We start from the raw sequence: 57,671 nt of genomic DNA on the forward strand, positions 1-57,671 counted from the left end.
CGCCTCGGTCCACCAGCAGCTGGGACGTACCCGTACCGGCTTGAAAGTGAACCCTTCAAAGGCCTCCAGCAACCGGTCATGCACCGAGAACGCCAGGGCATTCATGACCTCTTCCTTGACGCTCTGCACGACCGACAGCAAGTCGCCTCGCTCAGGCTCGATCTGGCCGGCGGCCCACTCGTGGAAGGCCTTGACCGAGCTGTCAGGGTGTTCCCGTCGAAAGACCGCGGTGCGTTCCGTAAGAGCAGGGAACAGCAGATCGAAATACTCGATTGCCTCATGCAGATCCTGCGAGGTCGGGTCGGTTTTTTTCTCCGCAAGCAGTTCCCGATGACGCGGCAACGTCGCGGGATACAGGTGCTCGGGAATCGTACTGTCCACCAGCCCCAGGAAACCCACCGTATGACCCTGGCTTTCAAGGGTTGCCGCGATGTCCAGGGCAATCGCCCCGCCCAGGGACCATCCCATCAGGTAATACGGACCCTCTGGCTGAGCCGAGACGATTTCCTGGCTGTAGTCGGCAATCATCTGGTGCCAGGCCTCGGGGCCCGCATGGGGTTCGCTGAAGCCGCGGTGCATGACGCCGAAGGTGCGTGCGCGATTTTGCAGTTTGCGCGCCAGTGGCTGGTAGCAGAAGACGATGCCCCCGCTGGGGTGCAGGCAGAACAGCTGCGGTGCGCTGGCGGGCGCGTTGTTCAGGGCGACGAGGCACTGCGTCTGCTCGCGGTGTTTTTGCGAAATGAACCGGGCCAGTTCGGCGATGCTCGGGTTGGCCAGCAGTTCTTGCAGGCGCACCGTGTGGTTCAGGCGTGCCTTGAGGTTGGCGATGAGCTCGATCGCCAGGATCGAATGCCCACCCAGCTCAAAAAAACTGTCGCTGATACCCACGCGCTCGACCTTCAGCGACTGTTGCCAGAGTTGCACCAGGGCCTGTTCCAACTGCGTGCGGGGCGCCACGTAGGTCGAATGCCGGAGGTCGGCGTCCGGTTCCGGCAAGGCCTTGCGATCGAGCTTGCCGTTGGCATTGAGCGGCAAGTGATCGATGAATAACAGATGGCTGGGCACCATGTAGTCCGGCATCTGCGTTTTCAGCGCAGTCAGCAGGCCTTCGCGCAACTCGGCCGAGGCCGGTTGCGTCGGGATGACGTAGGCGATCAATTGCAGGCCGCCCGGGCCTTCATGGGTCAACACCACGCAATCGCGGACCGCCGGAAGCATTTGCAGGCGCGCCTGGATCTCGCCCAACTCGATACGGAAGCCGCGGATCTTGACCTGATGATCGAGGCGTCCGATGTATTCGATGCTGCCGTCGCAGAGGTAGCGGGCCAGGTCCCCGGTGCGGTACAGGCGTCCGCCCGGCAGTGGGTCGAACGGGTCTGGAATGAAACGGCTGGCGGTCAGGTCGGCGCGCTGGTGGTAACCACGGGCCAGGCCCGCGCGACCGACGTACAGCTCGCCGATGCAACCCTTGGGCACCGGGTTCAGGTGCGCATCGAGCAAATACCAGGACAGATCGACGATGGGCTCGCCGATGGGGCTGGCGGCCTCGCCATGCAAATCCTGCAACGACAGCGGCCGCCAGGTGACATGCACCGTGGTTTCGGTGATGCCGTACATGTTGATCAATTCTGGTGTCTGGTCGCCGAAACGTTCGAACCAGGGGCGCAGGCTCTGCACATCAATCGCTTCACCGCCGAAAATCACTTGTCGCAACCGGTGGACGAGCGTCTGTTGAGGGGCGCAGGCCACCTGCAGCAATGACTTGAATGCCGATGGGGTCTGGTTGAGCACCGTGACCTTTTCCTGGCAGACGAGGGCGTAGAAATCCTCGGGCGAACGGCTCACGGCGTGGGGCACGATGACCAGTCGACCGCCATGCAGCAGGGCACCGAAGATCTCCCACACGGAAAAATCGAAGGCGTAGGAGTGAAACAGGCACCACACGTCCTGCTGGCCGAAACCGAACCAATGGTCGGTGGCCTGGAACAATCGGCTGACGTTGTGGTGCGCGAGCAGTGCGCCTTTGGGTTTGCCGGTGGAGCCGGAGGTGTAGATCACGTAGGCCAGGTTGTCCGGATCCATCGGCACGTGCGGATTGTGTTCGGGACAGGTGCTGACGGCATCGACCGGATCCAGCAACAGGCAGTCGACGCCGACGGGCAGCGCCAGCGAATCAAGCAGGTGGGCCTCGGTCAGGATCTGCCTGACGCCGCTGTCCTCGATCATGTAGGCCAGGCGATCAGCCGGGTAGGCCGGGTCCAGCGGTACGTAGGCGCCGCCGGCCTTGAGAATCGCCAGCAGGCCGATGATCATCTGTGGCGTGCGTTCTACCGCGATGCCGACCAGCACGTCTGGCCCGACGCCTTGTTCGATCAAACGATGGGCCAATTGGTTGGCGTGTCGATTGAGCTCGGCATAGCTCATGTGCTGCCCTTCGAACGTCAGCGCTATCGCCTCTGCGGTGTTGGCGGCGTGGGTTTCGATCACCTGGTGCAGGCACTGTTCGTTGCGCAACCGGGTCGGCCGGCGGTTCCAGTCGTTCAGGGTCAGCCGCTGTTCATCGGCGCTCAACAACGGTAGCTCGCCGAGGGCGCAGCCGGGCGTTTCGATCAGGCCGCGCAGCAGGTTCTGCCAATGCTCGGCCATGCGCTCGATGGTTTGCGCGCGGTACAGGTCACGGCTGTATTCGAAGGTCGCCACGGTCTGCTGTTGTGAATAGTCGACATCCAGCGACACGTCGAACTTGGCCTGGTTTTCGCCGGTGTCGAGAAACTCCAGCATAAATTGCTCCGGACTTGGCAGCGACGCCGCCTGTGATCCGGTGCGCCAGTTGAACAGGACCTGAAACAGCGGGTTGGCGCCCAATTGATCGAGGATCAATTCCAGCGGGTAATCGGCATGCTCCAGCGCGGCGAGGGACTGCACGCGCAGATCGCGGAGAAAATCCAGCGCGCTGCGGGTCGAGTCGATCCGCGCCCGGTACACCTGGCTACTGACAAAAAAACCTACCAGGTCCTGGCTTTCATGGTTGTTGCGGTTGGCGTTGGGAACGCCGACGGTGAAGTCGTTCTGGCGGCTGTAGCGGGCCAGCAGCAATTGCCAGGCACCCAGTGCTACCACGAACGGCGTCAGCCCCTGGCGTTGGCAGAACGTGTCGAGCGCCTGGACCATCGCCGGGGCCAGCGCCACCTGCACACGGCCGGCCATGTGTGTCTGGCTCGCGGTGCGCGCAAAGTCCTGTGGCAGTTCTAGTGTCGGCAGGTCGTGGCCCAGGTACTCGCTCCAGTATTCGCCGCCGCGCTGGCAGGCCAGGCTCTGCAAGTACTCGCCGCGTTGCCACTTCGCGTAGTCGGCGTATTGCAGGGGCAACGGCGGCAGCGGTGACGGATCGCCCAGCAAGCCCTGGGCATAGGCCTGGGTCATGTCCTGCATGAGGATCGTGTTGGACCAGGCATCGGACACGATGTGATGCATATTCAGCAACAGCACATGTTCCGCAGGGCTCAGCCTGAGCAGTGTGGCCCGCATCAGCGGCGCCTGGGTGAGATCGAACGGTCGCCGGGCGTGTTGCTCGATGCGCTGCGAAAGCGTCGGCTGGTCGAGCCCGGCGAGGTCTTCGCGATGCAGGACCAGGCAGGCGTTGCGCTCAACCACCTGGGTCGCGGCGCCGTCGATTTCGATGAACGCGGTGCGGAGGATGTCGTGCCGGTCGATGACCCGATTCAGCGCTTGCTCCAGGGCATCGGCATTCAGCTCGCCCGTCAGGCGCAGGGCACGTGGCAGGTTGTAGGCCGACCGGGTCGGGTCGCGCTGTTGTTCCAGCCACAAGCGTTGCTGGGCGAAAGACAAGGGCGCGCGGTCCAGCCGGCTGCGGTTGGACCGCGCGTGCAGATCGTCGGCGGCGTCATCGAGCAGCAGCGCCAGCAGATCATCATCTAGCAATTCGTTCATGGTGTTCTCGCGGTAGACAGCATTGCGTCGGGCAGGCTCAGGCGAAGGCTGCCGGGACCTTTTCAGTGACGACGTGACCGGCCTGCATCCGCACCAGCTGATCGGCGATGTCGAAGTAACGGTCGTCGTGGGAAATGACGATGATGGTCTTGCCCAGGGCCTTCAGCTCCGGCAGTAGCTCGGTGTAGAAGATCCGTCGGAACACCGGGTCCTGGTCGGCGGCCCATTCGTCGAAGACCAGCACCGGGCGTTCTTCCAGCCAGGCGTTGAGCAGGGCCAGGCGCTTGCGTTGGCCGGTGGACAGATCGGTGGTGCTGAAGACACCGTCGCGAATGCTGACCTTGTGGGCAATCTCCAGGCGCTCCAGGTAGCGATTGGCGGTCCCCGGCACTTGCTGGTCGCCTTGCACCAGTTCATCGAACAGGTAGTAGTCGGCAAAAATCGTGGTGAACAACTGGCGATAATCGTCACGCTGCGCAGCCAGCACCGGCTTGCCATCGAGCAGAATTTCACCGCCCTGGGGCGCATAGAGGCCCAGCAGCAATTTGATCAGCGTGGTCTTGCCCCCGCCGTTCTCGCCGACGATGAATACGATCTCGCCCTGGGCGATGGACAGGTTGACCGGTCCGAGGGCGAAGGCCTGGCTGCCGTCGACCGCCGGGAAGGCGTAGTGCACGTCACGCAATTCAAGCTGTTGGATCGTCGGCTTGGGCACGCTCTTATCATTGAGCAGCAGGTGTGGCTCCGGCGAGGAGAACTGCTCGGCCAACTCCGCAATGCGTTTGAATGCAATGTTGGCGCGGCTGATCACCGGCAAGGTCATCACCAGGTATTCCAGCGGCCCTTTCATATACAACAGCACCAGCACAAAACCGCTGAGCACCGCCTTGTCGATGCCCAGCCACAGCGATTGCAGGGCCAGGACCAGGCCGATGACCACAAAGAACAGCATCGAGCCGAAGGTCTTGGCGACCACGAAGGTGTTGACCGAGCGGATGTTGGTATCGCAGATCTGCTCGGCGGTGGCTTCGATGCGCTGGCTGAACATGCGTTGGCGACGAGGCCGATGGATACGCAGTTCCTTGGCGCCGGCGGCGATCGCGCTGTAGTGCTTTTGCAGGGCGTCTTCAGCCTCGCGGGCCGCTTCGAAACCGCGAATGCCACGGGCTCGCGCCACGTACTGGATGACCGTGCCGATCACCAATGCCACCAGCAGCAGCGCAAACATCGGCAATGACAGGTAGGCCAGGTAGGCCAGGCAACCGAGGGTGACGGTGAAAGCAATGGCCAATGGCGCAAAGGAAAAAGCGAAGTTGCTGACCATGTTGACGTCGTGGGTCAGTATCGGGATGAGCCGATGACTGCGAAAACGCTCGATCTGTTCGATCGGTGCCAGCAGGACTTTCTGGCCGAGGGATTTGCGCAGGCTGGCGATGATGTTCTGGCCGACATGGTTGGTGCCGATGTCCGACAGGATCGAGGTCAGCAGCGCCGCCGCGCAAAGCCCGGCGAAGGTCCCGAGCATGTGTGGCGAGGGTCCGGCATCGGCGTTCAGCGCGTCGTTGATGGTCGCCAGCAGGGCGGTGATGCTCAGGCCACCGAGCATGCCCAAGAGGATGGAGCCTACGACAATCAGCCGGAAGGGTTTGAGCAGGATGAACAGTTCACTGATCACCCCGCGTTGTGGTTGGCTCATGGAGGTTCCCTGCTAGATAAAAAGGGCGAAGGCCATCGGGGGCATTCACCGCATGGGCTGGAGGACGGCGGCACGCCGGTTGGGACGCGCCCACCTATGGAACGATTGGAGGGAAAGGGGATTTAACGAGGAACCACCTGACACACATATTGTGGCGAGGGGATTTATCCCCGCTGGGCTGCAAAGCAGCCCTAATGGAATCGCCGCGTTATCTCTGGCTGATCGGTGTTGCCTGCTTGGGGGCCGCTTCGCGACCCAGCGGGGATAAATCCCCTCGCCACAGAGCCACCATGTCCAAAGAGGTATTTGGGTGGGCAGGTTGAGCTACATATCCCGGGCGACCCGGAACCCCAGCCAATCGCCGCGGGCATCGGAGAACACCGCGTTGCGGTTGCCCGAACGGGAGAACACCGGTGCTTCGCCCCAGTCGTTGCCACGGATGCGCCGCACTTTGCAGTTGCCCGTCAGCGCTGCGCTGCCGTCGCCTGGAGCATTGAGGTAGTTTTCGTTGAAGCAATCGGCGGTCCATTCGTAGACGTTGCCGTGCATGTCGTATACGCCGAAGGCATTGGGCGCGAAGCTGCCGGCCGGCGCGGTGAAGTTGTAGCCATCGGCGGCGCCGTAGGTATTGGCGTGCTGGGCGATGCTGTAGTCCTTGCCTTCATCGAACGGGAAGGGAAACGGGCCATCGCTGCCGCCGCGCGCTGCGTATTCGCGCAGGGACTCGCTGACCAACCGATACGGCTTGCCGGTTTTTTTCGACAGCCACGCCACGTAGGCGCTGGCCTCGGCGAAATCCATGCACACCGCCGGGTGCCGGTCGGTGTATTGCTTGCGCGGATCGCTGCCCTGGTAATCCGGGATGCCGGCCTGGCACGCGCGGCCGGGGCGCTTGTCGCCGTCAGGCATCACGTAGCCGCTGTCGCGCAGGTAGGCGAACCACTCGCCTTTGAGCACCTGGAAGCGGCTGATTGCCACCGGCTTGTCGAACGTCACCGGGTGCATCGGCCCTTCGTCGGGCTCGCGGCCGACCTCGTTGTCCGGCGTGCCCATCTGGAAGGTGCCGGTGGGCAGCACGACCATCTCCGGGCAGTCCTTGCAGTCGCGAAATACCTGGCCCGGTTGCGAGGCCTGGGCATGGGAGGGCAACAGGGCGGTGAGGGCCAATGCCGGAAGCGTCTTCAATAAATATCGGTTCATCGATTGCTCTCGATCAGTCATCAGAGTGTTTTGCTCAACAGCGCCATGAAGCGGTCGATTTCGACTTCGGTGTTGAGCAGCCCCGGCGCGGTGCGGATCACCGGCCCGGCATCGCGGTGCACGGCGTCGGCGATGACGCGGTTTTGCATCAGGTAGGCAGCGATCTCATCGCTTTTGCGATTCTTGACCCGGAAGAAGGTGAAGCCGGCCGACAGCTCCGGGCTCGGTGGCGTGATCAGCTCGATCTGCGGCAGCGCCAGCAGTTGTTTCTTCAGGTAGCTGTTCAGCGCGTGAATGCGCGCCTGCACCTCGGCCTTGCCCAGTTGCAGATGCAGCTTGAAGGCCTCGTCCGCCGCCCAGCGATGCTCAAAGGCGTGGTAGCCGCCCGGGGTCATGGTGGTGGAAAACGCCGTCGCCTCGGAGAAGGTCGGGATGATCGGCGTGACGTACCTGACTTCTTCGCTGCGGCTGCACACCACGCCGGTGCCCCGGGGGCCGAACATCCATTTGTGGGTGCCGGCGATGAAGAAGTCGCAATTCATCTGCGGGAAATTCAGGTCTTCGACACCAAAACCGTGCACGCCGTCCACCACATACACGATCCGTTGCTCATCGCCGCGGCCCTGGTTGTGCTTGTCCACCAGGGCGCCGATCTTGCCGATCGGCAGCTTCACGCCGCTGCCCGAGTGCACCCAGGTCATGCCCAGTACGCGGGTCTCGGGGCGGATGTTGCGGTCGATGGCCGCGAGGATTTGCGCCTCGCTGGCGTCGCGGGCGTTTTCGAACAGCTTGATCTTGCGCACCCGGGTGCCGTCCCGTTGCTTGCGCAAGTCGAGGATGGTGTGGGTGGCGTAATGTTCATGGGCGGTGGTGAGGATTTCCTGGTCGGGCCGTACATGGACGCCGCCATAGATCATCGCCAGGCCTTCGGTGGTGCTGCCGGTCAGGGCGATCTGTTTCGGTGTCGCTTGCAGGTAGCGCCCGGCCCAGGTCCGCACGTTTTCCTCACGCTCTTCGGTGACGCCCAGGTCCCAGTCCATCAACAACCCCGGGTTTTTATCGAGGGCGGCGCGGTGGCGTTCGATGGCCTCGCGCACCGGACGCGGGTGAGTGGTGATGAGGAAATTGGAGAAATGCAGGTAGTCCGGGTCCTGGTTGAACAACGAGCGCAGTTGCGCCCATTTGTCCCGGGGCAGCGGCGACAATGGATCTGCAGCGGCGATGGACGGCAGGCTGGCGGCAAACGGCAGGCCGGCCGTCAGGATCCCGGCTTGCTTGAGAAAGGTACGGCGTTCGTTCATCGCTGGGCCGCCTTCTGCGTCGCGGCAATCGCTGGCTGGGCGGCTTTCTGCACCTGGTCCCAGACGCGCAGGAAGTTGCCGCCCCAGAGTTTGGCGATGTCGGCTTCGGAGTAGCCGCGCGTCAGCAGTTCGGCGGTCACGTTGCGGATGTCGCCGACATCTTCCCAGCCCTTTACGCCGCCGCCTTCGTTGAAGTCCGAGCTGATGCCGACGTGGTCGATACCGATCTTGCGCACGGCGTAGTCGATGGCATCGCCCAGGTCCTTGAGGCTGGCCTTGGGTTCCTCTTCGAGAATGGCGTAGAGCTGGCCGGCGTATTCGCCGAATCGCTGTTCCGGCCACGCGGCGATGATCGGATCGCCGGGCATCAGCGCCATCGCCAGGTTGGGCAGTGGCGGCAGGTCGAAGCGCTCGCGCAGGTCGTTGAGTTTGTCCTGGGTCTTTTGCGTCAGCGGCCGCAGGTACTGGGAGAAACCGACAATCTGCACCACGCCGCCGCTGGCCTTGATCAACTGCATTTCCTTGTCGCTGAGGTTGCGCGGTATGTCCACCATGGCCCGTGGCGCCGAGTGAGAAGCTACCAATGGGGTGCGGCTCAGTTGTGCGACTTGCTCCAGGGCCAGGGTCGACATTTGCGATACGTCAATGATCACGCCCAGGTCGTTCAGGCGTTTCACCGCTTGCTTGCCAATGTCCGAGAGGCCGCCAAGGGCGTCGGGCGAATCGTTGAAGAACGGCAGCGGTCGCGAAGAATCGGCCCAGTCGTTGTTGCCGATGTAGCTGAAGCCGAACATGCGCATGCCCCGCGCCGTCCATAGGTCCAGCAGGCTCAGGTCGTGGCCGAGGGGATAGGCATTGAGCATGCTGATGAAAATCGCGAACTTGCCTTCGCCGTGCAGGCGGCGAAAATCATCCGGGGTGTAGGCGAGGGCGACCTGGTTGGGGAAATCCCGGACCATGCCGGTGATGATCTTGTAGCGCACTTCCTGCTGGTTGCGCGCTTCCTCGACGAAGCCGGCGGTGGGCTTGTGCGGCGCGTTGGGGCCGTTCCACAGTTCGGGCCAGCCGAATATGGTCAGCGCGGCGCCGGAGAGGTGACCGCGATTGGCTTTCACCAGGTCGAACTGGCCGTTGCCGTCCTTGTCCGCTTCATTGCCGGCGGTGCCGAAATCCAGCGGCACGGTGATGTGACTGTCGAAGGACAACAGGCGCTCGTGCAACTCCCGGGCTTCTTTCATCACCTTGACCGGGTAGCCGGGATTGTCCCGCCACCAATGGTCCCAGGCCGCGAGCCCGCCACCGACGACCAGCGCCAGGGCCAGGGATACGCCGGTGAAAAGAGCCTTTTTCGAACGTGGTGTGGTCATTGCCGATCTCAGTCTGGTTCGCCTTGGAAGGACAGGCGCGGGGGCCTTTGCTATCTGGGGGGAACGAGTGGCCGGTGGGGAAATTTAGGCGCCCTTGAGGGCCCCTTCGCGAGCAAGCTCGCTCCCACATTGAAATGCAATCCACCTGTGGGAGCGAGCCTGCTCGCGAAGGCGGCCGTGAAACCTACCTATCTTCGGCGAATGTACCCAGACCCATTGTGGGAGCGAGCTTGCTCGCGATGAGGCCCTCACAGCTCGCTATAAATTTGTCCGCCCAGCCATCGTCCTAGCTTGGATAAAGCCCGTGCGAGGGCGAACACAGGTAAGGCAATGACGATTTCTCGACGATGGTTCATGGCAGGCCTGGCGCTGACCGGTGCCGCCGTGCCTGCGGTGTATTACGGGCACCGTGAACTGACCCGGCCGGACCCCACCATCACTCCCGGCGAGGCGTCGTTCGATGTGGCGGATGTGGCGGGCCAGCGCCGGGCCAACACGCTGCGGGGTATCTGGACGATCCGTTTCACCGGTCGCGATGCCGGTCTCGACGGTATGCCCGGCGACGACCTGCAAGTGTTTCTCGACATCGCCCACAAGGGCCGTGGCCTAGTGGGCTGCCTGGACACCGGCGAACGCCTGCGTGCCGGGGGCGAACCGCGTTATCGGGTCTTGGGCGACCTGGCCGGCAGCGACCCGAAGCAGTTGAGTTGGCGACTGATCGGCAGCGAACATGCCGCGCCGGATTACGAGTTCATCATGACCGTTGACGAAGTCTGGGCCGGTTTCGGCAATGCCGGCACCGCCACCCTCAGTGGCCGGGTGTTGCGCCTGGACCGCCCGCTGGCACAGCCGGAACTCGACAACCAGTTCATCGCCGTCAAGCAGCGCTTTCCCGAAGCCAGGGAGCGCATACCGCTGAGCCCGAAGCTCCTGGCCTGGCTGGTCTCGCCCGAGCACCGTCTGTTTCACCAGCTCTGGCACGCCTCGCGGGACAAATGGCACACCCTCGACGAAGACAAACGCAACGCCCTGCGCGGCCTTGGCTGGCAGCCCGGGCCGCGAGACAACGAGCGTGACGCCCGTGGGCCGCGCAAGGATCGCAACGGCTCGGGGGTGGATTTCTTTTTCATGCATCGGCACATGCTCGGCACGGCGCGTTCGTTCCAGCCGTTACCGTCGTGGCCGCGTTTCCCCTTGCCGCAACCGGAGCTGGAACGCGATCGCCTGGGCTTTGCCCGGTATTTCGATAACGTCGACGGCACGGCACTGCCGCCGACCTGGCTGGCCCGTGGCGACGAGCAGTACGCCCAATGGGTCAGCGACATCAAGACCGCCGAGACCTACCACAGCAATTTTCAGGTCTGGGAGTCGCGCTATCGCGATCCGCGCTACCTGTCGAAGCTGACCTTGGGCCAGTTCGGTTCCGAGGTAGAACTGGGCCTGCACGACTGGCTGCACATGCGCTGGGCCTCGGTGCCCAGGGACCCGTCCAACGGTCATCCGGTGCCGTTCGCCCGCGATCAGGCGGACTTCGCCCTGCGCTGGTTCGAACCGGAGAACGATTTTCTGGGCGATCCGTTTTCGTCTCACGTGAGCCCGGTATTCTGGGCCTTCCACGGCTGGATCGACGATCGCCTCGAAGACTGGTTCCGCGCCCACGAGCGTTTCCATCCGGGCGAAGTCAGCCGGCTGCAAGTCAACGGCGTGCCCTGGTTCGCCCCGGGCCGCTGGGTGGAAATCGCCGACCCCTGGCTGGGCCCGGACACCCATGGTTGCAGTACCACGCCGGGGCTGCAGGTCGGCCGCTCGGTGGAAATGGACCCGGAAACCATGAAACTGGCGCTGCGCATCACCTTTGGCAGTGATGACGACAAACTCTCCAGACTGTTGCGCCGCGTGCCGCAACGGCCGTGGTACGCGCGTAATCTGAAGTCCAAGCCGGTTTGACTTACGCGACAGCTGCTTTTGTGGCGAGGGAGCAAGCTCCCTCGCCACGGGTTTCACTTGGCTTGAGGTGGCTAGCGCGGCGCGGCAATGTCCAGGGCGCGGTTTGCCAGGAGCTCACCGAGCTCGATCATCTGCTGGATCCCCAACGCCAAATGCCGTCGCGAGCCTTCCAGGGCGAAGGCAAGGTCGCTGGCCATCGCGTTCGCCGAGGCGAGGGTTTCGCTGAGGTTGGCGAGCAGGCATTCGATGTCGGCGTCTGGTGCGACGGTGAATAACGGGCTGGGGGATTCTTCGGGGGGATTGGGGGTGGCTTTGAACATTGTGCAGCTCCTGATTATGAACAAGGCGCTGCCAGAACATCACTTGCAGATGATGGGTGGCAGCTATGCGCGGGTCTGCAAGACCGGGAAACCAGGAACCCGGCAGACCCGAAGGTCTCCCGCACACAGCCGCCATTGAGCGACACGGATATGTCGATTGGCTTGTGGCAATGCCTGGTATTTCGCCGGGCTTGCAGACCCGATCACTGATGGGCAGTGACGAGGTACAAGTTATCGACAGAGTGGCAGGCGCACAAGCCGGCGGATTCTGGCGTAGTTGTAGGCAATGACGCAAGGCAACGTAGCCTCGCTCGGACGTCTTACATGGCCGGATAAACAGAACCAAAGCCGAACACTATTATTGGCGAACAGAGGTTCCTATGTGGCGAGGGGATTTATCCCCGCTGGGTTGCGAAGCAGCCCCATTAGCGGTACCTCGGTGCGTCAGATGTGTCGAGTGAGCTGGTTTTGGGGTTGCTGCGCAACCCAGCGGGGATAAATCCCCTCGCCACAAATTTCACCAGGGTTGGACGTGTGCTCGAGGCCTACATCACCCGCCAACCCCCACCCAGCGCCTTGTACAACGCCACGCTCGCCTGCACTCGTGCCAGGCGCAATTGCACGTTCATGTCCTGGGCGGCGTACAGCGTGCGTTGGGTTTCGAGTACGGTGAGCAAGTCTTCGGCGCCGGCCTGGTAGCGGCTCTGGGCGATGTCGAAAGCGGTTTGCGCCTGGTGCAGTTCTTCGCTCTGCCATTGTCGCTGCTGGTCCAGGCCCTGGATGCCGTTCAGGGCTTTTTCGACGTCGGCGAAACCGTTGATGATCGCGGCGCGGTAGGTTTCCAGCAGTTCTTCCTGGCGCGCGGTGGCCCTGTCCCGTTCGGCCCGCAGGCGACCGTTGTTGAAGATCGGCGCGGCCAGGCCGGCGCTGAGGTTGTAGACGTTGTTGCGCAACAACTGGTCGGCGATGTCGGCGCCGGTGGCCAGGCTCAGGCCCAGGGTGACCGAGGGCAGCAGGGCGGCGCGGGCCACGCTGATGTCGGCCTGGGCGGCGGCGAGGCGTGCTTCGGCGGCGGCGATGTCGGGGCGACGGCGCAGCAGGTCACTGGGTACGCCCGCGTCGATGGCGGGCCAGTGCAAGGCGTCGAAGGTTTCATCGTCGAGCTTGAGCGACTGCACCGGTTGGCCCAACAATGCCGCCAGGGTGATCAACGCCTCCCGCGCCTGTTGTTGCACCTGGGGCAACCGGCGCTGTTGCGTCGCCACCAGGCTTTTTTGCTGGGACAGTTCCAGCGCCGTGGCGCTGCCGGCATCGTAGCGGGTCTGCACCAGGTCGAGCACGTTTTGCGCGTTGGCCAGGTTCAGTTCGGCGATGCGCTGTTGTTCGCGCAGCGACAAGGCCTGGGTGTAGCTGTTGGCGACAGCGCTGAGCAGGGTCAGCTCAACGGTCGCCCGGTCGAACCGGCTGGCCGACAACGAACTCAACGCACTGTCCCGCGCCGCCCGCTTGCCGCCCCAGAAATCCACTTCATAACTGGCGCTGAGGTGGGCATCGTAGTAGTCGATGGTGCGGTTGTTCCGATCCACGTCCAACTGGCTGTAGCCCTCGCCCCGCAGCAGCTCCTGGCGATTGCCGTTGAGCCCGGCGCTGATTTCCGGCAGCAACGGTGCGCCGGCAATCACCGCGCTGGCCTGGGCCTGGCGAACCCGGGCCATGGCGGCCGCGAGGTCGAAGCTGCCTTGGCGCGCCTGTTCGATCAAACGATCGAGTTGCCGGCTGCCGAACTGCTTCCACCATTGTTGGTTATCGACACGCGCATTGGGCGTATCGACAGTTTGCCAGGCCTGCGGCGGCTCGATGCCGCTGTCGGGTGTCGACAAAGGTGTGCCGCAGGCCGCCAGCAGCAGGCTGGCGGCCAGGAGGGTCAGGTGCGCTTTCATAGAGAAGGATTCATTCACTGGTAAGGGCCGCGACCGGGTCGAGGCGAGCGGCCTTGCGGGCCGGCATGAAACCGAAGACGACGCCGGTGACCAGCGCACAACCGAAGGCGCCGAACACCGCCAGCCATTCGAACGCCACGGCGATTTTGCCCAGCAGCAACGCGCCGCCCACCAGCAGGGCCAGGCCGATGCCGGCCAATCCACCGACCACCGAGAGCATCACCGCTTCGGTCAGGAACTGGCGCAGAATGTCGCGCTGGCGGGCGCCGGTGGCCATGCGGATGCCGATTTCCCGGGTCCGCTCGCGCACTGTCATGAGCATGATATTCATCACGCCGATGCCGCCCACCAGCAGCGAAATCGCCGCAATGGCCCCGAGCATCAACGACAGCGTGCCCTGGGTGCGGGCCTCGGCCTGGATCATCGCGGCGTTGTTGGTCAGCTCGAAATCCTGCTTGCCGTTGTGCAGTCGCAGCAAGGTACGGGAAACGGCCTGCTCGGCCTCCTTGACCTTGGCCGCGTCGCGAGCGGCGATCACCACGTATTCAGGATGACGGCTGCCAAACAGACGCACGCTGGCGGCGGAGTAGGGCACGGCGATGCGGTTGTCGGCGTCCGAATCCCCCGAGCTGGCGCCTTTTTCGGCGAGTACGCCGACCACCTGGAATGGCACATTTTCGATCAGGATGTAGCGGCCGATGGGATCGGCGACGTCCTTAAGCAGCTTCTGCCGGACCTTGTGGCCGATCACCGCCACCGCCGCCGCGCTGCGCTCATCGGTGTCACTGAAGTAGCTGCCCTGGGCCACCGGCCAGTTGAAGATGGTCGGGAAATTCGTGTCGTTGCCGCCCACGTAGCTGGTGTGGTCGAGGTTGCCGAAACGCACGTTGGCGTTGTTGCCGTTGACCGGCATGATGCGCTGCACTTCGGGCAGGGCGGCGAGGGCGGCGATGTCCTGTTCGCTGATGATGCCCTTGGCGGCGCGCGGGTTGGGCGCGGTGCCGTTTAGGTAGATGATGTTGGAGCCGAAGGCGCCCATCTGGGCCATGACCTGGCGCTTGCTGCCTTCGCCCACCGCCAGCATTACCACCACTGAGGCCACGCCGATGACGATGCCGAGCAAGGTCAGGGCGGTGCGAAAACGGTTGATCCACATCACTCGCCAAGCGGCCTGGACGGCGTCCACCAGTTCGCCTTTCCAGGCGCCGTTGTGCTCGCTGCCGGCGCTCAGGCGCTGGCGCAGATCCACCGCCTGCAACGCCTTGGGGTTGGCTTGTGGTGCGCTGGCTGTGGTGGTGGCGCTGTCGCTGATGATCCGCCCATCGCGGATTTCGATGATGCGTTTGGCCCGGGCCGCCACTTCGCGGTCGTGGGTGATCAGGATCACTACGTGACCCTGGCTCGCCAGTTCGTCGAGCAGCGCCATGACTTCGATGCCGCTCTGGCTGTCGAGGGCGCCGGTGGGTTCGTCGGCAAGAATGATGTGCCCGCCGTTCATCAAGGCCCGGGCAATCGACACTCGCTGTTGCTGCCCGCCGGACAGCTGGTGGGGACGATTGCCGGTGCGGCTCGCCAGGCCCAGGCGTTCGAGCAGGGCGCTGGCCCGGGCATGACGCTCGGCGGTCGAGGTGCCGGCATAGATGGCCGGCATCTCGACGTTTTCCTGGGCCGTGCCGGACGGGATCAGGTGGTAGCCCTGGAACACGAACCCGAACGCCTCCCGGCGCAGCCAGGCCAGTTCGTCGCTGCCCAGTCGGGCGACGTTCTCACCGGCAAAGCGGTACTCGCCGCTGGTGGGACGGTCGAGGCAGCCGAGGATGTTCATCAGCGTCGATTTGCCGGAGCCGGACGCCCCGACGATCGCCAAAAACTCCCCAGCGTGAATCGACAGGTCGATACTCCGCAGCACTTCCACCCGTGGGCTGTCGCCACCGCCGTAGGCCTTGCGAATGTCCCGCAGTTCGATCAGGGGCGTACTCATTCAGCCTCCGCTGCCGCTGGCCGGGCCGATCAGCACACGATCGCCTTCGCTCAGGCCGTCGAGGATCTGCGTGCGCAAGCGGTCGCTGACGCCGGTGCGAACGGTCCTTGGCTGGATGTCGCCATTGTCGGCCAGCACCCGCACCTGGCTTGCGTCCTGCAACGCGGCGATGGGCACGGTCAACACGTCCTTGGCCTGGGCAGCGACGAAAAATACCTGGGCGGTCATGTCGGTCATCAGGGCGCGGTCGGCGTTGTCCACGTCCAGCAGCACGGTGTAGAGCACCACCCGTTCGCTGCCGCTGCGGCCACCGGAGGGACTGCCGCCCTGGCTGGCTTCCAGCGGACGCGGCGGCACCGGCAGGATCTGTCGCACGGTGCTGCTCCAGCGTCGGTTACCGCCGGCCAGGGTGGTGAAGTAGGCGGTCATGCCAGGTTTGACGTGGCCGATGTCGGCTTCCGAGACTTCGGCCCAGACCGTCATCGGTGACAGCCGGGCGATGCGCAGGATCAGCGGGGTTTGCTGCTGGGCGTTGAGGGTCTGGCCTTCCCGGGCGCCGACGGCAACCACGGTGCCGTTCATCGGCGCATAGATCCGGGTATAGCCCAATTCGGCCTCGTCGCTGCGCAGATTGGCCTGGGCCTGGCGGATCTGCGCCTGGAACATGTCGATGCGCGCCTGGGTCGCCCGCACCTCGGCCTGCGCCGTCTGCACATCCTCTTCGCGAGTAGCTCCGCCGGCCTTGAGCTGTTGTTGACGGCGGAATTTCTGTTGCGCCAGGTCGTGCTGGGCGCGTTGTTCCTGGAGTTGGGCCTTGAGGTTTTCGATGGAAAAACGTCCGGCGTCGAGCCGGGCTTTCTGCGTGGACGGGTCGATTTCCACCAGCAACTGGCCTTCGCGAACCTCGTCGCCGGCCTCGACATGGATCCTCTGGATCTGCCCGGAGGCCTGGGCGCCGACGTCTACATAACGCCGCGGTTGCAAGGTGCCGAGGGCGGTGACGCTGTTTTCGATATCGCCACGGGTGACGGCCGCTGTGGCGACGGTGCCGTGGTCCGGCGTAACCGCTTGCCACGCGGCGAAGGCCACGGCCGGTAGCAGGGCAAAAGTCAGGAGCCAGGCGGGGCGGGTGAGGCGGGGACGTTTCATGCAGGGTTCCGGCCGGTGATATCGGGTCCGTCGCAAGAGCAGCAGGGACGGGGGGCTGTTCTGGTAAACGAGCGTTCCGGGCGGGAATTTAGCGGGTGAAATACTGGGTAACAGTTGAAACGACACCCACCCGATAGCAGGTGAGGGGATTTATCTGTGGCGAGGGGATTTATCCCCGCTGGACTGCGAAGCAGTCCTCTTAACTTGCACCTCGGTCTGTCAGATGTTTTGAGTGAGCTGGTTTGGGGCTGCTTCGCAGCCCAGCGGGGATAAATCCCCTCGCCACGAAAGCAACACCTGGCGCCACTGGAACTGAACGATTCGGCCTTGATACAAACCAACGCTTTAAATCTATATGAGAATTACTATAAATTACGCGATTGAGCCTGCCACTATCCTGCCATGCCTTTTTCAGGCATGCCGAGTGGCACAGGGATAGCTGTCGCAGTCGCTGCGCACGGGAGTCATGTTGGAAAACTACTATCGCGAACTGGTGTGTTTCCTCAACGCCAGGCTAGGCAACCGCCAGGCGGCCGAAGATGTGGTGCATGACGCCTACGTGCGGGTGCTGGAGCGTGCCAGCGATACCCCCATCGAGCAGCCCCGGGCGTTCCTTTATCGCACCGCGCTGAACCTGGTAATCGACGGGCATCGGCGCAATACCCTGCGCCAGGTCGAGTCCCTCGATGTGCTCGACAGCGAAGAACGGTTTTTCACCCCATCGCCCCATACCAGCCTGGACCACGGCCAGCGCCTGGACATGCTGCAACGGGCCCTGGCCGAGTTGCCGCCGCTGTGCCGCGAGAGTTTCCTGCTGCGCAAGCTCGAAGGCCTGTCTCACTCGCAGATCGCCGGGCGCCTGGGTATTTCCAGGGCGCTGGTGGAGAAACACATCGTCAATGCCATGAAGCATTGTCGTATCCGCGTACGGCAGTGGGACGCGTCCTGATTCACCCTCGCTGATTCTCGGTGGTAAATTTTCCTTCATTGTCCTCGTTCCTCTCAACAGACGACTGACGGCCTAGTGCGGGCCGCTCAAGTCACCCAGGCTTTCGCGCCCTGTTGAGGGGCTTCTCCAGAGGACACTGGACATGACACAGGCAATTGCAGCGCCCACCGTTCACGATTTGATCGGCATCGGCTTCGGCCCTTCGAACCTGGCGCTGGCCATCGCGCTACAGGAACGTGGCCCGGTCCAGGGCGAACTGGATGTGTTGTTCCTCGACAAACAGGCCGACTACCGCTGGCACGGCAATACCCTGGTGACCCAGAGCGAATTGCAGATTTCCTTCCTCAAGGATCTGGTGACCCTGCGCAACCCGACCAGCCCGTACTCGTTCGTCAATTACCTCAAGCACCATGGCCGCCTGGTGGATTTCATCAACCTCGGCACCTTCTACCCGTGTCGCATGGAGTACAACGACTACCTGCGCTGGGTGGCGGCGCAGTTCGCCGGCCAGAGCCGCTACGGCGAAGAGGTGCTGCGCATCGAGCCGGTGCTGCACAACCATCAGGTTGAAGCGCTGCGGGTGATTTCCCGCAACGGACGGGGCGAGGAGTGTGTGCGCACCACGCGTTCGGTGGTGGTCAGCGCTGGCGGCACGCCGCGCATTCCCGAGGCGTTCAAAGGGTTCAGGGAAGATGCGCGGGTGTTCCATCACTCGCAGTATCTGGAGCGCATGGCAACCCAACCGTGCGTGAGCGGCCAACCAATGAAAATCGCGATCATCGGCGGCGGCCAGAGCGCAGCCGAAGCCTTCATCGACCTCAACGACAGCTTCCCATCGGCACAGGTCGACATGATCCTGCGTGGCTCGGCCCTCAAGCCGGCCGACGACAGCCCGTTCGTCAACGAAGTGTTTTCGCCGGAGTTCACCGACCTGGTGTTCCAGCAACCCCACAGCGAGCGCGAGCGGCTGGTCAACGAATACCACAACACCAATTATTCGGTGGTCGACATCGACCTCATCGAACGCATCTATGGGATTTTCTATCGCCAGAAAGTCTCGGGCATCGCCCGCCATGCGTTCCGTACCCTGACCACGATCGAAAAAGCCACGGCCACGGAGAATGGCGTGGAGTTGGCCATGCGCAACAACGCCACCGGCGAGCTGACCAACCGGCGCTATGACGCGGTGGTGCTCGCCACCGGCTACGAGCGCCAGATGCACCGCACCTTGCTGGAGCCGCTGGCGCAATACCTCGGCGATTTCGAGGTGGATCGCAACTACAAACTGATCACCGATGAGCGCTGCAAGGCCGCCATCTACATGCAGGGCTTTTGTCAGGCCAGCCATGGTTTGAGCGACACCTTGCTGTCGATCCTGCCGGTGCGCGCCGACGAAATCGCCGGCTCGCTCTATGAGCACGGCAAGGAACGCGGCCTGGGCCAATCGGTACGGGAGCGATTGCTGGTCACGGCATAAGGTCTGCCGGCAGGCGGCGATCCCGGGCTGCGCTTGGGCGCAATGCCACGGATCACCGTCTGCGCCTGAGCGATGTTATTTCTCGATAACACATCAGGAAATTCCTCAGAAACTTCCTACACTCCAGTCACGCTTGCTGTATTTTCTACAGGCACGCTGACGGTTCGCTGTTCCCTTGCTTTGGCAGGCAGAACCTTATTTTCACCCAGGTTCGGTGGCGCTCCCGCGCCAACTCTGCCAAGGCCAGGCGAAACCCTCTGATCCGATGATTGTGTTTTCACGCATGAGCCTGGCGGCGTTGTGGCTGGGTTTATTGAGCATGGCGCCGGAGACCGTCGCTGCGCCCGAGTCGCTGCAGGTGCTTGGGCGTTCCACCGTGAGCGGTTATTCGGTGTCACTGGATGCAGCCGACCGGGCCTGGCTGCGCGACAAGGGCTCGTTGCTGCTGGGCGCCTCTGCGCCGGATTATGCGCCGTTCGGTATCACCGGCAATGGCCATGAATACGAAGGCCTGACCGCCGATTACGCCGGGTTGCTCGGTCAGTTGTTGCAGGTCGATGTGCAGGTGCGCCGGTACCCGTCGCGGGCCGAGGCGCTGCAGGCCCTGCGCGGCGGTGCAATCGACATGCTCGGCAGCGCCAATGGCTTCGAGGCTGGCGATCCGGAACTGGCGATGTCCCAGGCCTACGCCGATGACCAGCCGACCCTGGTGACCCGTGCCGGTGACAATCGCAAGCTCGCGCCGGACCTGGCGGGCAAGCGCGTGGCGATGCTTTATCACTATCTGCCCCCTGAAGCGGTCAAGGCTTTTTACCCCAAGGCTTCGCTGCAGCTGTACCCGTCGACGCTGAGCGCCATCGGTGCCGTGGCTTTCGGCCAGGCCGACGTCTATCTGGGGGACTCGATCAGCGCCCATTACCTGATCACCAAGAACTACCTGAACAACGTCCAGTTGGCCGACTTTTCACGCTTGGAAGTGCAGCCGTTCGCGTTTGCCCTGGCGCGTGACAACACGCGCCTGCTGCGGATCATCAACAGCGCCTTGCAAGCCATTCCCGGCACCGAGCGCATGGCGATCCTGCGCCGCTGGAGTGCCGGGGGCGCAAGCATGCCCGGTCATCAACGGCTGCATTTCAGCGTCAACGAACAACGCTGGCTGGACACGCATCCGCGAATCAGGGTGGTGATCAATGATCATTTCATGCCGCTGACGTTCATTGACCAACAGGCACACTTTCGCGGCATCAGTGCCGATGTGCTGGCGAAAATCAGCCTGCGCACCGGGCTGAAATTCGATATCCGGCACGGTGAGTCGCTCGAGGATCTGATCGCGCAGGTCAAGAGTGGCGAGGCCGACGTCGTGGCGGCGTTCCCGCCGGGTTCCGACTACGCCGATGAATTGAGTTCTACCCGACCCTATTTGAGTAATCCCTACGTGCTCGTGGCCGCCCTGGATACCCAGGCCCCCGTCACGCCGGAGCAGATGGCCGGCAAGCGCCTGGCACTGGTGCGCGGAAATGTGCTGCGCGATTACCTGCTGCAGCAATTTCCCGACGTCGAACTGGTGCCGGCGCAAAACGCCGCCGATGCCCTGGCCATGGTGGCTTCCGGCGCGGTGGACGCGGCGATCAGCCCGCTGCTCAGTGCCAGCTACATGATCTCCCGTCAGTACCGCGACACGCTGCAGATCACCTGCACCGTCGGCACCGAGCCGGCGCTGATCGCCTTGGGCACCCGCCGGGACGCGCCGCAGTTGCATTCGATCCTGGACAAGGCGCTGCTCAGCATTGCCCCTGAGGAAATGGACGAACTGACCAACCGCTGGCGTACGGAAATCGTTGTGGAAGACAGTTATTGGCTGCGCCACCGCGCCACCGTTCTCCAAGGCTTCGCCATCGCTGCACTGCTGTTGCTCCTGGCGCTGGGCTGGATCGGCTATCTGCGCCATCTGATACGCAAGCGTCGGCAGGCCGAAGTCGCCCTCAACGACCAACTGGAATTCATGCGGGTATTGATCGACGGCACGCCACATCCGATCTATGTCCGTGATCGCGAGGCGCGGCTGGTGTTGTGCAACAGCGGCTACCTGGAGGTATTCGGTGCCAAACGGCAGAGCGTTGTCGGCAAGACCCTGCTCGAAAGCGCGCCGGGGGATCCGGTCGAAGCGCGGCTCTACCACAATGATTACTTGCGGGTCATGGAGCAGGGCCTACCCCGGGTGCAAGACCGCCACTTGACTGTGGCCAGCGGCGAGGCGCTGACCATCTATCAATGGATGCTGCCGTATCGCGGCAGCGACGGCGCGGTCAGCGGCATGATCGGCGGCTGGATCGACGTCAGCGAACGCCAGCACCTGCTCGAACAATTGCGCATTGCCAAGGACGGTTCGGATGACGCCAACCGGGCCAAGACCACGTTCCTGGCGACGATGAGCCACGAGATCCGCACGCCGATGAACGCCGTGATCGGCATGCTCGAACTGGCGCTGAAAAAGGCCGAAGAAGGCATTGTCGATCGGGCGGCCATCGAGGTCGCTTCGGGCGCTGCCCATGGCTTGCTGGCGTTGATCGGCGACATCCTCGATGTTGCCCGTATCGAGTCCGGGCGGATGTCGCTGGCGCCGGAGCGCGCCAACCTGCGGGAGCTGGTCGAGTCGGTGGCGCGGGTTTTCGAAGGCTTGGCCCGGCAGAAACACCTGGGCCTGCAGCTGGCCCTGGACGACGAGCTCGACCGCGACGTGCTGATCGATCCGTTGCACTTCAAGCAGGTGCTGTCGAACCTGCTCAGCAACGCGATCAAGTTCACCGATCAGGGCTTGGTGCGCTTGATCGCCGAGGTCGTCCCCGGCAGTGAAGACGAGCGACTCGCTGTTCGCTTGCGGGTGGAAGACACCGGCAGCGGGATTTCCCTTGAAGACCAGCAGCGGCTGTTCCAGCCGTTCACCCAGGTCGGCGACAACCGCGAGTCGACCCGCGGCGGCTCCGGGCTGGGGTTGGTCATCAGCCGGACCTTGTGCGAAATGATGGGCGGCACCCTGACGATGAGCAGCCTGCCGGGGGAGGGCACGCAGGTCGAGATCCGGCTGGATCTGCCGCTGCTCGACGCCTTGCTCCAGGCCCCACTTGCCGGGGGCAAGACGCCGTTGCCGATGCGGGCGCTGGCCATTCTGGTGGTCGATGACTATCCGGCCAATCGCCTGTTGCTGTGCCAGCAACTGAGTTACCTGGGCCACCGCGTGGAGGAGGCTGCGGAGGGTGTGCAAGGCCTGCATGCGTGGCGCGCCGGGCGCTTCGACATGATCATTACCGACTGCAACATGCCTTTGATGGATGGCTACGCATTGACCCGAGCCATTCGTGAAGAGGAGCACGCGCGAGGCCTGTCGCCGATATTGATACTCGGGTTCACCGCCAATGCCCAGCCAGAAGAAAAGCAGCGTTGCATCGACGCGGGAATGAACGACTGCCTGTTCAAGCCCATCGGGCTCGAAGTCCTCGGTGCCCGTCTGGCGCAGGTTTTTCCGGAACCGGCAGCAGGGTTTCCTGGAACGGAGGCCGAGGCGCCCACGGATGATTTTGACCTGGACGGCCTGGCGCAGTTGACCGGCGGCGATACGGAGGCGCTGAACAGCCTGATCAGCGAGCTGGTCACCTGCAATACCGAAGACACCGCGCAGTTGCTGCGCTTGTCCGCCCGGCATGATCTGCCCGGACTCGCCGACCTGGCGCATCGGATCAAGGGCGGGGCGCGGATGGTCAGGGCGCAAGGTCTGGTTAGCGCGTGCGATGCCCTGGAAGACGCTTGCCGGGAGCGGGATGCGTCGTCGTTGGCCGATGCGGTGGGTGACTTGCAGCAGGCGCTCGAACATTTGACCGGGCGGCTGCGTGCATCGTCGCTCTGGTCAGGTTGAGGTGGTTGCTGACCGACATGAGGGGATATCGATCGCAGGACGGCGCCATGGGCGCCATTTACCCGGTTTTTAAGATTTTTCCTACAGCGTCCTTTAGAAGCTTTCTCTAGCCTGACGCCTCCTGACGTTCATGGGCCGCCGTACCCGTCGCGTTGCCATTGGATGCCCGTCATGCCGAACAAAGCATTACGTATCATGATCGCCGATTCAGAGCATTTTCATCGAATGAAGCTTGAGCGCCTGTTCAACCAGCAGGGTTATTTCCGGATTGCGCCGGTGAACGACATGGAGGAATTGTTGCTGCTGGTGGAGTATGGCAGCGAGCCGTTCGACGTGATCGTCGCCAATGCCCGACTGGCAAGTGGCGGAGTGGAGTTAGCCGATTTCCTGGTCGACAACCCCCAGGTGCTTCACGGGTTGATCTACAACATGCCGCAGGCTGGCGTGTCGCCGCAGGTAGGCGGGCGCCGTTCTCACGTGCAACTGAGCCAGGCCGCGTTGCCCGAACCTGTTGCACTGGCCTGCCTGATGGCTCGTGCCGAGGGAGCGCGTATCAGCGAGCGGGCGCGCTCTTGACGAGATGGTTTCGCCGGGCCAACGACCACTGGTCGCACCTGTCAGATCTGACAGGTGAATCCTGCCCATCGCTTGTGCAAGAGTTCGATGCCGTCTGGCACCAATGTCGTTTGTAATTACCCAGGGAGTTGCCGTGAAAGACATGTTGATCGTGGACGACCACCCTGTCATTCGAGGAGCGTTGCGGCTCATTTGCCAGAATGAAGGGGCTGCGCAGGTCCGCGATGCCAGCAGCGTGGCGCAAGCCAGGGCCTTGATCAAGGAAAGCATACCCGACCTGGTAATCCTGGACCTGGTAATGAACGGTTTCGACGGCCTTGAACTGTTGAGCTGGATCATGGCCGAGTTCCCGTCATGCGGGGTGCTGGTGTTTACCTCCCAGGATGCCCAGCATTTCTGCAATCGCTGTATCTCGGCGGGGGCCCGAGGGTTTGTCACCAAGAAAAGCGACCTGAAGGAATTGACCAAGGCCATTCATGCATTGAAGTCCGGTTATTCCTATTTCCCACAGATGTCCGTCCGCCTGGATTTCCAGCAGCGCACCGAACAGCAGGCGCTGGAGAGTCTCTCGATCCGCGAGTTGTCAATCCTGCGGATGCTGGCCATGGGCATGCGCGGTAAGGACGTCGCCGAAGCTTTGTTCCTGAGCCCCAAGACGGTCAGCACCTACAAGACCCGCCTGCTGGAGAAGCTTGGCTTGAAAACCCTGGTGGGCCTGTCGGATTTCGCCAAGCGCAATCACTTGTAGGGCACCGTGGGGAGCGCCTTGCCGCATGCGCTAGGCCATGTCGCTCTGGCTGAACTCCTCGGCGAGGAAGTCGATCAGGGTGCGCACCGAGGGCAGCAAGCCACGGCGTGAGGCGAATATCGCATGGACGATCCCGCATTTCGGTGTCCAGCCCGGCACCAGTTCCACCAGGCGTCCGGCGGCCAGGTCTTCGCGTACCACGACCGTGGGCAGGTGAGCGATGCCGATGCCCGCCAGCACCGCATGACGCAAGGCCAGCAGGTCGTCGGTGACCATGCGCGGTGCGTGGCGGATCAGCGCGCGGGTGCCGTCCGGGCCGAACAGCTCCCATTGGTATTCACGTTGCGCCGAACCCCAGTGGACGCTGGGCAGGCCATTGAGGTCCGCCGGCGAGGCGGGGGACGACAGGCCTTCACGATAGACCGGGCTCCCCACCAGGCACTGGGTGCTGTTGCTCAGCACCTTCATGACCATGTCAGTGTTTTCCAGCGGGGGGAAACGGACCCGCAACGCGATATCGAACCCTTCGTGGAGCAGGTCGACGCGGCGGTTGGTGCTCTCGATGAACAGCTCCACCCGCGGGTACTTGACCATGTAGCGGGTCAGCATCGGTCCGACCCAGCTGTTGAGCAGCGCCGTCGGGCAACTGATGCGCACCAGTCCCTGGGGTTCTGAGCGGTTGCGTTCGATCACTTCGGCGGCACTTTCAGCCTCGACCCGCATGGCCAGGCAGCGCTGGTAATAGGCCTGGCCGATTTCCGTCAACGAACAATGCCGGCTGGTGCGATGGATCAGCCTGACGCCCAGGCGCTCCTCCAGCTGGGCGATACGCCGGCTGAGCTTGGACTTGGGCATGTCCAGCGCCCGGCCAGCGGGGGCGAAGCCGCCGTGTTCGACCACTTGGGTGAAGTAGTACAGGGTGTTGAGGTCTTCGATGATCGTTCTCCTGATGGAACGCTACGGCCGATTTTTGCAGTCTAGCGCATCAAGGGGTGCGGTTTTAAGCTGTTCCATCGAATGGCAACACCCGATTGGAGACTCAGCATGAAAAACATCACCGGCGTCTATACCAGTCCGCGGCCTCATTGGGTCGGCGACGGCTTTCCGGTTCGCACGCTGTTTTCCTACGATAATCTGGGCAAACATGTCAGCCCGTTCCTGCTGCTCGATCATGCGGCGCCCAGCGAATTCGCACCGACCACCGAGCGACGCGGCGTAGGCCAGCACCCTCATCGTGGTTTCGAAACCGTGACCATCGTCTACCAGGGCGAACTGGAACATCGTGATTCGACTGGCAGCGGCGGCAAGATCGGCCCCGGTGACGTGCAATGGATGACCGCTGCGTCCGGCATCATTCACGAAGAGTTCCACTCCGAAGCCTTCGCGCGGCAGGGCGGGTTCATGGAAATGGTCCAGCTGTGGGTCAACTTGCCCGCCAAGGACAAGATGGCGCCGGCCGGCTACCAGACCATTCTCAAGGGCGACATCCCACAGATCGCGCTGAAGGATGGAGCCGGTAGCTTGCGCCTGATTGCCGGGTCCTTCGAAGGGCATCAAGGCCCGGCGAAAACCTTTACCCCGATCGACGTCTGGGACATCCGCCTGAACGCCGGGAGGCACCTGACCGTGGCCGTGCATGACGGTTACAACACTGCACTGGTGGTGCTGCGCGGCACCGTCCAGGTCAACGGCCGTGAACGCGTCGAGCAAGGGCAACTGGCCCTGTTCGAACGGGCCGGCGACCAATTGAGCCTGCAAGCCGACCATGACGCGGTGGTCCTGTTGCTCAGTGGCGAGCCCATCAATGAACCCATCGTCGGCCATGGCCCGTTCGTGATGAACAGCCAGCAGGAAATCCTCCAGGCCTTCGAGGATTTCCATTCCGGGCACTTCGGCCGGATGCAGGGCTGAAGTGGTCGCATAGCCCTGTAGACCTCACCTGTGGGAGCGAGCTTGCTCGCGAATGCGTCGGTTCAGCTTGCATCAATGTTGAATGGACGGCCGCCTTCGCGAGCAAGCTCGCTCCCACATGGTTTTGTGTTGGTTCTGATTTTGTGTTCGCCGGGAATCTACTGTGGGAGCGAGCTTGCTCGCGATAGCGGTATCTCAGGCGAAAAAGGATGTTGAAGGGGCGGGCCTCTTCGCGAGCAGGCTCGCTCCCACAGGGGGCTGGGGCGTGCCTGGGATTTGTCGTGGGGTGACCTCTACAGCGTGTTCATTCTGTGCCAATCTTCGCCAATGGCCTTCCTGGAGCTGTCCCGATGCTGTCTCTGTTCACCGACCACCCGCTGCTCTGTGCCCTGGCACTGCTTGTGCTCGATCTGGTGTTGTGGCGGCTGGTCAGCGCCGACCGGACCTACTGGAAAATCGGTGTACGGCTGCTGATCTTTTCGTTGTTCAGCGTGCTGCTGTTCAACGAAGGCCTCAATCCCATGGAGAAAGCCCAGTGGGTCGACGACGTGCCCCGGCACCTCGCGGCGACCGGCTTGCAGATCGGCTGGTGGTTGTTCGCCGCGCGCACCCTGACGGTGATGATCGGTGCGGTGATGATGCAACGGGTCGGCCATACCGGGCGGCTATTGCAGGACCTGCTCGGTGCGGTGATTTTCCTGGTCGCGGTGATCGCCGCGTTGGCTTACGTGCTCGACCTGCCGGTCAAAGGCGTGCTGGCGACGTCCGGCGCGATGGCAATCATCGTCGGCCTGGCGTTGCAGAGCACCCTCAGCGATGTTTTCTCCGGCATCGTGCTCAATACCACAAAGCCCTATCAGGTCGATGACTGGATTTCCATCGACGGCACCGAAGGCCGGGTCACCGACATCGATTGGCGGGCTACACGGCTACAGACCTCCCAAGGGAGCATGGCGGTGATCCCCAACTCGCTGGCGGCAAAGGCCAAGATCATCAATTTCAGCCGACCCAGCGATGTCCATGGCTTGTCGATCAGCATCCAGGTGAGCCCTCACGCACGGCCGCAAACGGTAATCGACGCACTGGAGCGGGCGATGGTCGGCTGTCGTGCGTTGCTGTCGAGCCCGGAGCCCTGCGTGGCGCTGAGAAGCACCGGCAGTGGCGGGGCGGAATACGAGATCAGTGGGTTCGTTGCCTCGATGTCCCAGAAGCGCGGGGTGCGCAACCAGTTGTTCGACCTGGCGTTCCGGCATTTGCAGGCGTCCGGCGTGAGCCTGCTGTCTACCAGTGAAAGTGCGGCTCCCGCGGTGGTGTCGCGGCCCCGGGCATTGCTGGAGAGCTCGAACATTTTCTCGACCCTGCGCCAGGATGAAAAAGACACCTTCAGCCAGAACATGACCTTGCAAACCTTCCGCGCCGGCGATGTGATCCTGGCGGCCGGGGAGGTCAGCGATCATCTGTTCATCATCGAGTCCGGGGTGGTCAGCGTGACGCTCATGCGTAACGGCCAGCCGCTGGAGGGCGGGCGCATGGGACCGGGGGAAGTCATCGGCGAAGCCGGAATCGTCGCCGAACAGGCCGCACTGGCGAACTTCTCTGCCAAGACCTTCTGCACGCTGTATCGCATCGAGAACAGCTACCTCAAGCCCTGCCTCGAAGCCCGTCGCGATATCAACGACGCGATGAAGAACCTGCTGGACGTGCGCATGCACCTGGCCCAGAACCTGACTCGCGACGTGCCCAAGCCGGTGGCCAAGAAGCGTTTTCTGCAGTGGTTGCGCAGCCGGGCCTGAGTAATACCTGTGGCGAGGGAGCAAGCTCCCTCGCCACGAAAGTATTCTTTGATTTCCGGACCATTGGCCACCCGAACTTCCCAACAATTGGCTATTTGTCCAGCGCCAAGGCAGGGCTAACGTAGCGCCACACCAAATTGTTTCAGGAGTTCACCATGCAACCGCGTATCGATTTCTACACCGCTTCCCCCGACGCCTACAAAGCCATGCTGACGCTGGAAAACACGGTGTCGAAACTGGGCCTGGAAAAGTCCCTGCTGGAGTTGGTCAAGCTGCGTTCCTCGCAGATCAACGGCTGCGCATTCTGCATCGACATGCACACCGCCGATGCGCGCAAGGACGGCGAGACCGAACGGCGCCTGTACGCGGTGACCGCCTGGCGCGAAGCACCGTTCTTTACCGGCCGTGAACGCGCCGCGTTGGCCTGGACCGAAGCGCTGACACGCCTGAGCGAGACCCATGCGCCGGACGCGGACTACGCGCTGCTGAGCGAGCATTTCACGCCCAAGGAGATGGTCGACCTGACCGTGGCGATCAACGCCATCAACGGCTGGAACCGGCTGGCAGTGGGCTTTCGGAAAATGCCCGAGGTTTGATTCGAGCCCTGCTTACCTCAGGTAGTTCTTGGGCGTGAGGCCGGTCATGAGCTTGAAGAAAGCGATAAAGGCGCTGTCGCTGGCAAAGCCCAGTTCGAAAGCGCAATAGCTCAGGCTGCGACCGGTGGCGAGCAGCTCAATGGCACGCATCAAGCGCCATTGCTGACGCCACTGCTGATAGCTCATGCCGGTTTCCCGTTGCAGGATTCGCCCGATGGTCCGGCCACTCGCGCCGATCTGCTGCTCCAGCACAGCCAGCGCCGGTGGCAGCTGTTCCAGAGTCTTGAGCAGCGGCGCCAGTCGCTTGTCTTGAGGCAGCGGCAGCAGCATCGGCTGTGGTGCCGCCTGGCGGATTTCCTCCAGGCACAGGCCCAGCAGATGCGCGTTGCGGCCCTGCATCCAGTCGCTGTCAAACGCAGCGTGGGCGATCGGTTCAAGTACGGCGCGCAGCAGTGGCGAAACCTCGATGATGCGCACTTGCGAAGGTAGATCGGCGCACAAAGCCGGCGTCAGGTAGATCGATCGATACTCCACGCTCTGTTGCATCACTGCGCGATGCGGCGTGCCCGGTGGAATCCAGGCCGCTCGTGAGGGAGGCAGCAGGCAAAGCTGTCGTTGCAAGGTGATGCGCGTGCAGCCCTGGAAGGTGAACAGCAATTGCCCACGCCGGTGAGCGTGCAAGCCAGAATCGTGATGACCCAGCGTTGCAGCGATGCCAACGACCGGCGCGTGATGGCGATCGGGGTCGAAGCGGGCGTGAGCGTCGAGCCAAGCCATGAGTTTGTCCGATTTCAGCGATTTATTGTCAGGCCTTGGATAATACGACAGTCATAGCGTTTATAGACTGCTCGCCATTCTTTCAGCGAGCACTTTCCATGACATCCCGTCCTCTGCTTCATCTGGCGATCGCCCTGGTCATGTTTCCCCAGATCGCCCAGACCCTTTACAGCCCTGCATTGGCAGACATCAGCCAGGCCTTTGCCGTCAGCGCCCAAATGGCGGCGCAGACGCTTTCGGTGTTTTTCCTGGGGTTCGCTCTCGGAGTGGTGGTATGGGGGCGCCTCTGCGATCGCGCGGGCCGTCGGCCCGTCATGCTGGCCGGCCTCGCGTTGTACGGGGCTGCGACCGTGCTCGGTTTGAACGCCTCCAACTTTGAGGTGTTGCTGGCTTTTCAGGCCTTGGCCGCGTTCGGCGCCGCAGTCGGTTCGGTGGTGACCCAAACGGTTTTACGTGACCGCTTCCAAGGCGCCGAACTGGGCCAGGTCTTCTCGATCATCGGTATCGCATTGGCGGCCAGTCCGGCTATCGGTCTGTTCAGCGGCGCGGGCCTGGTGGAGCTCTTCGGGTATCAAGGCGTACTCGGCGCACTCCTGCTGCTGTCGTTGATCCTGCTGCTGTGGTGCGTGTGTGCCTTGCCCGAAACCTTGCCGGTCCGATTGCCTCCACCGCCGCTGTTGAAAATCCTCTGGCGCATGCTGGTGGACCCGGCCATCTGGCGTTCGGCATGGCTGGTGGCTGCGTTCAACGTGGCGCTGTTCAGCTATTACAACCTCGCACCGTTCCAGTTCGAACGGCTCGGCTTGAGTCCCGCCATGTTCGGTTACAGCGGAGTGGTCCTGGCGTTGGGTTCAGGCTTGGGCGCCTGGCTCAACAAACGCCTGCTGGAACGAGGATTCGACGGCAATCAATTGTCGGCCCTGGCGGCGATTGTCCTGCTGGTGGGCGGTTCGGGTGTGCAAGGCCTGCTCGACAGCGGCAGCTTTGTCGCACCGATGTTGCTGGTGGTGCTGGCGTTCGGCATGGCGATCCCCAACGTCCTGGGTGCTGCGCTCGTACATTACAAGGATTGCCTGGGCACGGCCGGCGCGCTGTTCGGCCTGTTCTACTACGTGCTGATCGGCGGTGCGCTGATGCTCGCCGCCTGGTTCCAGGCGCTGGGCTGGACCTTGATCCTTTGCGGCACGCTGGCGGTGGGCTTGACGGTGCGCCAGTTGCTGCGTGCCAAACGCCAGTCATCCCGTGCCGGGAACTAAGCCCGATCACTTTTCTTCTACCCACAATAGGCGGCCCAAAGCCGCCTTTGTCAGAGGAGTCGATCATGCAAGTTCAAGTCAACAGCAACCATATCGAAGGCAGTGTCCGATTGCAGGAGTGGGTCGGCAGTACGGTGGTGGACGCGCTACAGCGTTTCGAAGACCAGTTGGCCCGGGTTGAAATCCACGTCAGCGACGAGAACGCCCAGAAGGGCGGCGCCGCGGATAAACGCTGCCAGATCGAGGCGCGCCTGCAAGGCGTTGCGGCCATCTCCGTAAGCCACAAGGCCGAAAGCCTGGAGCTGGCGGTCGAGGGCGCCGCCGAGAAAATGCTGCATGCGCTCGATCATCAGGTCGGCAAGCTCAACCCCGCCGTCGAATCCATGGGGCGCGTGACCGCTCCGGTGGATGAAGCGCCACCGGAATTGGTGGACGCCATGCTGGAGGAAGATTTCCTCGCAAACCAAGAGGCTCGTGGCAAAGAATAAAAGGAGACGATCATGACCGCTCATCAACCCTTCAGCCGGCAGGTATTGGCCGAGCTTCTGGCATTCGACGAACAGCCGAGCCTTTCGTTGTATATGCCTACCCACCGTACATTCCCCGAACGCAGCCAGGACCCGATCCGCTACAAGAACCTGGTGCGCGAACTGCAGACGCAACTGGAACAACAGCATCCGGGCGTCGATTGCGCGCCGTTGCTTGAGCCTTTTCATGCGCTGGTGGACGACCAGGATTTCTGGAACTCCAATCGGGACGGCATCGCGGTTTTCGGCGCCCGTGACTATTTCAAGGTCATCGCGGTGAACCAGCGCCTGCCGCAATGCGCATTCGCCAACAGCCATCCTTATCTGAAGCCATTGTTGCGTCTGGTCCAGTCGACCGAACGTTATCAGGTGCTGTGCCTGACCCGTAACGAGGTGTGGTTGTACGAGGGCTCCTCCCAACAACTGGAAAAAGTCGAGCTGGCCGACGAGGTGCCGCGCAACCAGAACGAGGCGCTCGGCGATGAACTGACTTCAGGTGACCAGCAGGGTTTTCCCAACGGCTTCAGCCGCAGCAGTGAGCGCGGCGATCCGATGATGCATGAATCCGCCGGCGGCGGTAAGCAGGACGAAATCAACCTCGACCGCGAGCGGTTTTTTCGCGCCGTGGACAAAGCCATCCTGGAACATTACTCGCAGCCTTCGGGCTTGCCGATGATCCTCGTGGCCCTGCCGGAAAACCAGGCGGTGTTTCGCGCGGTCAGCCATAACTCGCAGTTGTTGGCCCAGGGCATCGATGGGGACCCTTCGAGGTTGAGCGTGGAGGAGTTGCGCGTCCAGTGCTCCAAGGTCATGGCCCACAGCCACTCGGACCGGGTCGTCGACAGCCTCAATCGTTATGGTGTCGCGGTCGGCCAGGGACGGGCGCTGGACAACCTCGCCGAGATCGCCAAGGCCGCCTGGGAAAGCCGCATTGCGCTGTTGCTGGTGGAGGCGGAGCGCCAGGTGCCCGGCCAGCTCGACGCAGACAAGGGCCGCTTGATCATTGACGAGACCGGCGATGAGCAGGCGCCTGACGTGCTGGACGAATTGATCCTGGCCGTGACCCGGCAGGGCGGCGAGGTCATCGTCGTGCCGCCTGAGCATGTCATGCCGACCGATACGGGGGCGGCGGCGGTGTGCCGGTTCTAGGCAATCCCAGAGGCAGTGTCGAACCCTGTGGGAGCGAGCTTGCTCGCGATAGCGGACTGACCTTCAACATAAATGTTGACTGATATACCGCCATCGCGAGCAAGCTCGCTCCCACATTGTATTTTTTCTGCCCAGGCGGCCGGACGGCGTTTGCTTCCAATTAATAAGAACGATTACTATTCGTGCCCCGTCCCCACAGCACGCCGCGATGATTCCCAAGCTGCCTCGCAGACCCGGCTTTTTCGAGTATTACGAAGAGTTGATCGGCACCTGGACCCGCCGCCTGCGCAACCGCGAGCAGGCCGAGGACCTGGCCCACGACGCCTTCGTGCGCGTGCTCGAGTCCGATTCGGCGCAGGTCGAGCAGCCACGGGCCTATTTGCACCAGACAGCGCGCAATATTGCAGTGGACGGCTATCGGCGTGAAGATCGACGGGGCGCCATGGAGGAAGCGGCGCTTGACCCTGGTTATTCGTTTGCGGGCGACCCGGAGCACTACATGCACGCGATCCAGCTGGCGGACTCCATCGAACGGGCGCTTGCCGAGCTGCCGGCCCATTGCCGCACGGTGTTTGTCTGGCAGAAGATCGAAGGCCTGACCCAGGCGGAAATCGCCGAGCGCCTGGGCCTGTCAAAAAACATGGTGGAAAAGTATATGATCCGCACCCTGCGCCATCTGCGTGATCGCCTCGACGGACCGGATCAATGAGCGGTCGTCCTTTTCCACCCGAGCCACAGGACCCTTCCATGATGGATAGCCGTGACTGCCCGTGCGGGCAGAGCAGGGTTCGCGACGAGGCGGCGCAATGGTTCGTGCGTCTGCAGGACCCGGTCATGAGCCTCGACGAGCGTCAGCGTTTCGAGGCCTGGCTGGGCGAACACCCCAACCACCGCGATGAAATTCAATTGCTGCAAGGGATCTGGAGCGCAACGGACCTGCTGTCCATGGAGCGCTTGCAAGCGCTGTGCGAGCGGCCTGTCGAACGCCCGAGACGCAGGCCTTTGCTGCGCTATGCGGTGGCCGCCGGATTGGTGGCGGTGGCGGTCGGGCTGGGGTTGTTCAGTGGCCTGGGTGCGTCGAGCGATTACCGCAGCGAATTCGCCACTGCCCTCGGTGAGCGTCGACATGTCGCGCTGCCGGATGGCTCGCTGATCGACCTCAACAGCCGCAGCCATGTGCGTGTTGTCTTCGAACATCGCCAACGTCGGGTGGAACTGGTCGAGGGGGAGGCGCTGTTCAGGGTCGAGCATGATGCCGAGCGCCCGTTCACTGTTGACGCGGGCAACGGCCAGGTGACGGTGACCGGGACGCGCTTCGACGTGCGCCGCGATGCCGGCAGCACCCGGGTGGCGGTGGAGGAGGGTAGCGTCAAGGTCCAAGGGCGTGATTTCCCCATCAATCTCACGGCCGGCCTGGGTACCCGGATCGATGCTCAAGGCAAGGTCGCGTCACCGTACCCGATCAACGCCGATGAACTCACCGCGTGGCGCAACGGCAAGCTGGTGTTCAACAACGCGCCGTTGAGTGAAGTCGCCGAGGAGGTCTCCCGTTATCGCGCCAAGCCCCTGCGGGTGGCCAGTGCCGCGGTGGGCAACCTGCGCCTGACCAGTGTGTTCCGTTCGGACAGTCCCGAGGCGCTGCTCAAGGCCTTGCCGAACATCCTGCCGGTGGCCGTGCGCACACTTGACGACGGCAGCCAGGAAATAATAGCGAAATAGATTCAGGTTTTTTTCGAGTTCTTCGTCTTCTTGTCCAACTGCAACTGGTTTGCATTAACAGACGCGTATTCTTGCGATTCGACAGGACAAGGTTCGACGTGAAAACTTCCGCCAAGAACAACAAACGTACCTCAACCCGTTGGCTACCGCTGGCCCTGACCCTGGCGGTCAGCGCCGCGTTGCCCGAGGCTTTTGCCGACCAGACCGTCACGGCGATCCACATCCAGGCGCAACCCTTGGGTCAGGCGCTGAGCCAGCTTGGCCAGCAGACCTCGTTGCAGGTGTTTTTCAGCGCGGAGCTGGTGGCCGGCAAACAGGCCCCGGCGGTGCAGGGCAACCTGTCTCCCGAGGTGGCACTGGCTCAATTGCTCAAGGGCAGCGGTTTGCAATACCAGATCGATGACGGCTCGGTGACTGTACTGCCGGCTCCTTCGACGTCTACCGATGGCCCACTGGAGTTGGGCGCCACCGAGATCCAGGTGGTCGGCGACTGGCTTGGCGACGCCAACGCCGAAGTGGTACAGAACCACGCCGGCGCGCGGACGGTGATCCGCCGCGAAGCGATGGTCGAGCAGGGCGCCATGAACGTCGGCGATGTCTTGCGGCGGGTCCCGGGCGTGCAGGTGCAAGACGCCAACGGCACCGGTGGCAGCGACATCGCCCTGAACGTCGGCGTGCGCGGCCTGACCTCGCGTCTGTCGCCGCGCTCCACGGTACTGATTGACGGCGTACCGGCGGCCTTCGCGCCGTACGGCCAGCCGCAACTGTCCATGGCACCGATCTCGTCGGGCAACCTGGACAGCATCGACGTGGTACGCGGTGCCGGCTCGGTGCGCTACGGACCGCAGAACGTCGGCGGCGTGATCAACTTCGTGACTCGCGCCATCCCGGAAAAAGCCACCGGGGAAATCGGCAGCACCCTGGAGACCTCCCAGCACGGCGGCTGGAAGCACATCGATACGGCGTTCCTGGGCGGTACCGCCGATAACGGGCTGGGCGTGGCGCTGCTGTATTCGGGCATCAACGGCAACGGTTATCGCAAGAGCAACAACGATAACGACATCGACGACGTGATTCTCAAGACCCACTGGGCGCCGACCGACGTTGATGATTTCTCGCTGAACTTCCACTACTACGACGCCGAGGCCGACATGCCCGGCGGCCTGACCCAGGCACAGTACGACGCCGACCCGTACCAGTCCGATCGCGACTGGGACAGTTTCAGCGGCCGCCGCAAGGACGTGTCGTTCAAGTGGATCCGCGAAATCGGCGAGCGCACCCAGGCCGAAGTGCTGACCTATTACTCCGACAGCTTCCGCGGCAGCACCATCGCCTCGCGGGACCAGCGCAACCTGGTGTCCTACCCGCGTAGCTATTACACCTTCGGCATCGAGCCGCGGGTGTCCCATGTGTTCGACCTCGGCCCGACCACCCAGGAGGCCAGCGTCGGTTATCGCTACCTCAAGGAAGGCATGCACGAGGAGGCCAGCCGCCTGGCGCTGCGCAACAACGAACCGGTGGTGCGTCCGGGCGCCGACGGTCACGTCTATCAGGACCGGACCGGTGGTACCGAAGCCCATGCGGTCTACATAGACGACAAGATCGACGTGGGCAAGTGGACCATCACTCCGGGCATCCGCTTCGAAAGCATCAGCACCGAATGGCACGACCGCCCGGTGCTCGATACCGCCGGCCGTCCGGTGCAGGAAAAGCGCCGCAGCATCGACAGCAACGAACCGTTGCCGGCCTTGAGCGTGATGTACCACCTGTCCGACGCCTGGAAATTGTTCGCCAACTACGAGACCTCGTTCGGCAGCCTGCAGTATTTTCAACTCGGCCAGGGCGGCGACGGCAACAACACCGCCAATGGCCTGAGCCCGGAAAAGGCCAAGACCTACGAGATCGGTACGCGCTACAACGATGACGTGTGGGGCGGGGAAGTGACGCTGTTCTACATCGACTTCGACGACGAGTTGCAATACATCAGCAACGATGTGGGCTGGACCAACATGGGCGCCACCAAGCATCAGGGGCTGGAAGCGTCGGTGCACTACGACATGGCCGCGTTGGACCCGCGCCTCGACGGCCTGACCGCCAGCGCTGGTTTCACCTATACCCGGGCCACCTATGAAGGGGACATCCCGAGCTTCAAGGGCCGTGACCTGCCGTTCTATTCGCGCCAGATTGCCACCTTGGGCCTGCGCTACGAAGTCAATCACTGGACTTACAACCTCGATGGCTTTGCCCAGTCCGGGCAACGTTCACCGGGCAACAGCGTGAACCCCGATGGCAGTTTCAGCGATAACTACATCACCGACGGCACCGCCGATGGGCAGTACGGCGACATGCCGGGCTATATGCTCTGGAACGTTCGGGGCGGCTATGATTTCGGCTCGCAGCTGTCGAACCTGAAACTCGGCGCGGGGGTGAAGAACCTGTTCGATCATCAGTACTACACGCGTTCCAGCGACAACAACTCGGGTATCTACGTCGGCGCACCACGTACGTTTTTCGTGCAGGCGAGTGTGGGGTTTTGATCACGCCTCAAGGCTGAGCTATACCCTATGGCGAGGGGGTATCTGTGGCGAGGGGATTTATCCCCGCTGGGCTGCGAAGCAGTCCTAAAATCAACCCATTGATGTATCAGGTAGATCGAGTCTTGTGGTTTGGGGCCGCTACGCGGCCCAGCGGGGATAAATCCCCTCGCCACAATCAGCTCTTTGCCACCGGAGGCTTAGACCTTCAACACTTTCCCGCTGACCGCCACCGCCACCAGCGACAGCGCAATCAATCCGAACGCAATGGCCAGGCTGCTGCCATGAGCGACAAAGCCGATCAGTGCCGGCCCCGCGAGGATGCCGGCATAACCGATCGTGGTGATGGCCGGCACGGCGATGGCTTCGGGCATCAGGGTCTGTTTGCCGACCGCGGTGTACAGCACTGGCACGATGTTCGAACACCCGGCGCCGACCAGCGCATACCCCAGCAGCGCCGCTTGCCACATCGGTGCGAGGGTCGCCAGGAAGAAACCTGCTGCGGCGATCGAGCCGCCGTAGATGATCACGCGCTTGGCACCCAGGCGATGCACCACCGAATCGCCTGTCAACCGGCCGACGGTCATGGTCAGCGCAAACGCGGCATAACCCAACCCGGCGTAGGCGGTATCCACCGCACGCTCGGTGGTCAGGAACACCGCACTCCAGTCCAGTACCGCGCCTTCGGCCAGGAACACGATAAAGCAGAGGATGCCGATGAACAGCACCACGCCATGCGGAATGGCAAACGCCGGTCCCGAGCTTTCACTGCCGTAGGGCAACAGGTGCGGTGCGGCCTTGAACAACGCCACCAGCAGGACCGCGTTGACCACCAGGGTTGCCGCCAGCGGCGAAAGCCCGAGGCCGAGCAGGGCGCTCACGCCGGCCGCGCCGATGATTCCGCCGAGGCTGAACATGCCGTGGAAACCCGACATCATGGTCTTGCCGCTGGCGCGCTCGACGATCACCGCTTGCAGGTTGACGGTCGAATCGACGGTGCCGAGCCCGGCGCCAAACACGAACAATGCCGCCACCAACCAGGGCAAGGAACTCATCGACGCCAGTAGCGGCAACGCCAGGCAGATCAGGATCGTACCGCCACTGAGTACCCGACGGCAGCCGAACCGCGTCGCCAGCGCACCGGAGATCGGCATCGCCAGGATCGACCCGACCCCAAGGCATAACAGCAGCAAGCCGAGGGTCCCTTCATCCAGGTTCGCCCGCGCCTTGGCATAAGGCACCAGCGGCGCCCAGGCGGCAATACCGATTCCGGCAATGAGATAGGCGATGCGGGTGGACATCTGTTCCAGGCGTCCGGGAACAAAAGTGGGCGGGGGTGTTATGGCAGTCATGAAACGTCCTTGGCTTTGGTGCGGTGCGGTGATGCAGGCAGGGGCCTATGCTTGCATATCCACTGACCGCACCGCGACCCCAAGGTGCCGACCCGATGTTCCCGTCTGGAGCAGGCTTTGCTCCTGCCGGGCTTGCCGGCATAAAGTAACGGTTCTTCCTGGCCTGTTCGGACCTGATGCATGACGCAGTTCTACAACGCACGCGGCAACCTCTACGGAGTCGTCTCACCGCAGCAGGTGCGTGCCCAGGGCATCGGCCTGCCGTCGTCCGCCGCCGAGGCGGCCTCGTTACGCCAATCCTGGGCCAGCGCCGCCGTGCAGGCCTTCTGCGCCTGGGCGCCGGGGGAGGCGCCGCCGGATGCCAAGGCTCATCGCAGTGATGGGCTGCTGGTCGGCCCGTTCCAGGACACGCCGCCCTTCGACCTGCTGATCGTCAATACCGACGGGACGCTGGCCGAGCGTAGCGGCAATGGCCTGACGATTTTTTCCCTGGCTCTGCAAGAGCGGGGGTTGCTGGTGGGCGATGACGATTGCGTACTGCAGGTTCACCACGACAAACCCGACGGTATCTCACCGCTGCGGACATCGGTTCGCGCGGCTGAACTGGGCGGCGTCCCAGGCTTCTGGCTGGACCTGGGGACACCGCTGTTCGGGCCCGCTGCCGTGGGCGCTCAAGGTGTAGCAGCGGTGACCTTCAACCAATGCGCGGTAAGCCGGGTGCCTGCGCTGCATTGCTTGAACCCGGCGTGGGGCAACAGCCAATTCGTGCGCATCGGCAATCCTCATTGCGTCACGCTGGTGGATGACGTGGAGGCGTTGCCAGGTCTTGCGCAGATGCGCGCCGAGGCGCTGGCGCAAAGCCTGACCAACATTGCCTACGCAGCGCCTGGCGGGGCGGGGATTCCTTGTCCGGCGGGCGTCAACCTGCAATGGGCCTGGCGCGCCGCCGACGGACAAATCGCCGCCCGGGTGTTCGAGCGGGGCGAAGGCCCAACCGCGTCCTCCGGCACCAGCGCTTGCGCCGTCGCGTGTGCCGCGTGGTGGGTGGGCTGGGTGCAGGCCGGGACGGTGAGCGTCATGATGCCCGGCGGTACTGCGCCAATCCAGTTGCAAGAGCGGGAGGGTGAGTTGGTACGGGTCAGCCTGTTTGGCACGGCCAGCGCCATGCGTTAGGCGTCGATGGCGGTAAAGGCCGGTGCAACCTCGTCCCACTTTGCTGTACTGCTTAAAGTCGCCCGGTCGTCTCGTAGGCCGTGTCACTGGTGAATGAAACGTTCGGCCCTGGCTGCCAACGAATCTCCGCAGAGTCCTGGCGGCGAACCATGCACTTCCATTCCACTTGTTGCTGCGCAGGCAGTTGGATAACGCTGCTCCGGCGATTATTGGAACCCTCCAGCGGCACGGCGTGGCGAGGATCCCACGCCCCCAATTCCAGGGACGACCCAACGGCGTAAACGCTTTCGCCGTGCTGAGCGCCTGGGTTGTCGCAATGAAAGCTGACCGAAACCTGCGGCGGTTCGGCAGGGATGCTCCAGATGCGGATGGCGCCGTTGTCCCACTCCAGTGCCGCTGCCTGCATCCCTTGAGGCAACTGCTGGAGATCCGACTGCAGGGCGATTACCAGGGCTTTTCGGCTGCCGCTGGTAGTTGCCACCAATCCCGAGTAATTGGGGTGGAAGCGGATTGGCGAGTCGGCGCGAATACCCGCGTCCTTGCGCAATTTGATCAGCCGACGAATCAGCTCATCCCGTTGCCAGTCGTATATGTGAGCCCAATACACGGTCGGCGTACCGGGGCTGCTGAGAATGTAGGCGTAGGCCTGGTTGATCAACGCATCGGCGACCGGCCAGTGATGTTGGCCGCCATAGGCGCCGGGTGAGTAGCCGGTGTCGTGGTTATCGACGAAGGTGACTGCGATTCGGCGCCAGGCCGGGTCTGGATTGCCGTTCAGGCCATGGCGCCATTCGGCGATCGGACCGTTCTGCATGCGCTCCTTGAGCGCGAAGTCGAACACCGGGCAGTGTGAGCGATCCGACCAGTCTTTTAATACTTCCTGCCAACTTGCGCCGTGCCGCCAGTCACTCGGTGGATACTCGTTAGGGCTTTTCCAGTTTTCGCCGACACAGAACTGTTGGCTGCCGAAGGCCTCCATCCACTTATCCACCGTTTCGGGAGCGTAACCCCGGACGAAGTCGAAGCGCAGGCCTTGCGCGCCGTAGTTGTCGCGCAGGTTGATGAACTCATTCTTGAAGGTTTCAGCTACTCGCTGGTTGCCGGTATTCAGATCCGGGTCGCCCTCGTCGAATGCGTCGCCTTCATCGCATGCAGGGCGGCAGTCCTGCCGCCACTCCCCGCTGCCTCGAACAAACATCGAAGGGCCGTCTCGTTCAGCCATGTGATTGGGCACCACGTCGTAGATGACCTTGACCCCGGCCTTGTTCAGCGCGGCCGCTGCCTGACGCAGCTGTGCGTCGGTACCGTAGCGGCCGTCCTTCTCGAAGCTGTGCCAGAAGTAACCTTCGCCGCCCCCCGAAACGGTCCCGTTGTTCCAACTTGATTGATCCGCCCATGGCGGTGGCATCCAGATGGCGCTAAAGCCGTCGGCGCCAATCGTGTTGGCCATGCGCGAGAGCACCGGGTACCACTTTTCCGTGTTGCGGCTGGAGTTCCAGTGAAAGCCTTGCAGCAGGATTTCCTCTGCGCTGCCATTACGCACGGCATCGGTGGTTGCAGCCATCGCTGGCATAGCTAAAACAATGCCCAGCAGCAAGCCCGGCAGTGACGTCCTTTTCATGGCCGTTTCCTCAAGTGATCGGTGACGATCACTTTGAGGCGGGCTCGGAGCGCGGTCACCTGTCAGACCTGACAGGTCGATGGTTTTTTTCTTGGAGTCGTTGCCGTTGGTTCCGCTACGTCAACCTGCCCGGGGGGGAAACTCCACCACCGGCATCTGCCGCTTCATCAACACTTCACCATTGCGAATCGAGTAAAGCGGCAGGCCCTGGCTGCGGATCACTTCGTAGTCGCTGTCGGCCGAGAGGATCAGCAGGTTCGCCGGGCGTCCGGGTTCCAGTCCGTAACGTTCGCCCAGGGCCATGGCCTTGGCGCTGTTGTCAGTGACCAGGTCCAAAGCGCTTTGCAGGTTGCGGTAGCCGAGCATATGGCAGATGTGCAGCCCGGCTTCGAGCACACGCAGGATGTTGCCATTGCCCAACGGATACCACGGGTCGACGATCGAGTCCTGGCCGAAGCAGACGTTCATCCCGGCTTCGAGCAGTTCATTGACCCGGGTGACGCCACGGCGTTTGGGGAAGTTGTCGAAGCGTCCTTGCAGGTGAATGCTTTCGGTGGGGCACGATACAAAGCTGATGCCCGAGTGCCCGAGCAGGCGGAACAGCTTGGCGCAGTAGGCGTTGTCGTAGGAGCCCATGGCCGTGGTGTGGCTGGCGGTGACCCGGGCGCCCATGTCGCGGCTGCGGGCCTCTTCGGCGAGTACCTCGAGGAAGCGCGAGTGCGGGTCGTCGGTTTCGTCGCAATGCACATCCACCAGGCAGCCGGTGCGCTCGGCCAGGTCCATGAGGAATTTCACCGAGCTGACGCCTTGATCGCGGGTGTACTCGAAATGCGGAATGCCGCCCACCACGTCGGCGCCCATGCGGATGGCTTCTTCCATCAGTTCGCGACCGCTGCGGTAGGACTCGATGCCCTCCTGGGGAAACGCGACGATCTGCATGTCGACCAGATGACGGCTTTCCTCGCGCACTTCCAGCATTGCCTTGAGCGCGGTGAGCGTCGGGTCGGTCACGTCGACGTGGGTGCGCACATGCTGGATACCATGGGCGGCGAGGGCCTGGAGCGTCTTCCTGGCGCGGGTTTTGGTGTCTTCGTGGGTGATGGTGGCCTTGCGTTCGCCCCAGCACTCGATACCTTCGAACAGCGTACCGCTCATGTTCCAGCGCGGTTCGCCGGCAGTCAGGGTGGCGTCCAGGTGAATGTGCGGCTCGACGAAGGGCGGCACCACCAGGTTGCCGCCGGCGTCGAGGTCTTCGGGGCCCAGGCTGGGGGCCTCGGTCTGGCGGGCGATGCTGGCGATCAGGCCGTTTTCCAGGTGCAGTTCATGCAAGCCTTCGCGGTTGCGCAGGCGGGCGTTGATGATGTGCATCAAGCGAGTCCTTTATAGGTCTTGTAGAGGCGCGTCAGCGGTGCGAATACCCATCACGCCGATCAATAGCACATACGTTAGCGCGCCGGTGGCGATTCCTACCAGCGGCGCGACCCAGGGTGAATTGAAGGCGGCCACCGTGCCGACGCCGTAAGCACACAGCCCGGGCCAGTTGAAGGCCGGCAGTTGCGCCGCGGCCAGGCGCGGATAGCGACCACGCCAGCGGAAGAAGAAGTCGGCCATGATCACCCCGCCAATCGGTGGGATCACGGTGCCGAGCAGGATCAGGTACGGCACCAGCAAATCGTACATGCCCAGCAGCGCCAGCAGCGTGCCGATCACCGCGCCGGCCAGTGTGACGGTCTTGCGTCGGCGGGTGCGCAGCAGGTTGCAGCCGGCCACGGCAAAGTTGTAGATCGTGTTGTCCTGGGTGCTCCAGATGTTGAGCAGAAGCATCGCCATCGCCGCCATGGCGAAACCTTGCAGCAGCAAGACTTCGACCACATCGGGCTGCTGGTAGACGATGGCTCCGTAGGCGCCGATCAGCACCATCAGGCCATTGCCGAGAAAAAAACCGATCAGGCTGGCCAGCACCGCGACCTTTGCCGAACGGGAAAAGCGCGTCCAGTTGGTCGCCTGGGTGGCGCCGCTGACGAACGTGCCGAACACCAGCGTGATCGCGGTCGACCAGTCGAGGCTGCCGGTGGGCACTACCGCGAGCAGGCCATCGAGGCCACCGACCTGCTGCGTGGCAACCCACATCGAGAGGATCAGCAACAGCATCATCGCCGGGACGGCGACGTACGAGAGGATTTCCAGCCCGCGATAGCCGATGTAGGCCGTGGCGCAGAAGCCCAGCCCGAACAGCACCATCAACCCCAGAACGGTGCCCTGGCTCAATTCGAAATACTTGCCCAGCACCACCGCCGCAGTGGCCGTGCCCCAGGCGTACCAGCCGATCTGGGTGAAGCCCAGGATCAAGTCGCTGAGCTTGCTGCCCACCTCGCCAAAACAGAAGCGGCCCATCAACACTGAATTGAGCCCGCTCTTGAAGGCGATGTAACCCAGGCTGGCCGCGTACAGCCCCAGCAGCAGGTTGCCGATGACAATCACGCCGAGCATCTCGGCGAAACCGAACGCCACGCCCAACTTGCCGCCGGCAAACATGGTCGCGGTGAAAAAAGTGAAACCCAGCAGCACCATGGCCGTGGAGGCGAGGCCCTTGCGGGCGTGCATCGGGACTTCGCTCAAGGGGTAGTCGTTACCGGGATCGTTCTGAGTCATGTGGCGGTCCTTGCAGAGGAGGGAATGTCGCAAGCGTGCAGCGGCCGTGCCAAACGAGTGATTGCCGGTTATTTATAGCCAACGGGTGGGTCGGGTGGGCTTCGAGGAGCAAAAGCGGTGCAGGGAGTGGATCAAGTTGGAACACGGATCGTGTTACCCAGAAGTACCTTGTGGGAGCGAGCCTGCTCGCGAATGCGGTAGATCAGTCGATGACTATGTGACTGATCGGACGCTTTCGCGAGCAGGCTCGCTCCCACAAAAGGTTGTAGGGGGGCCCTCAGGCAGGCGAGTGCGACGGCAAGAACCGCATCACCGCCGCGACGATCGCTTCCGGCGCGTCCTCCTGGACCAGATGCCCGGCATTCGGTACAGGATGGAACAGCGCCCCCGGGATCATCTTGTGCAACGCCCGGCCGCGCTCGATGGGGATCCACTGGTCATCCTCGCCCCAAAGGATCTGCGTTGGGCAGCGTACCTTCGGATAAAGGTCCTGGACCTCGTCGGTGTAACGCTCGTCCATCTGCGCAATCTGCCGGTAGAGCGCGGCCTGGCCGGTTTCGCCGAGCCAGGGCTGGACGTACGGGGAGAGCTCTTCATCGGTAATGCAGCGCTTGATCGCGCCACGGATATAGGTCGGCACGATGGCCCGCTGGATGTAGTCGGGCAGGCCGCTGAACGCCGCTTCGTGCTGGCGTACGTGTTGCACGAACGCAGAGCCCCAAGGCGACAAGGCTACCGGGTCGATCAGGGTCAGGCTGCGGTAATCCTTGCCATCGAGCAGATGGGTGCGCAGGGCCGTGGCGCCGCCAAAGTCATGAGCGATGACGTCCGGGCAATCCAGCTTCCAATGCTCCAGCAGTCGGGCAAGCAGCCGGTTCTGAACACCGAGGGACACGTCTGCATCGGGTTGCGCGGATTGGCCATAACCCAACAGGTCGAAGTAATGAACCTTGTGCGTGGCGAAAAACAGCGGGGCGATCCGGTGCCATACATAAGAGGAGAACGGCGTGCCATGGACAAACACCAACGGCGCGCCGTCGCCGTGAATGGCGTAGCGGATGGGGTGCCCGTTGAAGTCGTATTCCTGATCCAGCGGCCAGTGGGTCATGATGGTGTCCTCTTGGTAGATCCGAACCAAGGAGGATAGACACAAAGGACGCCAGGTTCATTCGCCGTGGTAGATGCAGCCGCTGGTGCAGGTCTCGTGGATGCGGATGGCGCTGAGTTCCGGCAGCAGCGGCTTCAACTCGTTCCAGATCCACTTGGCCAGGACTTCGCTGGTAGGGTTTTCCAGACCGGGGATGTCGTTGAGGTAGTTGTGGTCCAGGCGCTCGTAGAGCGGCTTGAAGATCGCCTTGATTTCCGAGAAGTCGCGAATCCAGCCGGTGTGCGGGTCGATGTCGCCGCTGAGGTGGATCGCCACCTTGAACGAATGACCATGCAGGCGTCCGCACTTGTGGCCTTCCGGTACGTGGGGCAGGCGGTGGGCGGATTCGAAGGTGAACTCTTTGAAGATTTCCACAGATTTGGCTCTTTAAATGGACGGTCGCGAGGCAGGCGGCGCAGTTTATCAGTTTGATCCCCGCGTTGCGCGAGCGTGCTGACTAAAGGGTCAGCAAACCTGGCTGTCCTAGCGGGTCTTGGCTGAAGCGTAGACGCCGCTGCGCTCTCGCTTGCCAACCGCTATTACCAGAATGACGATCCGCTCCTCCTCTATGCGATACACGAGTCGATACCCAGCCCCGCGTAACTTGATCTTGTAACAATCCTTCATCCCGTGAAGAGCATCGCCCGGTACGCGAGGGTGCCCTTGTCGCTCCTGGAGTTTTTTCAAAAGCTGCAGACGGACCGCACCGTCCAGTTTTCGCAGTTCTTTCAGAGCCTTCGGGTCCCATTCGACTCCATATTCAACGCCCATTGGCGATATCAGCCTCAGCCTCGCCAATAAGGTCATCGAGCGATACGCGTACCCGCGGTTCGTTGGCCTCGATCCGCGCTTTGACCACTTGGGCCAGCTCCAACTCGTCCAGGCGCTCTATCATCGCTTCGTAGACCTCCGCCGGTACCATGTAGCCCATCACGCGGTTATGGTTCAGCACGGCCACAGGTGAGCCGTTCGCGCCACTCAGGACCGCGGACGGATTTTTCTTCAGTTCCGATACGCTGACGGCTACATCAGCCAAGACGATTTGCATGAAGATGGCTCCTTTAAAAGTGCTTTATTTTGGTCTTTTTATGCGCATTCAGGCAAGCACTCCATCCGGGCTGTCTCATAGTTATCACCGCGTTGCGCGAGCGTGCTGACTAAAGGGTCAGCAAACGCTCGCCCAGCCCACCGTTGGCGGTCAGTTCGAGGAACTCGTCGCCGAGCCGGCGGCTTTCGTCCATTGCGGTGCGCCAGTATTTGCGGCGGGCCGGGTCATCGCCCATGAAACGCTTGAAGTCGTTGCGGTCCGGCAGTTTGCCGTAGGGCAGGCGAGCCAGGTATTCGCGGGACGGCGCCAGCAGCAGAACATCCTGCAAGCGCGAGGTATCGCCTCGGCGCCATGGCAGGCCTTTGTCGAACCAGCCGGGAATGACCCGATCGGTGAAGTGCGGATAAAGCACGATGTCCTCGCCGCTATAGGGCAGGTCAAGGTGGTAGTCCAGCAGGCCGCCATCGCGGTAGGTGCCCGCGCCGGCGCCGGGCAGGTCGCGCACGCCTTCCATGGTCATCGGGATCGAGCCCGACGCCAGCAGTGCCTGGCGCAGGTTGCCGGCCTCCAGCGGCACGAAGCGCGAGGGGAAGTCCGTCAGCGGATGGAGCGGGGGAGCCAGGCGCGGGTCGTGGATGATCAGCCTTTCGAAATGCCGCGACAGCCGCGCCCGGCCGCGCAGGTTGTCGGCGACCACCGAGGACAGCCCCAGGCCCAGCCGGCCGCGATGGTCCTGCGCCAACAGGCCATGACTCTTGACTACGATGATGTTGAGCCGGTAATGCGGATTGTCGAGGATCGTCAGGTCGCGACCTTCAAGCAGGTCGTCGAGCATGCGCTGCGAGCTCTGGCTGACCCCGGCCATGGTCACGCCTTTGGCGAAGCTCTGCTCGTTATACAGGGTGCCCAGGCGGCGAATGCCCTCGGCGGCGTCCGGCAGACAGGCGCTGGCGAAGCGCCAGGAGCCGACCGATGCACCGATCAGCGAGCGCTCCCGCGGCGCGGCGGGCAGCCATTCGCCGAACAGCGCCAGGTCCAGCCCCTGGATACCCAAGGCCTTCGGCCCTCCGGCGGCGCCCGGCAGGATGCCGACATCGGCGGCCTGAAGGCCTGCCTGGCGGATGCGCTTGAAGGCGCGAGGGCCGGCCTTCAGAGTCAGCGCGGGGAACTTGATGTGAATGGCGGTCATACCGGTCTCGAATACGTGCAAGCGGCTGATTATAGCGACACAGAAACCCTGTGGGAGCGAGCTTGCCCGCGATGACGCTGTGTCAGTTGTCAGTTTTGATGACTGACCTGACGCCAGCGCGAGCAAAATTGACCCAGATTCAATGATGGCAATTCAGTTTCAGTTAAGTTCGTCCCGATACAGTTCCCCGCTGAAGATTATAAAAAGGAGATAACCCGTGAACCGCCTCACTGCCTTTTTCATCGCGGCGCTCATGGTCATCGGTACAGGTCCGGCTCAAGCCAGGGACCTCGATGCCACTGAAGCCCAAAAATTGCTGGACGCTGGTACCATCCTGCCTTTTGATCAGCTCAACGCCGCTGCCCTGGCCAAACACACTGGCGCCACGGTGACCGATACCGAGCTGGAAGAGGAATACGGCAAGTACCGCTACAAAGTGGATCTGCGTGATGCCAAGGGCATCGAGTGGGATCTGGAACTCGACGCCGTCACTGGCGAGGTGCTGAAGAATCATCAGGATACGTAATGAAGCTTAATCTGCGCGCCCGCAATCGTTGGGCGCTGGCGCTGCTGGTGTGCTGTTCGGTGGCCGTGGCCCGCGACCTGGACCAGGACGAGGCCCTGCAACTGCGTCAGCAGGGCGTGATCCTGCCCTTGGAACATCTGCTGCAACAGGCGCTGGACCGCCATCCCGGTGCCAAGTTGCTGGAAGCCGAGCTGGAAGAAAAGCACGGCGTCTACATCTACGAAGTCGAGCTGCTGGACACCGACGGCGTCGTGCGCGAACTGGACCTGGAGGCCGCGACCGGCCGCCTACTCAAAGATAAGGAAGACTGATGCGCCTGCTACTGGTGGAAGACCATGTTCCCCTGGCCGACGAACTGATGGCCGGGCTCGCCCGGCAGGGCTACGCGGTCGATTGGCTCGCCGACGGGCGCGACGCGGTGTATCAGGGCAGCAGCGAGCCCTACGACCTGATCATTCTCGATCTTGGGCTGCCGGGGGTGCCGGGGCTCGAGGTGCTGGCGCAATGGCGCGCTGGCGGCCTGACCACCCCGGTACTTATTCTCACCGCGCGTGGCTCCTGGGCCGAGCGCATCGAAGGACTCAAGGCCGGGGCCGATGATTACCTGACCAAACCCTTTCACCCTGAAGAACTGCACCTGCGCATCCAGGCGCTGTTGCGTCGCTCCCACGGCCAGGTCAACCAGCCGACGCTGCAAGCGGCGGGATTGCACCTCGACGAAGGCCGGCAATGCGTGATTCGCGACGGCGCCGAGATCCAGCTGACCGCCGCCGAATTCAGGCTGTTGCGCTATTTCATGCTCCACCCCGAGCAGATCCTTTCCAAAAGCCACCTCGCCGAGCATCTTTATGACGGTGAAACCGAGCGCGATTCGAATGTGCTGGAGGTCCACGTCAATCACCTGCGCCGCAAGCTCGGACGCAGCGTGATCGAAACCCGTCGCGGCCAGGGTTACCTGTTCGGCGGACAGGCGCAGTGAGATCCATCCAGCGGCGCCTGAGCCTGGGCCTGATCGGTGTGATGGTGGTGGTCGGCCTGGTCCTCGCGCAGACCAGCCTGTGGTTGTTCGAGTTGGGTTTGCAGCGCTACCTCGAAGCGGGGTTGCGCAATGACAGCGAGAACCTGCTGGTGGCCCTGGTCCGTGGCCCGCAAGGGTTGCAACTGGACGAGCGACGCTTGTCGCCAGCTTACCTGCGACCGTTCTCCGGGCATTACTTCCGCATCGATTTTGCCGACGAGCATTGGCGCTCCCGTTCCCTCTGGGACCAGGAACTGCCGCGGCTCGACCATCCGGGGCTGCACAGCAACCTGCAACTGGGCCCCGAAGGCCAGAAACTGCTGGTGCTGCGCACGGACTACCGGCGCCTGGGCCAGGCGATTTCCATCAGCGTGGCGCAGGACTACACGCCGGTGCGCGACAGTTTCCTGCGGATGCAGCAGGTCGGCCTCGGCCTCGGCTTGGCGGGGTTGCTGCTGATCCTGCTCTTGCAGCGGCTCACGGTGCAGCGCGCCTTGCGGCCGTTGGAGAAGGCCCGGGAGCAGATTGCCCAGTTGCAACGCGGCCAGCGTTCACAACTCGACGAACAAGTGCCCAGGGAACTGGAGCCGCTGGTGGCGCAGATCAACCATTTGCTGGCCCATACCGAAGACAGCCTCAAGCGTTCGCGCAACGCCCTGGGTAACCTTGGCCATGCCTTGAAGACGCCTCTGGCGGTACTGCAAAGCCTGGCGTCGAACGAGAAGCTCGACCCTTATCCCGAGTTGCGCAAGTTGCTGCTGGATCAACTCGAGCAGGTTCGCCAGCGCCTGAACCGCGAACTCAACCGTGCGCGCCTGTCCGGCGATGCCTTGCCCGGCGCGCACCTGGATTGCGACGCCGAACTGCCGGGTCTGCTGGCGACGCTGAACATGATCCACGGCGAGCATCTGCACCTGGCTTATGTCGCGCCGCCCGGCTTGCACCTGCCCTGGGATCGCGAAGACCTGCTGGAACTGCTGGGCAACCTGCTGGACAACGCCTGCAAATGGGCCGACGCCGAAGTGCGCCTGACCGTGAGCGAGACGCTCGTGGGTTTCCACCTCGCGGTGGAAGACGATGGCCCCGGCATCCCGCCGGATCGCCGCGACCAGGTCTTCAGCCGCGGCACGCGCCTGGATGAGCAGACCGACGGCCATGGCCTGGGGCTGGGTATCGTGCGCGACATCGTCGACACCTGGGGCGGGACATTAGCGTTGGGCGACAGCGAGTGGGGCGGGTTGAACGTAATGATTGAGCTGCCCAAGCGCTGAAGCCATGGCTGCATCTCCTGTGGGAGCGAGCTTGCTCGCGATAGCGGCTTGTCAGTCGACACTTTCGTAACTGACCCGACGCTATCGCGAGCAAGCTCGCTCCCACAGGGGCAATGTGGTGGATTCAAACGCTGCGAGTGACTGCAAATCCCGCCGCATGACCCTTGCAGCTTGCCGCCGCTTGCTGCAAAGTCGCGACCTTTTTGTCCGGTGGCTTTCCATCGCTGTGCTTTGAGGTAACGATGATAAATGCAGTAATTGCCGCGGTTGGCGTCATGCTGGTACTCAGCCTGTCCCGCGTGCATGTGGTGATCGCGCTGATTATCGGCGCGCTGGTGGGTGGCTTGGTAGGTGGCCTGGGGATCGAGGCAACGCTCAAGGCCTTCAATGCGGGCCTTGGCGGCGGCGCAACGGTGGCGTTGTCCTACGCTCTGCTGGGCGCCTTTGCGGTGGCGATTGCCAAGTCCGGCATGGCCCATGCCTTGGCCGACAAGGTCCTGGCCATGGTCGACCGCCAGGACACCGCCGGCGGCACGGGCGTCAAATGGCTGCTTATCGGCCTGCTGGGTACGGTCGCGGTGGCCTCGCAGAATATCCTGCCGATCCATATCGCCTTCATTCCGCTGCTGGTGCCGCCACTGCTTTATGTGCTGACCAAGCTGCAACTGGACCGTCGGCTGATCGCTTGCGTCATGACTTTCGGCCTGATCACCCCCTACATGTTCCTGCCGGTGGGCTTCGGCAATATCTTCCTCAACGAAATCCTGCTCGCCAACATCGCCCGCAGCGGTGTCGATGTCAGTGGCATCAACGTCACCCATGCGATGGGCATCCCGGCGCTGGGCATGGTGTTCGGGCTGGTGCTGTCGGTTGTCAGCTATCGGAAGAAACGCGTCTACGATCTGAAAAAGATCGCCAGGGCCGAGCAGGTGGCCGTGCGCTACAACCCGCTCAGCCTGTTGGTCGCCGGGTTGGCAATCGCGGCGGCATTCGCCATCCAGCTCCTGCTCGATTCGATGATCATCGGCGCCCTGGCCGGTTTCCTGATTTTCTCGGTGTCGGGCGTGGTGCGCTGGCGCGAGACGGACGACCTGTTCACCGAAGGCATGAAGATGATGGCGATGATTGGCTTCATCATGATCGCCGCCTCGGGCTTCGCCGAAGTGATGAAGGCCACCGGTGAGGTGCAAAGCCTGGTGGAAACTTCGGCGGCCTGGATCGGCCACAACAAGGGCATCGGTGCGCTGTTGATGTTGCTGGTCGGGCTGCTGGTGACGATGGGGATCGGCTCGTCGTTTTCCACGGTGCCGATCCTGGCGACCATTTTTGTGCCGCTGTGCCTGCAACTGGGCTTCAGCCCGCTGGCGATCGTCTGCATCGTCGGCACCGCTGGTGCCCTGGGCGATGCCGGCTCGCCTGCCTCGGATTCGACCCTCGGCCCGACCTCCGGCCTGAACATCGACGGCCAGCATCACCACATCTGGGACACCGTGGTCCCGACGTTCCTCCACTACAACCTGCCATTGCTGGCGTTTGGTTGGGTGGCGGCGATGGTGTTGTAGCTTCAGAGACCGGGTTGTCTTCTTCGCGAGCCTGCTCGCGATGGGGCCCTTGAATCCAGCGACCCTGCCAACCGACTGTCCACCTTGTCCTACAGTTTTATCGTGCGCTGCCGTTAACCCAGTTAACCACGCCATAAAACCAACAAGAGTGAACAGCATGCGCCTGAGCCTGAAGGCTAAAGTCCTGTCCCTGGCAATCCTGCCGGTATTGCTGTCCGCGGTGATCATCAGCCTGACCACGGCGTTCATCTTGAAGGAACAGGCCAGCAAGGAAGTCCAGCAAACCCGCGAACGTCTGCTCAGCGAGGCCAAGGCCACGCTGCAGAATTACGTCGCGGTCGGCCTTACGGCGATCAAGCCGCTGTACGATGCCGCCGCGCCTGGCGATAACGAGGCGCGCGCCCAGGCAATCAAGTTGCTGTCGAACATCAGCTACGGCAAGGACGGCTACTTCTTCGGCTACGACTCCGAGACCATTCGCCTGTTCAAGGCCAACAGCCCCGATGGCGTGGGCAAGAGTTTCAAGGACAACCGCGACCCGAACGGCGTCTACGTCAACCGTGACCTGGTGAAGGTCGCCAAGGACGGCACGCATTATCTGGAATACAGCTCGCCGCTGCCCGGCAGCAAGGACCTGGTGCCCAAGCTCGGCTACACCGAATACCTGGCCAAGTGGGACCTGGCGGTCGGCAGCTCGGTCAACCTCGACGGCATTGAAGGTCAGGTGGCGCTGGTGGAAGCCAAGGTCCACGATCGCCTGCAAGGCGTGATCCTGAGCATCGTCGGGATCGCCGCGGTGGTACTGCTGGTGATCGCGGTGGTGGGCCTGGTGCTCGCCAATACCATCCTGCGTCCGCTGCACCTGATGAAGGACAACCTCGATGACATCGCCGCGGGCGAGGGCGACCTGACCCGGCGCCTGGCGATTACCAGCCAGGACGAACTGGGCCAACTGGCCGGTTCCTTCAACCGCTTCGTCGACAAGATCCACGGCCTGGTAAGGCAGATCACCGACATGACCTCGCAACTGACCGGCCTGGTGACGCAGGTGTCCGAGCAGGCCCAGCGTTCCGAGCAGGCCATGGAGCGCCAGCGCCACGAGACCGACCAGGTCGCCACGGCGATCAACGAAATGTCCTCCGCCGCCCAGGAAGTCGCCCGCAGTGCCCAGGGCGCAGCCGTCGCGGCCCAGCAGACCGATGAAGAAGGCCAGTCCGCCAAGCGCGTGGTGGCCGGCAGCATCCAGCAGATTCATGCGCTGGTGAACGATATCCGCAGCAGCGGCGTGTCCCTGGACAGCCTGCAACAGGATGTGGCCTCGATTGTCAGCGTGCTCGGTGTGATCCGTTCGATTGCCGAGCAGACCAACCTGCTGGCCCTCAACGCGGCCATCGAGGCTGCGCGTGCCGGTGAGGCGGGCCGCGGGTTTGCGGTGGTTGCCGACGAAGTCCGCGCCCTCGCCAGCCGGACCCAGCAAAGCACCCAGGAAATCCAGGGCATGATCGATCGCCTGCAATCGGGTACCCATGCCGCGGTGGAAGCGATGCGCCGTTCCAGCGAGGCCGGCGACGGCACCTCGGAACGGGCCAACGAGGCGGGCGCCTCCCTGGACACCATGGCGCAACTGATCGGCACCATCAACTCGATGAACGCCCAGATCGCCAGCGCCGCCGAGGAGCAGACCGCGGTGGCTGAAGAAATCAACCGCAGCGTGCATCAGATTGCCGTGGCGGTGGACACTGTCGCCGACGAAACCCAGCTCAGCGCCCAGACTTCTCGCAGCCTGGCCGATCTGGGCCAGCGCCTGGGCAAACTGGTGGGGCAGTTCCGGATCTGATCCGAGCGCAGCAGGAGCTGCCGAAGGCTGCGATCTTTCGCTTTCGATCCAGATGTTTTCGCCTGGGCTACCAGGCCCTATCGGAAGCGGAGGATCGCAGCCTTCGGCAGTTTCTGCCGGGCAAATCGTTCCGTCGATTCATGTCATGCACTGTTGTGGCGAGGGGATTTATCCCCGTTGGGCTGCGAAGCGGCCCCAAAAAAAGCCAATACGACTTGCCTGATGTTCCGCGCAGTCTGTCTTAGGGGCTGCTTCGCAGCCCAGCGGGGATAAATCCCCTCGCCACAGTAATCAGGCAGGCAGCTCGCGCGCATCGCGCATCAACAGCCCGAACCACATTCCCATCCCCCGGCGCGACCTCGAAGGCCGGCATATGGCAGACGCGACGGCACTCCGGCGAGTCCTGGCGGACTAACGTCTATCTGCCAATGACATGGAAAGCACATGAACCGAAAGAACCTCCAAAACAAGTCGCAGATGCTGTTGCTGATCCTGGTCAGCATTGCCTTCGTCTGGATTCTGCTGCCGTTTTATGGGGCGGTATTCTGGGCCGTCATCCTGGGCATCGTCTTTGCGCCGCTGCAACGTCGCTTGCAGTTCAAGTTCGGCTGGCCGCGCAATGTCACGGCACTGTTCACCCTGAGCATCTGCGTGGTGATCGCCATTTTGCCGGTGATCGTCATCAGTACCTTGCTCGTCCAGGAAGGGGCAGCGCTGTACAAGAGCCTGGAAAGTGGCGAGCTGGACGTCGCCGATTACCTGGCGCGTTTCAAGGAGGCGTTGCCGCCGTTCTTCCAGCACCTGCTTGACCGCTTCGGCCTGGGCAACCTGAGTGGCTTGCGGGACAAAATCGTCAAGAGCGCCATGCAGGGCAGCGAATTTTTCGCCACCCAGGCGTTCAGTTTCGGCCAGGGTACGTTCCAGTTCCTGGTGAGCTTCTTCGTGATGCTCTACCTGTTGTTCTTTTTCCTGCGTGACGGCGCGGAGCTGGTGCGCAAGGTGCGCTCGGCCGTTCCGCTGGCCGAGCACCAGAAGCGCCGCCTGCAATTGAAGTTCAACCGGGTGGTGCGGGCGACGGTGAAGGGCAACCTGTTGGTGGCGATCACTCAGGGCGCCCTGGGGGGCCTGATTTTCTGGATCCTGGGTATCCCGACGGTGTTGCCGTGGGCGGTGCTGATGGCTTTCCTGTCGCTGCTGCCGGCGGTGGGGGCGGGCATTGTCTGGGTGCCAGTGGCGGTGTATTTCCTGCTGTCGGGGGCGATCTGGCAGGGCGTGGTGCTGGCGCTGTTCGGGGTCTTCGTGATTGGCCTGGTGGACAACTTCCTGCGCCCGATCCTCGTCGGCAAGGACACCAAGATGCCCGACTACATGGTCCTGATTTCGACGCTCGGCGGGTTGGCCGTATTCGGCCTCAATGGTTTTGTCATCGGGCCACTGATCGCCGCGCTGTTCATGTCCTGCTGGGCGCTGTTCGTCGAGGGCAAGCCGCGGGTGCAGTTGCCCTAGGCGCTCAACAGGTACGGACCGATACGTTGCGACAAGGCCTGGGCGGCGGGCAGGGAAGTCAGCGGGCCGCTGACGGTGACGCCATCCTGCACCAGATACCAGCAAGCCAACAGTCCGCGCTCCCGAAGTGGGGCGGGGACGGCGCTGCCAATGACAGACATGATTTGAACCTTGGGCATGGGAAACCTCCATCAGTCGATGGGGTTACCTTACGGCTCATACGGGATGGGGAAAAATCAACCGCTTCAATAGTAGGAATCGATGCCGCTCAATCGACCACCAGGTCGAGCATGTGCACCACTTCCTGTTCATTGAGCAGGCCCTTGCGAACCAGGTTTTCCGCGAGCAGGGAAAGGAACTTGGCGCTGCGGTGGCCTTCCAGGTGCTTGAGCTCGGTCAGTACGTTGTAGACCTTGCTGGAAGTGCACAGGCCGACGATGCGGTGGGGATTTTGTGTGGGCATGGCTTCGTCCTTGTTGTTATGAGCTGCGGCGGCGGACGTTGACAGGTTGCGGCACTGCCATGACACGCTCGTGACAGCTTGAGTCGTCGAAAAATAAAGCAGGATTCAGACCATAGTGCCTGGTTGGCGCCAGATTATTGTTCCGGTAGCGACCTCAGCCAGGCGGTATACGGCGATCAGTCGCCGTTTGGCTGAAAAACGCTCACAAAAAAGCCCCTGGATCTTTCGATTCAGGGGCTTTTTCTGTTGCTGTCTGGCTCCACGACCTGGACTCGAACCAGGGACCCAGTGATTAACAGTCACTTGCTCTACCAACTGAGCTATCGCGGAATGGCGCGTATGTTACTGATTGGAAAAGAGAAGTCAAGCATCTGTTGCGCACGGAGCGGCTTGAAGCCCATCGGTGTCCAATCAACAATTGGCAGTTACCGCGACGGCGCGAGAGGGCTACCATGGACGCCCGGAAGTGGCAGGACGCGCTGCCGGCCATTCGCCGACATCAAGGGACGCGCCATGAACCATCTGTTACCACTTCACACAATCGATTGCGCCGAGGTGTTCCTGTGAGCACCGCCCAGATCAGTCTGCCCAAGGGCGTGGGGCCTCACGCTGAAAAACTGTACGACGCCATCACCCAGGCCAGCACCCCCGAAGAACTGAACCGCGCCGGTGGCAAGGCCGAGGGTTTTGTCCTGGGGCTCGAAAGTACCAAGGCGATCAAGAGCCAGGTCGCCGAGTCGTTGTATGTCATCTACGACGATGCGGCGAGCCAGCGGGCGACGGAGCTGTAGGCTCGACGCACATGCCTGGAACAGAGAGTGCAGAGCTGGATGCTTTTTGTGGCGAGGGGATTTATCCCCGTTGGGCTGCGTAGCAGTCCTGAAGTCGTCTGGCGCGGTGGGGCAGGTTGATTGAGTCGATCTGCTTGGGAGCTGCTTCGCAGCCCAGCGGGGATAAATCCCCTCGCCACAGGTTAGGGGCACCTGACTTGGCAAGCAGATTCAAAAAAACGGGAAGCCCAATGGCTTCCCTTTTTTCATCCGAGGCCGAAAGCGTCAGATAACCTGGACGATGGCCTTGGTCACCGCATTGATGTTGTTCTGGTTCAGCGCGGCCACGCAGATGCGGCCGGTGTCCAGGGCATAGATGCCGAACTCGTTGCGCAGGCGGGTCACTTGTTCAACGGTCAGGCCGGAGTAGGAGAACATCCCGCTCTGGCGGGCGACGAAGCTGAAGTCGTGATGCGGCGCGGCCTTGGCCAGCATGTCGACCATCTGCTCACGCATGCCACGAATGCGCAGGCGCATTTCGGCCAGCTCTTCTTCCCACTGTGCGCGCAGCTCAGGGCTGTTGAGCACGGCGGCGACGATACTGGCGCCGTGGGTCGGCGGGTTGGAGTAGTTGGTGCGGATCACGCGCTTGACCTGGGACAGCACGCGGGTGCTTTCTTCCTTCGACTCGCTGACAATCGACAGCGCGCCGACACGCTCGCCGTACAGGGAGAACGACTTGGAGAACGAGCTGGAGGCGAAGAAGGTCAGGCCCGACTCGGCGAACAAGCGCACGGCCGCCGCGTCTTCGTCGATGCCTTTGCCAAAGCCTTGGTAGGCCATGTCCAGGAACGGCACGTGGTTCTTGGCCTTGACCACGGCCAGGACGTTTTTCCAGTCTTCCGGGCTCAGGTCCACGCCGGTCGGGTTGTGGCAGCAGGCATGCAGCACAACGATCGAACGGTCGGGCAGGGCGTTGAGGTCTTCCAGCAGGCCGCTGCGGTTCACGTCGTGGGTAGCGGCGTCGTAGTAACGATAGTTCTGCACCGGGAAACCGGCGGTTTCGAACAGCGCGCGGTGGTTTTCCCAGCTTGGGTCGCTGATGGCCACGACCGCGTCCGGCAGCAATTGCTTGAGGAAGTCGGCACCGATTTTCAGTGCGCCCGTGCCGCCCACGGCCTGGGTGGTAATGACGCGGCCCGATGCGATCAGCGGGGAATCCTTGCCGAACAGCAGGGTCTGGACTGCCTGGTCATAGGCGGCAATGCCGTCGATCGGCAGGTAACCGCGAGAAACATGCTGAGCCACGCGAATCGTCTCGGCTTCGACCACGGCGCGCAGCAACGGAATGCGCCCTTCCTCGTTGCAGTAAACACCCACGCCCAGGTTGACCTTATTGGTACGGGGGTCGGCGTTGAAAGCTTCGTTGAGGCCCAGGATGGGGTCGCGTGGTGCCAATTCGACAGCGGAAAACAGGCTCATTATTGCGCGGCTCTGAATGGAGGGTGAGAGGACGTGTCGCGCTCCAGCCGAATGCACTAGAGCGGTGCACAAACGGGGAGCTAGTATAGAGGCCATCACCGGACAGGGCGACAGGCTATTCGGCGTTTAGCGTAAGTATTTTCGATTTTTTTCGACCGTTAGTCCCTTCGCAGCGTCAAAGTCTGCAAGGCGTGTAGGACGTTCGTCTTGAAAGCGAAGGCAATCACCTCCACATTGTGTGCATTCCAGCTTTTTCCTCGGGCGACGTCAGTCGTTTCGG

46 protein-coding genes, 1 tRNA gene and 2 pseudogenes (1 of these 49 only partly in view) are annotated in these 57,671 nt (G+C 62.7%); 25 read left to right on the top strand and 24 right to left on the bottom strand.

Annotated features, from left to right (window positions below; all coding sequences use genetic code 11):
- The 5 genes from M1E16_RS08425 to pvdM all read right to left on the bottom strand — a co-directional run.
- A protein-coding gene (locus M1E16_RS08425) for an amino acid adenylation domain-containing protein (RefSeq protein ID WP_458129632.1) crosses the window boundary here: on the bottom strand, positions 1-3,951 show its 5' portion. 171 nt of this gene lie to the left of the window's left edge; only the first 3,951 of its 4,122 coding nucleotides appear in the window; its start codon is at positions 3,949-3,951; its stop codon lies beyond the left edge, outside the window.
- 37 nt (positions 3,952-3,988) lie between these two features.
- Positions 3,989-5,647 (bottom strand): cyclic peptide export ABC transporter, encoded by a 1,659-nt coding sequence (locus M1E16_RS08430; protein ID WP_458129633.1) that lies wholly within the window; start codon positions 5,645-5,647, stop codon positions 3,989-3,991.
- A 324-nt stretch (positions 5,648-5,971) separates the two neighbouring features.
- On the bottom strand, positions 5,972-6,847 hold the full coding sequence (locus M1E16_RS08435; protein ID WP_458129634.1) for a formylglycine-generating enzyme family protein: 876 nt from the start codon (positions 6,845-6,847) through the stop codon (positions 5,972-5,974).
- A 20-nt stretch (positions 6,848-6,867) separates the two neighbouring features.
- Positions 6,868-8,148 (bottom strand): pyoverdine-tailoring periplasmic protein PvdN, encoded by a 1,281-nt coding sequence (gene pvdN, locus M1E16_RS08440; protein WP_458129635.1) that lies wholly within the window; start codon positions 8,146-8,148, stop codon positions 6,868-6,870.
- Positions 8,145-9,515, bottom strand: coding sequence for a pyoverdine-tailoring dipeptidase-like protein PvdM (pvdM, locus tag M1E16_RS08445; RefSeq protein WP_458129636.1), 1,371 nt, complete (start codon positions 9,513-9,515; stop codon positions 8,145-8,147). The genes pvdN and pvdM overlap by 4 nt, the downstream gene beginning before the upstream one ends.
- A 330-nt stretch (positions 9,516-9,845) precedes the next feature.
- Here pvdM and pvdP point away from each other — a divergent pair, with 330 nt between their 5' ends.
- A complete protein-coding gene (pvdP, locus tag M1E16_RS08450) occupies positions 9,846-11,462 on the top strand; it encodes a pyoverdine maturation tyrosinase PvdP (protein ID WP_458129637.1) in 1,617 nt (538 codons plus the stop codon).
- Positions 11,463-11,533: 71 nt separating this feature from the next.
- Here pvdP and M1E16_RS08455 read toward each other — a convergent pair.
- The 4 genes and pseudogenes from M1E16_RS08455 to M1E16_RS08470 form a co-directional block, all read right to left on the bottom strand.
- A pseudogene (locus M1E16_RS08455) lies at positions 11,534-11,740 on the bottom strand (DUF6124 family protein); the annotation flags it as partial.
- A 587-nt stretch (positions 11,741-12,327) separates the two neighbouring features.
- The gene (locus M1E16_RS08460; RefSeq protein WP_458129638.1) at positions 12,328-13,722 is read right to left on the bottom strand and encodes an efflux transporter outer membrane subunit; all 1,395 of its coding nucleotides are present in this window, start codon (positions 13,720-13,722) and stop codon (positions 12,328-12,330) included.
- Positions 13,723-13,732: 10 nt separating this feature from the next.
- Positions 13,733-15,703, bottom strand: a complete 1,971-nt coding sequence (locus M1E16_RS08465; protein ID WP_458129639.1) for a MacB family efflux pump subunit — start codon at positions 15,701-15,703, stop codon at positions 13,733-13,735.
- Entirely contained in the window at positions 15,704-16,852 is a 1,149-nt protein-coding gene (locus tag M1E16_RS08470) for an efflux RND transporter periplasmic adaptor subunit (RefSeq protein WP_434695416.1), read from the bottom strand.
- A gap of 466 nt (positions 16,853-17,318) precedes the next feature.
- On the opposite strand from M1E16_RS08470, the gene M1E16_RS08475 reads away from it, so the two are divergent.
- The 5 genes from M1E16_RS08475 (at position 17,319) to M1E16_RS08495 (ending at position 24,512) form a co-directional block, all read left to right on the top strand.
- Entirely contained in the window at positions 17,319-17,801 is a 483-nt protein-coding gene (locus tag M1E16_RS08475; protein WP_305495896.1) for a sigma-70 family RNA polymerase sigma factor, read from the top strand.
- 142 nt (positions 17,802-17,943) lie between these two features.
- Complete coding sequence (locus tag M1E16_RS08480; RefSeq protein WP_458129640.1) at positions 17,944-19,278, top strand: lysine N(6)-hydroxylase/L-ornithine N(5)-oxygenase family protein; 1,335 nt, start codon at positions 17,944-17,946, stop codon at positions 19,276-19,278.
- A gap of 265 nt (positions 19,279-19,543) precedes the next feature.
- Positions 19,544-23,188, top strand: a complete 3,645-nt coding sequence (locus M1E16_RS08485; RefSeq protein ID WP_458129641.1) for a transporter substrate-binding domain-containing protein — start codon at positions 19,544-19,546, stop codon at positions 23,186-23,188.
- 171 nt (positions 23,189-23,359) lie between these two features.
- Entirely contained in the window at positions 23,360-23,764 is a 405-nt protein-coding gene (locus M1E16_RS08490; RefSeq protein ID WP_434603433.1) for an ANTAR domain-containing protein, read from the top strand.
- A gap of 133 nt (positions 23,765-23,897) precedes the next feature.
- On the top strand, positions 23,898-24,512 hold the full coding sequence (locus M1E16_RS08495; RefSeq protein ID WP_458129642.1) for a response regulator: 615 nt from the start codon (positions 23,898-23,900) through the stop codon (positions 24,510-24,512).
- 30 nt (positions 24,513-24,542) lie between these two features.
- On the opposite strand, the gene M1E16_RS08500 is transcribed toward M1E16_RS08495, so the two are convergent.
- On the bottom strand, positions 24,543-25,448 hold the full coding sequence (locus M1E16_RS08500) for a LysR family transcriptional regulator (protein WP_305501314.1): 906 nt from the start codon (positions 25,446-25,448) through the stop codon (positions 24,543-24,545).
- Positions 25,449-25,556: 108 nt separating this feature from the next.
- Here M1E16_RS08500 and M1E16_RS08505 point away from each other — a divergent pair, with 108 nt between their 5' ends.
- The 3 genes from M1E16_RS08505 to M1E16_RS08515 all read left to right on the top strand — a co-directional run bounded on the left by M1E16_RS08505 (position 25,557) and on the right by M1E16_RS08515 (position 28,812).
- Positions 25,557-26,423 (top strand): pirin family protein, encoded by an 867-nt coding sequence (locus M1E16_RS08505; protein WP_458129643.1) that lies wholly within the window; start codon positions 25,557-25,559, stop codon positions 26,421-26,423.
- Between the two features lie 350 nt (positions 26,424-26,773).
- Positions 26,774-28,216, top strand: coding sequence for a mechanosensitive ion channel domain-containing protein (locus tag M1E16_RS08510; protein WP_458129644.1), 1,443 nt, complete (start codon positions 26,774-26,776; stop codon positions 28,214-28,216).
- Between the two features lie 155 nt (positions 28,217-28,371).
- Positions 28,372-28,812: a carboxymuconolactone decarboxylase family protein gene (locus M1E16_RS08515; RefSeq protein WP_434569239.1), complete on the top strand. Its 441-nt coding sequence runs from the start codon at positions 28,372-28,374 to the stop codon at positions 28,810-28,812.
- Positions 28,813-28,824: 12 nt separating this feature from the next.
- Here the strand turns inward: M1E16_RS08515 and M1E16_RS08520 are convergent, their stop codons facing one another.
- Positions 28,825-29,589: an AraC family transcriptional regulator gene (locus M1E16_RS08520; RefSeq protein WP_434653045.1), complete on the bottom strand. Its 765-nt coding sequence runs from the start codon at positions 29,587-29,589 to the stop codon at positions 28,825-28,827.
- A gap of 98 nt (positions 29,590-29,687) precedes the next feature.
- Between M1E16_RS08520 and M1E16_RS08525 the strand changes: the two genes are divergently transcribed.
- From M1E16_RS08525 to M1E16_RS08550, 6 genes are all read left to right on the top strand, one after another.
- On the top strand, positions 29,688-30,845 hold the full coding sequence (locus tag M1E16_RS08525; RefSeq protein ID WP_458129645.1) for an MFS transporter: 1,158 nt from the start codon (positions 29,688-29,690) through the stop codon (positions 30,843-30,845).
- A 65-nt stretch (positions 30,846-30,910) separates the two neighbouring features.
- On the top strand, positions 30,911-31,333 hold the full coding sequence (locus M1E16_RS08530; RefSeq protein WP_434569238.1) for an HPF/RaiA family ribosome-associated protein: 423 nt from the start codon (positions 30,911-30,913) through the stop codon (positions 31,331-31,333).
- Between the two features lie 12 nt (positions 31,334-31,345).
- The gene (locus M1E16_RS08535) at positions 31,346-32,521 is read left to right on the top strand and encodes a baeRF3 domain-containing protein (RefSeq protein ID WP_434624968.1); all 1,176 of its coding nucleotides are present in this window, start codon (positions 31,346-31,348) and stop codon (positions 32,519-32,521) included.
- Positions 32,522-32,729: 208 nt separating this feature from the next.
- A complete protein-coding gene (locus M1E16_RS08540; protein WP_434624966.1) occupies positions 32,730-33,230 on the top strand; it encodes a sigma-70 family RNA polymerase sigma factor in 501 nt (166 codons plus the stop codon).
- 38 nt (positions 33,231-33,268) lie between these two features.
- Positions 33,269-34,240 carry a FecR family protein gene (locus tag M1E16_RS08545; protein WP_458129646.1) on the top strand — a complete coding sequence of 324 codons (972 nt, stop codon included), beginning with the start codon at positions 33,269-33,271 and terminating at the stop codon, positions 34,238-34,240.
- A gap of 98 nt (positions 34,241-34,338) precedes the next feature.
- A complete protein-coding gene (locus tag M1E16_RS08550) occupies positions 34,339-36,777 on the top strand; it encodes a TonB-dependent siderophore receptor (protein WP_458129647.1) in 2,439 nt (812 codons plus the stop codon).
- A 197-nt stretch (positions 36,778-36,974) separates the two neighbouring features.
- On the opposite strand, the gene M1E16_RS08555 is transcribed toward M1E16_RS08550, so the two are convergent.
- The gene (locus M1E16_RS08555) at positions 36,975-38,126 is read right to left on the bottom strand and encodes an MFS transporter (RefSeq protein WP_434699972.1); all 1,152 of its coding nucleotides are present in this window, start codon (positions 38,124-38,126) and stop codon (positions 36,975-36,977) included.
- Between the two features lie 180 nt (positions 38,127-38,306).
- On the opposite strand from M1E16_RS08555, the gene M1E16_RS08560 reads away from it, so the two are divergent.
- The gene (locus M1E16_RS08560; RefSeq protein ID WP_458129648.1) at positions 38,307-39,299 is read left to right on the top strand and encodes a diaminopimelate epimerase; all 993 of its coding nucleotides are present in this window, start codon (positions 38,307-38,309) and stop codon (positions 39,297-39,299) included.
- Between the two features lie 52 nt (positions 39,300-39,351).
- Here M1E16_RS08560 and M1E16_RS08565 read toward each other — a convergent pair whose 3' ends face one another.
- The 8 genes from M1E16_RS08565 to M1E16_RS08600 form a co-directional block, all read right to left on the bottom strand.
- Entirely contained in the window at positions 39,352-40,920 is a 1,569-nt protein-coding gene (locus M1E16_RS08565; protein ID WP_458129649.1) for a glucan 1,4-alpha-maltotetraohydrolase domain-containing protein, read from the bottom strand.
- 120 nt (positions 40,921-41,040) lie between these two features.
- Positions 41,041-42,288 (bottom strand): cytosine deaminase, encoded by a 1,248-nt coding sequence (gene codA / locus M1E16_RS08570; protein WP_434624956.1) that lies wholly within the window; start codon positions 42,286-42,288, stop codon positions 41,041-41,043.
- 12 nt (positions 42,289-42,300) lie between these two features.
- Positions 42,301-43,572: a cytosine permease gene (gene codB / locus M1E16_RS08575; protein WP_305495863.1), complete on the bottom strand. Its 1,272-nt coding sequence runs from the start codon at positions 43,570-43,572 to the stop codon at positions 42,301-42,303.
- A 277-nt stretch (positions 43,573-43,849) separates the two neighbouring features.
- On the bottom strand, positions 43,850-44,680 hold the full coding sequence (locus M1E16_RS08580) for an alpha/beta fold hydrolase (protein ID WP_434699975.1): 831 nt from the start codon (positions 44,678-44,680) through the stop codon (positions 43,850-43,852).
- A gap of 57 nt (positions 44,681-44,737) precedes the next feature.
- Positions 44,738-45,094 (bottom strand): 6-carboxytetrahydropterin synthase QueD, encoded by a 357-nt coding sequence (gene queD, locus M1E16_RS08585; protein ID WP_025212792.1) that lies wholly within the window; start codon positions 45,092-45,094, stop codon positions 44,738-44,740.
- Positions 45,095-45,202: 108 nt separating this feature from the next.
- Complete coding sequence (locus tag M1E16_RS08590) at positions 45,203-45,490, bottom strand: type II toxin-antitoxin system RelE family toxin (RefSeq protein WP_434603461.1); 288 nt, start codon at positions 45,488-45,490, stop codon at positions 45,203-45,205.
- The gene (locus M1E16_RS08595; protein WP_434603463.1) at positions 45,480-45,767 is read right to left on the bottom strand and encodes a type II toxin-antitoxin system Phd/YefM family antitoxin; all 288 of its coding nucleotides are present in this window, start codon (positions 45,765-45,767) and stop codon (positions 45,480-45,482) included. Before M1E16_RS08595 ends, M1E16_RS08590 begins: the two co-directional genes overlap by 11 nt.
- Positions 45,768-45,876: 109 nt before the next feature.
- Positions 45,877-46,956 carry a patatin-like phospholipase family protein gene (locus M1E16_RS08600; protein ID WP_458129650.1) on the bottom strand — a complete coding sequence of 360 codons (1,080 nt, stop codon included), beginning with the start codon at positions 46,954-46,956 and terminating at the stop codon, positions 45,877-45,879.
- Positions 46,957-47,173: 217 nt separating this feature from the next.
- Between M1E16_RS08600 and M1E16_RS08605 the strand changes: the two genes are divergently transcribed.
- From M1E16_RS08605 to M1E16_RS08640, 8 genes and pseudogenes are all read left to right on the top strand, one after another.
- A complete protein-coding gene (locus tag M1E16_RS08605; protein WP_434569227.1) occupies positions 47,174-47,482 on the top strand; it encodes a PepSY domain-containing protein in 309 nt (102 codons plus the stop codon).
- Positions 47,482-47,793, top strand: a complete 312-nt coding sequence (locus M1E16_RS08610; protein WP_434624945.1) for a PepSY domain-containing protein — start codon at positions 47,482-47,484, stop codon at positions 47,791-47,793. The genes M1E16_RS08605 and M1E16_RS08610 overlap by 1 nt, the downstream gene beginning before the upstream one ends.
- Positions 47,793-48,461, top strand: coding sequence for a response regulator transcription factor (locus M1E16_RS08615; RefSeq protein WP_305495857.1), 669 nt, complete (start codon positions 47,793-47,795; stop codon positions 48,459-48,461). The genes M1E16_RS08610 and M1E16_RS08615 overlap by 1 nt, the downstream gene beginning before the upstream one ends.
- Positions 48,458-49,771, top strand: a complete 1,314-nt coding sequence (locus M1E16_RS08620; RefSeq protein ID WP_458129651.1) for an ATP-binding protein — start codon at positions 48,458-48,460, stop codon at positions 49,769-49,771. Before M1E16_RS08615 ends, M1E16_RS08620 begins: the two co-directional genes overlap by 4 nt.
- A gap of 245 nt (positions 49,772-50,016) precedes the next feature.
- Positions 50,017-51,333, top strand: coding sequence for a Na+/H+ antiporter family protein (locus tag M1E16_RS08625; RefSeq protein WP_458130295.1), 1,317 nt, complete (start codon positions 50,017-50,019; stop codon positions 51,331-51,333).
- Between the two features lie 157 nt (positions 51,334-51,490).
- Positions 51,491-52,312, top strand: a pseudogene (locus M1E16_RS08630) (cache domain-containing protein); the annotation flags it as partial.
- Between the two features lie 102 nt (positions 52,313-52,414).
- On the top strand, positions 52,415-53,170 hold the full coding sequence (locus tag M1E16_RS08635; protein ID WP_458130296.1) for a methyl-accepting chemotaxis protein: 756 nt from the start codon (positions 52,415-52,417) through the stop codon (positions 53,168-53,170).
- A gap of 444 nt (positions 53,171-53,614) precedes the next feature.
- A complete protein-coding gene (locus tag M1E16_RS08640; protein ID WP_305495852.1) occupies positions 53,615-54,676 on the top strand; it encodes an AI-2E family transporter in 1,062 nt (353 codons plus the stop codon).
- On the opposite strand, the gene M1E16_RS08645 is transcribed toward M1E16_RS08640, so the two are convergent.
- The 3 genes from M1E16_RS08645 to M1E16_RS08655 form a co-directional block, all read right to left on the bottom strand.
- The gene (locus M1E16_RS08645; protein WP_305495849.1) at positions 54,673-54,855 is read right to left on the bottom strand and encodes a hypothetical protein; all 183 of its coding nucleotides are present in this window, start codon (positions 54,853-54,855) and stop codon (positions 54,673-54,675) included. The two genes, M1E16_RS08640 and M1E16_RS08645, sit on opposite strands and share 4 nt — an antisense overlap.
- A gap of 89 nt (positions 54,856-54,944) precedes the next feature.
- A complete protein-coding gene (locus M1E16_RS08650; protein ID WP_305495847.1) occupies positions 54,945-55,139 on the bottom strand; it encodes a hypothetical protein in 195 nt (64 codons plus the stop codon).
- A gap of 254 nt (positions 55,140-55,393) precedes the next feature.
- A tRNA-Asn gene (locus tag M1E16_RS08655) sits at positions 55,394-55,469 on the bottom strand.
- Between the two features lie 233 nt (positions 55,470-55,702).
- On the opposite strand from M1E16_RS08655, the gene M1E16_RS08660 reads away from it, so the two are divergent.
- A complete protein-coding gene (locus M1E16_RS08660) occupies positions 55,703-55,930 on the top strand; it encodes a hypothetical protein (protein WP_305495845.1) in 228 nt (75 codons plus the stop codon).
- A gap of 264 nt (positions 55,931-56,194) precedes the next feature.
- Here the strand turns inward: M1E16_RS08660 and M1E16_RS08665 are convergent, their stop codons facing one another.
- On the bottom strand, positions 56,195-57,391 hold the full coding sequence (locus tag M1E16_RS08665) for an amino acid aminotransferase (RefSeq protein WP_458129652.1): 1,197 nt from the start codon (positions 57,389-57,391) through the stop codon (positions 56,195-56,197).
- Between the last annotated feature and the right edge of the window lie 280 nt (positions 57,392-57,671).

Source organism: Pseudomonas sp. Z2-11, assembly GCF_054161305.1.

Coding starts and splice junctions, on each gene's coding strand:
- M1E16_RS08430 (WP_458129633.1), bottom strand. CDS start 5,647: ATGAGCCAACCACAACGCGGGGTGATCAGTGAACTGTTCATCCTGCTC.
- M1E16_RS08435 (WP_458129634.1), bottom strand. CDS start 6,847: ATGAACCGATATTTATTGAAGACGCTTCCGGCATTGGCCCTCACCGCC.
- pvdN (WP_458129635.1), bottom strand. CDS start 8,148: ATGAACGAACGCCGTACCTTTCTCAAGCAAGCCGGGATCCTGACGGCC.
- pvdM (WP_458129636.1), bottom strand. CDS start 9,515: ATGACCACACCACGTTCGAAAAAGGCTCTTTTCACCGGCGTATCCCTG.
- pvdP (WP_458129637.1), top strand. CDS start 9,846: ATGACGATTTCTCGACGATGGTTCATGGCAGGCCTGGCGCTGACCGGT.
- M1E16_RS08460 (WP_458129638.1), bottom strand. CDS start 13,722: ATGAAAGCGCACCTGACCCTCCTGGCCGCCAGCCTGCTGCTGGCGGCC.
- M1E16_RS08465 (WP_458129639.1), bottom strand. CDS start 15,703: ATGAGTACGCCCCTGATCGAACTGCGGGACATTCGCAAGGCCTACGGC.
- M1E16_RS08470 (WP_434695416.1), bottom strand. CDS start 16,852: ATGAAACGTCCCCGCCTCACCCGCCCCGCCTGGCTCCTGACTTTTGCC.
- M1E16_RS08475 (WP_305495896.1), top strand. CDS start 17,319: ATGTTGGAAAACTACTATCGCGAACTGGTGTGTTTCCTCAACGCCAGG.
- M1E16_RS08480 (WP_458129640.1), top strand. CDS start 17,944: ATGACACAGGCAATTGCAGCGCCCACCGTTCACGATTTGATCGGCATC.
- M1E16_RS08485 (WP_458129641.1), top strand. CDS start 19,544: ATGATTGTGTTTTCACGCATGAGCCTGGCGGCGTTGTGGCTGGGTTTA.
- M1E16_RS08490 (WP_434603433.1), top strand. CDS start 23,360: ATGCCGAACAAAGCATTACGTATCATGATCGCCGATTCAGAGCATTTT.
- M1E16_RS08505 (WP_458129643.1), top strand. CDS start 25,557: ATGAAAAACATCACCGGCGTCTATACCAGTCCGCGGCCTCATTGGGTC.
- M1E16_RS08510 (WP_458129644.1), top strand. CDS start 26,774: ATGCTGTCTCTGTTCACCGACCACCCGCTGCTCTGTGCCCTGGCACTG.
- M1E16_RS08515 (WP_434569239.1), top strand. CDS start 28,372: ATGCAACCGCGTATCGATTTCTACACCGCTTCCCCCGACGCCTACAAA.
- M1E16_RS08520 (WP_434653045.1), bottom strand. CDS start 29,589: ATGGCTTGGCTCGACGCTCACGCCCGCTTCGACCCCGATCGCCATCAC.
- M1E16_RS08525 (WP_458129645.1), top strand. CDS start 29,688: ATGACATCCCGTCCTCTGCTTCATCTGGCGATCGCCCTGGTCATGTTT.
- M1E16_RS08530 (WP_434569238.1), top strand. CDS start 30,911: ATGCAAGTTCAAGTCAACAGCAACCATATCGAAGGCAGTGTCCGATTG.
- M1E16_RS08535 (WP_434624968.1), top strand. CDS start 31,346: ATGACCGCTCATCAACCCTTCAGCCGGCAGGTATTGGCCGAGCTTCTG.
- M1E16_RS08540 (WP_434624966.1), top strand. CDS start 32,730: ATGATTCCCAAGCTGCCTCGCAGACCCGGCTTTTTCGAGTATTACGAA.
- M1E16_RS08545 (WP_458129646.1), top strand. CDS start 33,269: ATGATGGATAGCCGTGACTGCCCGTGCGGGCAGAGCAGGGTTCGCGAC.
- M1E16_RS08555 (WP_434699972.1), bottom strand. CDS start 38,126: ATGACTGCCATAACACCCCCGCCCACTTTTGTTCCCGGACGCCTGGAA.
- M1E16_RS08560 (WP_458129648.1), top strand. CDS start 38,307: ATGACGCAGTTCTACAACGCACGCGGCAACCTCTACGGAGTCGTCTCA.
- M1E16_RS08565 (WP_458129649.1), bottom strand. CDS start 40,920: ATGAAAAGGACGTCACTGCCGGGCTTGCTGCTGGGCATTGTTTTAGCT.
- codA (WP_434624956.1), bottom strand. CDS start 42,288: ATGCACATCATCAACGCCCGCCTGCGCAACCGCGAAGGCTTGCATGAA.
- codB (WP_305495863.1), bottom strand. CDS start 43,572: ATGACTCAGAACGATCCCGGTAACGACTACCCCTTGAGCGAAGTCCCG.
- M1E16_RS08580 (WP_434699975.1), bottom strand. CDS start 44,680: ATGACCCACTGGCCGCTGGATCAGGAATACGACTTCAACGGGCACCCC.
- M1E16_RS08590 (WP_434603461.1), bottom strand. CDS start 45,490: ATGGGCGTTGAATATGGAGTCGAATGGGACCCGAAGGCTCTGAAAGAA.
- M1E16_RS08595 (WP_434603463.1), bottom strand. CDS start 45,767: ATGCAAATCGTCTTGGCTGATGTAGCCGTCAGCGTATCGGAACTGAAG.
- M1E16_RS08600 (WP_458129650.1), bottom strand. CDS start 46,956: ATGACCGCCATTCACATCAAGTTCCCCGCGCTGACTCTGAAGGCCGGC.
- M1E16_RS08610 (WP_434624945.1), top strand. CDS start 47,482: ATGAAGCTTAATCTGCGCGCCCGCAATCGTTGGGCGCTGGCGCTGCTG.
- M1E16_RS08615 (WP_305495857.1), top strand. CDS start 47,793: ATGCGCCTGCTACTGGTGGAAGACCATGTTCCCCTGGCCGACGAACTG.
- M1E16_RS08635 (WP_458130296.1), top strand. CDS start 52,415: ATGGAGCGCCAGCGCCACGAGACCGACCAGGTCGCCACGGCGATCAAC.
- M1E16_RS08640 (WP_305495852.1), top strand. CDS start 53,615: ATGAACCGAAAGAACCTCCAAAACAAGTCGCAGATGCTGTTGCTGATC.
- M1E16_RS08645 (WP_305495849.1), bottom strand. CDS start 54,855: ATGCCCAAGGTTCAAATCATGTCTGTCATTGGCAGCGCCGTCCCCGCC.
- M1E16_RS08650 (WP_305495847.1), bottom strand. CDS start 55,139: ATGCCCACACAAAATCCCCACCGCATCGTCGGCCTGTGCACTTCCAGC.
- M1E16_RS08665 (WP_458129652.1), bottom strand. CDS start 57,391: ATGAGCCTGTTTTCCGCTGTCGAATTGGCACCACGCGACCCCATCCTG.